Origin of the sequence: Streptomyces sp. JL2001 (assembly GCF_050917515.1) — a bacterium.
In the GTDB taxonomy this organism is placed as follows: Bacteria; Actinomycetota; Actinomycetes; order Streptomycetales; family Streptomycetaceae; genus Streptomyces.
Map to the genome: position 1 here is coordinate 1,526,573 of NZ_CP169421.1, position 57,671 is coordinate 1,584,243.

Annotated in this window: 39 protein-coding genes and 1 pseudogene (2 of these 40 running past the window's edge); 21 read left to right on the plus strand and 19 right to left on the minus strand. The window is 74.5% G+C overall.

The window, feature by feature from the left end:
* A protein-coding gene (locus ACE1OA_RS06695) for a sulfite oxidase (RefSeq protein ID WP_432752466.1) crosses the window boundary here: on the minus strand, positions 1 to 332 show its 5' portion. Its footprint begins 877 nt before the window's first position; 332 of the gene's 1,209 nt are visible here — the first part of the coding sequence; its start codon is at positions 330 to 332; its stop codon lies beyond the left edge, outside the window.
* Positions 333 to 684: 352 nt separating this feature from the next.
* Here ACE1OA_RS06695 and ACE1OA_RS06700 point away from each other — a divergent pair, with 352 nt between their 5' ends.
* The 4 genes from ACE1OA_RS06700 to ACE1OA_RS06715 all read left to right on the plus strand — a co-directional run bounded on the left by ACE1OA_RS06700 (position 685) and on the right by ACE1OA_RS06715 (position 3,409).
* A complete protein-coding gene (locus ACE1OA_RS06700; RefSeq protein ID WP_386542407.1) occupies positions 685 to 1,323 on the plus strand; it encodes a GNAT family N-acetyltransferase in 639 nt (212 codons plus the stop codon).
* Between the two features lie 194 nt (positions 1,324 to 1,517).
* Positions 1,518 to 2,036: a GNAT family N-acetyltransferase gene (locus ACE1OA_RS06705; RefSeq protein WP_432752467.1), complete on the plus strand. Its 519-nt coding sequence runs from the start codon at positions 1,518 to 1,520 to the stop codon at positions 2,034 to 2,036.
* A gap of 87 nt (positions 2,037 to 2,123) precedes the next feature.
* Complete coding sequence (locus tag ACE1OA_RS06710; protein ID WP_432752468.1) at positions 2,124 to 2,960, plus strand: methyltransferase domain-containing protein; 837 nt, start codon at positions 2,124 to 2,126, stop codon at positions 2,958 to 2,960.
* Between the two features lie 101 nt (positions 2,961 to 3,061).
* The gene (locus tag ACE1OA_RS06715; RefSeq protein ID WP_432752469.1) at positions 3,062 to 3,409 is read left to right on the plus strand and encodes a VOC family protein; all 348 of its coding nucleotides are present in this window, start codon (positions 3,062 to 3,064) and stop codon (positions 3,407 to 3,409) included.
* 22 nt (positions 3,410 to 3,431) lie between these two features.
* Here ACE1OA_RS06715 and ACE1OA_RS06720 read toward each other — a convergent pair whose 3' ends face one another.
* Complete coding sequence (locus ACE1OA_RS06720; protein WP_432752470.1) at positions 3,432 to 5,372, minus strand: DUF5107 domain-containing protein; 1,941 nt, start codon at positions 5,370 to 5,372, stop codon at positions 3,432 to 3,434.
* A 49-nt stretch (positions 5,373 to 5,421) separates the two neighbouring features.
* Complete coding sequence (locus ACE1OA_RS06725) at positions 5,422 to 6,327, minus strand: arginase family protein (protein ID WP_356600663.1); 906 nt, start codon at positions 6,325 to 6,327, stop codon at positions 5,422 to 5,424.
* Positions 6,328 to 6,406: 79 nt separating this feature from the next.
* On the opposite strand from ACE1OA_RS06725, the gene ACE1OA_RS06730 reads away from it, so the two are divergent.
* Complete coding sequence (locus ACE1OA_RS06730; protein ID WP_356780683.1) at positions 6,407 to 6,739, plus strand: DUF6204 family protein; 333 nt, start codon at positions 6,407 to 6,409, stop codon at positions 6,737 to 6,739.
* A 139-nt stretch (positions 6,740 to 6,878) separates the two neighbouring features.
* Here ACE1OA_RS06730 and ACE1OA_RS06735 read toward each other — a convergent pair whose 3' ends face one another.
* Both ACE1OA_RS06735 and ACE1OA_RS06740 read right to left on the minus strand, forming a co-directional pair.
* Positions 6,879 to 7,424, minus strand: a complete 546-nt coding sequence (locus tag ACE1OA_RS06735; protein WP_356600667.1) for a GNAT family N-acetyltransferase — start codon at positions 7,422 to 7,424, stop codon at positions 6,879 to 6,881.
* A 62-nt stretch (positions 7,425 to 7,486) separates the two neighbouring features.
* The gene (locus tag ACE1OA_RS06740) at positions 7,487 to 7,825 is read right to left on the minus strand and encodes a hypothetical protein (protein ID WP_356780687.1); all 339 of its coding nucleotides are present in this window, start codon (positions 7,823 to 7,825) and stop codon (positions 7,487 to 7,489) included.
* Between the two features lie 444 nt (positions 7,826 to 8,269).
* Here ACE1OA_RS06740 and ACE1OA_RS06745 point away from each other — a divergent pair, with 444 nt between their 5' ends.
* Together ACE1OA_RS06745 and ACE1OA_RS06750 are read left to right on the plus strand one after the other, a co-directional pair.
* Positions 8,270 to 9,019: a GntR family transcriptional regulator gene (locus tag ACE1OA_RS06745; RefSeq protein ID WP_432752471.1), complete on the plus strand. Its 750-nt coding sequence runs from the start codon at positions 8,270 to 8,272 to the stop codon at positions 9,017 to 9,019.
* A gap of 78 nt (positions 9,020 to 9,097) precedes the next feature.
* Positions 9,098 to 10,207, plus strand: a complete 1,110-nt coding sequence (locus ACE1OA_RS06750) for an adenosine deaminase (RefSeq protein WP_432752472.1) — start codon at positions 9,098 to 9,100, stop codon at positions 10,205 to 10,207.
* Positions 10,208 to 11,562: 1,355 nt separating this feature from the next.
* Here ACE1OA_RS06750 and ACE1OA_RS06755 read toward each other — a convergent pair.
* The 7 genes and pseudogenes from ACE1OA_RS06755 to ACE1OA_RS06785 form a co-directional block, all read right to left on the minus strand.
* Positions 11,563 to 12,648 carry a saccharopine dehydrogenase gene (locus ACE1OA_RS06755; RefSeq protein ID WP_384872048.1) on the minus strand — a complete coding sequence of 362 codons (1,086 nt, stop codon included), beginning with the start codon at positions 12,646 to 12,648 and terminating at the stop codon, positions 11,563 to 11,565.
* 78 nt (positions 12,649 to 12,726) lie between these two features.
* Positions 12,727 to 13,677, minus strand: coding sequence for a S66 peptidase family protein (locus ACE1OA_RS06760; RefSeq protein WP_386543723.1), 951 nt, complete (start codon positions 13,675 to 13,677; stop codon positions 12,727 to 12,729).
* Positions 13,674 to 15,665: a prolyl oligopeptidase family serine peptidase gene (locus ACE1OA_RS06765; protein ID WP_356608615.1), complete on the minus strand. Its 1,992-nt coding sequence runs from the start codon at positions 15,663 to 15,665 to the stop codon at positions 13,674 to 13,676. Before ACE1OA_RS06765 ends, ACE1OA_RS06760 begins: the two co-directional genes overlap by 4 nt.
* An 11-nt stretch (positions 15,666 to 15,676) precedes the next feature.
* Positions 15,677 to 17,032, minus strand: coding sequence for a M20/M25/M40 family metallo-hydrolase (locus tag ACE1OA_RS06770; protein WP_432752473.1), 1,356 nt, complete (start codon positions 17,030 to 17,032; stop codon positions 15,677 to 15,679).
* Positions 17,025 to 17,858: a M55 family metallopeptidase gene (locus ACE1OA_RS06775; protein ID WP_356608619.1), complete on the minus strand. Its 834-nt coding sequence runs from the start codon at positions 17,856 to 17,858 to the stop codon at positions 17,025 to 17,027. Before ACE1OA_RS06775 ends, ACE1OA_RS06770 begins: the two co-directional genes overlap by 8 nt.
* A gap of 308 nt (positions 17,859 to 18,166) precedes the next feature.
* Positions 18,167 to 22,048 (minus strand): annotated as a pseudogene (locus tag ACE1OA_RS06780) (type I polyketide synthase); the annotation flags it as partial.
* Positions 22,049 to 22,092: 44 nt separating this feature from the next.
* Complete coding sequence (locus ACE1OA_RS06785; RefSeq protein WP_432752474.1) at positions 22,093 to 28,971, minus strand: beta-ketoacyl synthase N-terminal-like domain-containing protein; 6,879 nt, start codon at positions 28,969 to 28,971, stop codon at positions 22,093 to 22,095.
* 343 nt (positions 28,972 to 29,314) lie between these two features.
* On the opposite strand from ACE1OA_RS06785, the gene ACE1OA_RS06790 reads away from it, so the two are divergent.
* From ACE1OA_RS06790 to ACE1OA_RS06840, 11 genes are all read left to right on the plus strand, one after another.
* Positions 29,315 to 30,595 carry an NAD(P)/FAD-dependent oxidoreductase gene (locus ACE1OA_RS06790; RefSeq protein ID WP_356608625.1) on the plus strand — a complete coding sequence of 427 codons (1,281 nt, stop codon included), beginning with the start codon at positions 29,315 to 29,317 and terminating at the stop codon, positions 30,593 to 30,595.
* A 36-nt stretch (positions 30,596 to 30,631) separates the two neighbouring features.
* Positions 30,632 to 32,317 carry an NAD(P)/FAD-dependent oxidoreductase gene (locus ACE1OA_RS06795; RefSeq protein ID WP_384872028.1) on the plus strand — a complete coding sequence of 562 codons (1,686 nt, stop codon included), beginning with the start codon at positions 30,632 to 30,634 and terminating at the stop codon, positions 32,315 to 32,317.
* 179 nt (positions 32,318 to 32,496) lie between these two features.
* Positions 32,497 to 33,024: a flavin reductase family protein gene (locus tag ACE1OA_RS06800; RefSeq protein ID WP_147980319.1), complete on the plus strand. Its 528-nt coding sequence runs from the start codon at positions 32,497 to 32,499 to the stop codon at positions 33,022 to 33,024.
* Between the two features lie 37 nt (positions 33,025 to 33,061).
* Positions 33,062 to 33,721: an isochorismatase family protein gene (locus tag ACE1OA_RS06805; RefSeq protein WP_384872022.1), complete on the plus strand. Its 660-nt coding sequence runs from the start codon at positions 33,062 to 33,064 to the stop codon at positions 33,719 to 33,721.
* A gap of 58 nt (positions 33,722 to 33,779) precedes the next feature.
* A complete protein-coding gene (locus ACE1OA_RS06810; protein WP_356608631.1) occupies positions 33,780 to 35,282 on the plus strand; it encodes an MFS transporter in 1,503 nt (500 codons plus the stop codon).
* A 290-nt stretch (positions 35,283 to 35,572) separates the two neighbouring features.
* Positions 35,573 to 38,335: a helix-turn-helix transcriptional regulator gene (locus tag ACE1OA_RS06815; protein ID WP_384872016.1), complete on the plus strand. Its 2,763-nt coding sequence runs from the start codon at positions 35,573 to 35,575 to the stop codon at positions 38,333 to 38,335.
* A 257-nt stretch (positions 38,336 to 38,592) separates the two neighbouring features.
* The gene (gene dpgA / locus ACE1OA_RS06820; protein WP_356608635.1) at positions 38,593 to 39,717 is read left to right on the plus strand and encodes a 3,5-dihydroxyphenylacetyl-CoA synthase DpgA; all 1,125 of its coding nucleotides are present in this window, start codon (positions 38,593 to 38,595) and stop codon (positions 39,715 to 39,717) included.
* A gap of 32 nt (positions 39,718 to 39,749) precedes the next feature.
* Complete coding sequence (dpgB, locus tag ACE1OA_RS06825; protein WP_356608637.1) at positions 39,750 to 40,451, plus strand: enoyl-CoA-hydratase DpgB; 702 nt, start codon at positions 39,750 to 39,752, stop codon at positions 40,449 to 40,451.
* Between the two features lie 53 nt (positions 40,452 to 40,504).
* Positions 40,505 to 41,875 carry a (3,5-dihydroxyphenyl)acetyl-CoA 1,2-dioxygenase DpgC gene (gene dpgC, locus ACE1OA_RS06830; RefSeq protein ID WP_384872144.1) on the plus strand — a complete coding sequence of 457 codons (1,371 nt, stop codon included), beginning with the start codon at positions 40,505 to 40,507 and terminating at the stop codon, positions 41,873 to 41,875.
* Positions 41,872 to 43,614 (plus strand): thiamine pyrophosphate-binding protein, encoded by a 1,743-nt coding sequence (locus ACE1OA_RS06835; RefSeq protein ID WP_432752475.1) that lies wholly within the window; start codon positions 41,872 to 41,874, stop codon positions 43,612 to 43,614. The genes dpgC and ACE1OA_RS06835 overlap by 4 nt, the downstream gene beginning before the upstream one ends.
* A gap of 41 nt (positions 43,615 to 43,655) precedes the next feature.
* Positions 43,656 to 45,134, plus strand: a complete 1,479-nt coding sequence (locus ACE1OA_RS06840; RefSeq protein ID WP_384872009.1) for an aldehyde dehydrogenase family protein — start codon at positions 43,656 to 43,658, stop codon at positions 45,132 to 45,134.
* Positions 45,135 to 45,318: 184 nt separating this feature from the next.
* On the opposite strand, the gene ACE1OA_RS06845 is transcribed toward ACE1OA_RS06840, so the two are convergent.
* The 5 genes from ACE1OA_RS06845 to ACE1OA_RS06865 form a co-directional block, all read right to left on the minus strand.
* Positions 45,319 to 46,596, minus strand: a complete 1,278-nt coding sequence (locus ACE1OA_RS06845) for an AMP-binding protein (RefSeq protein WP_384870551.1) — start codon at positions 46,594 to 46,596, stop codon at positions 45,319 to 45,321.
* Between the two features lie 55 nt (positions 46,597 to 46,651).
* Positions 46,652 to 47,914 carry a cation:proton antiporter gene (locus tag ACE1OA_RS06850; protein WP_356608647.1) on the minus strand — a complete coding sequence of 421 codons (1,263 nt, stop codon included), beginning with the start codon at positions 47,912 to 47,914 and terminating at the stop codon, positions 46,652 to 46,654.
* A gap of 213 nt (positions 47,915 to 48,127) precedes the next feature.
* Positions 48,128 to 50,056 carry an AfsR/SARP family transcriptional regulator gene (locus ACE1OA_RS06855; protein ID WP_386546299.1) on the minus strand — a complete coding sequence of 643 codons (1,929 nt, stop codon included), beginning with the start codon at positions 50,054 to 50,056 and terminating at the stop codon, positions 48,128 to 48,130.
* A gap of 99 nt (positions 50,057 to 50,155) precedes the next feature.
* A complete protein-coding gene (locus tag ACE1OA_RS06860) occupies positions 50,156 to 51,502 on the minus strand; it encodes a salicylate synthase (RefSeq protein ID WP_356608651.1) in 1,347 nt (448 codons plus the stop codon).
* Positions 51,503 to 52,390: 888 nt separating this feature from the next.
* Positions 52,391 to 52,753, minus strand: a complete 363-nt coding sequence (locus ACE1OA_RS06865) for a hypothetical protein (RefSeq protein WP_432752476.1) — start codon at positions 52,751 to 52,753, stop codon at positions 52,391 to 52,393.
* Between the two features lie 171 nt (positions 52,754 to 52,924).
* Between ACE1OA_RS06865 and ACE1OA_RS06870 the strand changes: the two genes are divergently transcribed.
* The 3 genes from ACE1OA_RS06870 to ACE1OA_RS06880 all read left to right on the plus strand — a co-directional run bounded on the left by ACE1OA_RS06870 (position 52,925) and on the right by ACE1OA_RS06880 (position 55,664).
* Entirely contained in the window at positions 52,925 to 53,614 is a 690-nt protein-coding gene (locus ACE1OA_RS06870; protein WP_432752477.1) for a TetR/AcrR family transcriptional regulator, read from the plus strand.
* Entirely contained in the window at positions 53,611 to 54,852 is a 1,242-nt protein-coding gene (locus tag ACE1OA_RS06875; RefSeq protein ID WP_356608657.1) for a saccharopine dehydrogenase NADP-binding domain-containing protein, read from the plus strand. Before ACE1OA_RS06870 ends, ACE1OA_RS06875 begins: the two co-directional genes overlap by 4 nt.
* A 125-nt stretch (positions 54,853 to 54,977) precedes the next feature.
* Positions 54,978 to 55,664 (plus strand): TetR/AcrR family transcriptional regulator, encoded by a 687-nt coding sequence (locus ACE1OA_RS06880; RefSeq protein WP_356608659.1) that lies wholly within the window; start codon positions 54,978 to 54,980, stop codon positions 55,662 to 55,664.
* An 82-nt stretch (positions 55,665 to 55,746) separates the two neighbouring features.
* Here ACE1OA_RS06880 and ACE1OA_RS06885 read toward each other — a convergent pair whose 3' ends face one another.
* On the minus strand, positions 55,747 to 57,342 hold the full coding sequence (locus ACE1OA_RS06885) for a (2,3-dihydroxybenzoyl)adenylate synthase (protein ID WP_432752478.1): 1,596 nt from the start codon (positions 57,340 to 57,342) through the stop codon (positions 55,747 to 55,749).
* Between the two features lie 57 nt (positions 57,343 to 57,399).
* Positions 57,400 to 57,671 carry the 3' portion of a thioesterase II family protein gene (locus ACE1OA_RS06890; RefSeq protein ID WP_356608663.1) on the minus strand. The gene runs 529 nt beyond the window's last position, so only the last 272 of its 801 coding nucleotides appear in the window; its start codon lies off the right edge, out of view — the gene reads right to left on this strand; its stop codon occupies positions 57,400 to 57,402.

The following is a 57,671-nucleotide window of genomic DNA, read 5'->3' on the forward strand; positions in this document are numbered from 1 at the left end:
GGCGCGCGGCCGTGCAGTCCGTCTCCCCAGAGGGTGAGCCGCCAGCCGGCGGCGTCGAGGACGGGGGTGCTGGTGTGGTTGCGGACGAAGAAGCGGTCGGCGGGGGTGAGGAGGCCGGTGTCCCCGAAGGCGTCGAAACGGGCCTCGGCGTTGGTGCCCCGGACGGTGAACAGCTCCGGAGGCAGGGGTTTGACGATGCCGGGCACGGTGGCGCCGGCGGCCTGCGGCGCGCCCGTCGCGTGCGCGGGTGCGGCGGTTGCCGCGAGGCCGCCGGCGGCGGGGACGGCGGCGAGCAGCTTCAGAAGGGAGCGGCGAGCGGGCGGGTGGGGCACGGGGACTCCTCGGCGCGTCGGGGGCGGCGGGCAGCACGCGGCGGGGGACGGCGGGACGAGGGGCGGCGACGGGAGCGGGGCCGTCGGATGGCGGGCCGATCCCGGGCCGGGTCCGGAGAGGAGCGTCGTCTGCCCGCAGGGCGGGGCCGCGGGCCAGGTGGGCTTTCCGGGCACAGCCTAGGGGCGGGAAGCCGCCGGGAACGGTCCGTTCACAGTGCCTTCATGTGACGGATCGTCATCTCTGTTGCGGCGGCCGGGGACGCCCCGCGTCGGCGCCGAGTGGGGGTATCGAGGACGGGTGCCGAGGGCGGGTGCGACGCGGTCCGTCGGGCGCGGCAGGCACACTGTTCGCATGCGTGACCTCCTCACCGTCCCCCTGCACAGCGAGCGGCTCGACCTGGTGCCGCTGCGGATCGACCACGCCGCCGAGATGGCCGCCGTTCTCGCCGACCCGGCGCTGTACGCGTTCACGGGCGGCGCGCCCGCCACCGTGGACGAGCTGCGGGCACGGTACGCGCGGATGCTCGCGGGGGCGCCCGACCCCGGTGTGGACTGGTGCAACTGGGTGCTGCGGCTGCGGGCGGACGGCACCCTGGCGGGCACCGTCCAGGCGACGCTCGCACCGGCCGGGGAGGCGGCTCCACCAGCCGGCCGGGAGCACACGGTCCCACCCGGCTCCCCCACGCCCCGCTCCGCCTCGCACGACTCCCCCGCACCCGGCGCCGCGCCGTCCGGTTCCGCGAGGGCGGCCGGGCGGGTCGCCGAGATCGCCTGGGTGGTGGGCACGGAGCGGCAGGGCCGCGGGCTCGCCTCCGAGGCCGCGCGGGCCTTGGTGGCCTGGCTGGGCACCCAGGACGTGTCCACGGTCGTCGCGCACGTCCACCCCGACCACCACGCCTCCGCGGCCGTCGCCGCCGCCGCCGGCCTCTCCCCCACCGCCGGCCGGCAGGACGGCGAGGTCCGCTGGGAACTGGACCTCCCCCGCGCCTGAGACGCCACGGGCGTCCGCACGGGGCCGGTCATCAGAGACGCACCCTGACGACGCCGCCCGCCCGGGGCCGGTCGTCCGAGACACACCCCGGCGACGCCGCTCGCCGGGGGCCGCCTGCACGCACCCGCGGCCCTCGCACGCTCGCACCCGCGACGAGCACACCCGCACCACCGCGTCATGCCCAGAATGGCCGCATGCAGATACAGCAGGCGCTCCCCTCCGACGCGGCGGCCCTCGCCACCGTCCACGTACGGTCCTGGCAGGCCGCCTATCGCGACCTCCTCCCCCGGCCCTATCTCGATGGCCTCGACGTCGGGGAACGCACCACGGTCTGGCGCGAGCGCCTGGAGGCGCCCAGGCGCCCCACGGTCCTGGTGGCGCGGGACGCCGACGGCCGGCTGACGGGCTTCTGCTCCACCCGGGCCTGGCCGGGCACGGACCTCGACCCGGCCACGACCGGCGAGATCGCCGCGCTCTACGTCCTGCCGGAGGCATGGCGGGCGGGCGTGGGCCGGGCCCTGCTGGCCGCCTCGGTCGAGTCGCTCACGGCCGCGGGGTTCCGGGAGGCCGCGCTCTGGGTCCTCGCGGGCAACACCCGGGGGCGCGCCTTCTACGAGGCCGCCGGCTGGGAGCCGGACGGCACGGTCGCCACCGAGACGACCGGGGGTCGCGAACTCGACGAACTCCGTTACCGGCGGGCCCTGTTCACCTGACCAGCTGTCCAAGATACGAGATCGGGGTCTCACTATTCGGCGGAGCGGCGTACGGTGGCCGCACCACCCACACGAGGGAGTCAGGTCATGACGCACGCCTCCGAGCAGTCCACCCCCCGCGAGACCGCCGTCTACACGCACGGCCATCACGAGTCGGTGCTCCGCTCGCACAGCTGGCGGACCGCCGCGAACTCGGCGGCCTACCTGATCCCCGAACTGCGCCCCGGTCTGGACGTGCTGGACGTCGGCTGCGGGCCGGGCACCATCACGGCCGACCTGGCGGCGCTGGTCGCGCCGGGCCGGGTCACCGCCGTCGACGCGGCCCCGGACGTGCTGGACAGGGCGCGCGCGGTCGCGGACGAACGCGGCCTGAAGAACGTCGAGTTCACCGTCGCCGACGTCCACGCCCTGGACTTCCCGGACGACTCGTTCGACGTCGTCCACGCCCACCAGGTCCTGCAGCACGTCGGTGACCCGGTACAGGCGCTGCGCGAGATGCGCCGGGTCTGCCGCCCCGGCGGAGTGGTCGCCGCCCGGGACAGCGACTACGGGTCCTTCACCTGGTTCCCGGAACGGCCGGCACTGGACGCCTGGCAGGCCCTGTACCGACGGGTGGCCCGGGCCAACGGCGGTGAACCGGACGCCGGCCGGCGCCTGTTCTCCTGGGCGCGCCGGGCCGGCTTCACGCAGGTCACGACCACCGCGGCGACCTGGTGCTTCGCCCAGCCGGACGAGCGGGCCTGGTGGAGCGGGCTGTGGGCGGACCGTACGACCGAGTCCGTCTACGCGGAACTGGCGGTGGACGGCGGCCACGCGACCTCCGAGGACCTGGCGGAGATCGCCGAAGCCTGGCGGGAGTGGGGCCGTCAGGAGGACGCGTGGTTCATGGTCCCGCACGGCGAGATCCTGTGCCGGGTCTCCTGACCCGCCCCACGTCGACGGCCCGGCCGGGAGGGCGACCCCTCCCGGAGCCGGTCCCGGCGGACGCCACCACCCGTCCCGGGCCGTCAACTACGCTGATCCGTATGGAGATTCTTGGCACAACGCTGCGCATCTGCGTCGACGATCTCGACTCGGCCGTGCTCTTCTACGAGCGCCTCACCGGGGGCCGCGCCCAGCGGTTCGAACGGGGAGGCGTCTCGGTCGCGGCCGTCGGCTGCTTCCTCCTGATGAGCGGTCCGGAGTCGGAGCTGGAGGTCCTGCGGAAGGTCGCGGCGACCATCTCCGTCGAGGACCTGGACGTCGCGTTCACCGCACTGACCGAGGCCGGGGCCAAAATCGTCGCCGGACCGGTGCCGACCCCGGTGGGCCGCAACCTCATCGCGGTCCACCCGGACGGCTCCGTCTTCGAGTACGTCGACCTCCGCTCCTGACCCGCCGTCGGGCCCGCGCCCCTCAGGGGCGCATCCGGAAGTCGTAGCGCTCCGGGAGGGGTTCGTCGGTGAGGGCGGACCAGACCTCGCCCAGCTCCTCGGCACCCTCGCGCAGGTCCGCCACCTCGAAGCCCGCGTCGAAGACGGCGCGGGCCTCGCTCCGGCGGCCCTCGGCGAGCAGCAGTCGCGCCTCCAGGAACCGGAAGGCGCCCTGTTCCCGCGCCCGTTCGGGGAGCCGGTGCCAGAGCGCACGGCCCTCCTCGACCCGGCCGACGGCGAGGTGCGCGACGACCGCCTCCCGGCCGAGGGCGGCGGCCACGGCCTCCTCGCCCTCAGGCAGGGCGTCGAAGGCCTCCGCCAGGCGTTCGGCGGCGCGGACCGGATGCCCGCCCTCCTGGTCGGCGACGGCGAGACAGTAGAGCAGCGGCCAGCGCACCGGCGTCCCGGCCAGGCCCCGCTCCCAGCTGCGGACGGCCTGGGCGAGGTCGCCGGCGTGCCACTGCGCGAGGCCGAGGTGGTACTCGGTCCGGGGATCGGCGGGCGCGGTCTCCAGCATGTCCCGCCAGGGATCCGCCACGAGCGGGGGACCGGGCACCACGGACTCGCCCCACGGCGGCAGGACCCCGGTGCGGAGCAGCTCCAGCCAGGGCTTCTGCTCCTCGCCCAGCGTGGAGGCGGGGAACGGCGTGCCGGGCAACACGTATGCCCCGCGCAGGACTTCGAGGGCACCCCAGCCCGAGCCCGCGGCCAGCGGGGTGACCGGCTCGGCGTCGGCCGGCCCGTCCCGCCACGTCCGGTACGCGGCCTCCACGGCCGCGCGCGGCAGGACCTCCTCCAGTCGCGCCTCGACCCCGGCCCGCGCCGCGGCCCAGTCGTCGCCGCGCGCCTCGGCCGCCTCGGTCGCGAGCGGACCGTAGACCTCCAGCCAGCTGAGCTCCTCGCCGCCCTCCAGCCTGACGTGCTCCAGCTGGGTACGGGCGAGTCCGGCCTGGATCTCCGCGTAGCCGGGTGCCCCGGGTTCGGTGAGCCACCGCTGCCAGCGCCGTCCGCCGGCGGCCGTGCCCCAGAGGAACAGCTTGCGGCCGCGCAGCAGGTCCGTGGACGTCTGGACGAGTCCGGCGCCGCTGTCGTCCAGGGCGGCGATCCAGCGCCGCTGGGTGTCCGCGAGTTCGTAGAAGTAGTCGGCGGGCAGGGTGCTGCGCAGCGGCACGGTGCGGTCGGTGCCGTCCTCGGTGCGCGGGACGGGTACCCGACGGAGTCCGCGTTCGTGGCCGTGGTGCCAGGCGGAGTCGGCGGGGGCGATGACGCGCCGGTCCTCGGGCACGGCGGTGTTGGTCCACCAGTAGACGGGGACGGGCCGCTCGTGCGGGTTGCGGATCCGTATGCCGACGTGGAGGAAGTCGGAGTCCTCGGGGAGCCACAGGTCGACCTGGAAGGGCAGGTCCCGCAGGCGTTCCCATTCCCAGAGCCGGACCATCTCGCCCCCGTCGGGGGCGGGGACGACGGCGGCGTGCAGCGGCGCGCAGGAGAGGGTGGTGTGTCCGGTCGCGCCGATGTTCCACTCGATGCCGCCGGCGAACCAGGCGCCGTTGAGCGCGAACGCGGCCGGCTGGAACACCGGGTTGCGGTGGACCAGTTCGCGTCCGGTGGGCTTGTGGTGCAGCGAGTGGACCCGGCCGCCGAGACCGGGCAGGACGGTGACCCGGAGCCGGTCGTTCTCGATCACGACGGCGTCGAGGGCCGTGGGGGTGCGGTCGCGTCCGTAGCCGTCGCGGACCCGCGTCGGCAGCAGGGTGCGCAGGGGTGCGTAGTGCAGCTGACGGGCCATGTCGCGGGGCATGTCCGCCGTGGCGCGCGCGTCGACGGAGTGCGCCGTGTCGAGGGTCCGCAGGGCCGGCAGGGGGTTGTCCGGGCCCAGGGGGGCCGCGGGCAGGGTCAGTACGGCACGTCGTACGGTCGTCATGTCGACCATGGAACACGGCGGTTCGACGGCTGACCAGGGGCGCTGTGCGTCAGTCTTCGGTAAAGGCCGCCACCACGGCGTCGGTCAGGAGGGCGCCGGCCGTGCCGTCCGGGTCGAGGTCGGGATCGTAGATGGTGATGTTGAGCCCGGCGCACCGTTCGGAGCGCACCAGGGGGCTCAGCAGCGCGACGAGTTCGTCGGGGAGGAGTCCGTCGGGGTCGGGGCTGTCGACGGCCGGCATCACGGAGGGGTCGAGGACGTCGGCGTCGAGATGGACCCAGAAGCCGTCGAGGGCCGGGGTCTCCAGGCTGAGGGCGGTGGCGGCGGCGAGTTCGGCCGGGCCCCAGGAGCGCAGTTCGGAGACGGTCACGAGGGGGACCTTCAGCGCGCGCAGGCCGACGACCTCGGGATCGTCGCGGTAGGCGTCGCGGATGCCGAGGAGGCGGACGTCCTCGTCGCGCAGGTAGGGCCGCAGCCCTTCGAGGTCCGTGAGGTCGTCCTGGCCGCGGCCGGTGGCGAGCGCCAGCTCCTCGCCGGCGGCGGCGCCGACCCGGTCGGAGTTGCCCGGATGGCGGAAGTCCGGGGATGCGTCGACGGCGGCGAGTCCGTAGCGGCCGACGCGGCGCAGGGCGAGGGAGGCGCCGAGCTGGACGGAGCAGTCGCCGCCGAGGACGACGGGGAGGTCACCGGCCCGCACGTGCCGCTCGATGCGGTCCGCGAGGGTGCGGGTGTAGCGGGCGAGAGGGGCCGCGTGGAAGACCCCGTCGCCCTCCTGCCAGTCGCCCCGGTCGTAGCGGGGCGGGACGACGACGCCGCCCTCGAAGGCGCCGAGCCGTTGCACGATCCGCTGTTCGCGCAGGGCGCCCGCGAGCTTGTGGCAGCCGGGGACGGTGCCGGGGGCGGGCGGTCGCAGACCGAGGTTCGAGGGGGCGTCGATGACGACGATATTCCGCATGCGGGCCATCCTCACCCCCGTAGTCTGGATCTTCAATGACGCGGGCGGGACCCGCGGCGAGCAGATGAGGACGCGAGGGATGAGTACGCAGCACACCTACCGGGTGATCGTGCGCGGGACGTTCGACGGGCTGTCGGCGGAGAGCCGGGAGCGGCTCCTCGCCGAGGTGGAGGCGCACGGGCTGACGGCGATGCAGTTCACGACGGAGGGGTCGCTGGCGTACGACCGCACGCTCAAGCACTTCTCGTACCGCCTGGTCGTCGTCTCGGACGCCGCGGACGGCGAGGAGATGGCGGCGGCGCTCGCCGAGGACCGGGTGGAGACGGCGCTGGCGGGGCTGGGGCACGGCCACGGTCCGCTGAAGTCCACGGTGACAGACATGGACACGATGAAGATCAACCGCAAGCGCTGACGGATGCCCCGCGCCGGAGAACGCCCCCGTCCCGCCGGCGCGACGACCGGGGGGCAGGACGGGGCGGGGTGGGGCACGGGGGCGCGGCGCGGGGACGGGTGGGACCCGGGTCTCGACCCGCGGGACGGACGCGGGCCTCTCAGGAGCGCGGGGCCGTGATCGCCCATCGTTCGTGGTCGCGCCAGGCGCCGTCGATGAAGAGCAGCTCGGGCGAGAAGCCCTCCAGCCGGAAGCCCGCCCGGCGGACGAGCGCGCGGGAGGCGGCGTTGCCGGGTTGGATGTCGGCCCCGAGGCGGTGCAGGCCCAACGGGCCGAAGGCGTACGGGAGGACGAGTCCCAGCGCCTCGGTCAGCATCCCGCGGCCGGCGGCGTGGGCGAAGGCGCCGTAGCCGAGGGCGCCGCTGAGGAAGGCGCCGCGGACGATGTTGTTGATGTTGACGAAGCCGGCGATCCGGCCGTCCGCGGTGTGGTCGCAGACCAGGAACCCGGTCTTCGCGGGGTCCTCGGTGAGGGCCCGGAGGTAGGCCGCGTACGCCTCGGAGTGGTCGGGCGGGAAGAGCCAGGGGCGGTGCAGCGCTCGGCTCTCGCGGGCCCGGGCGGTGAACTCCCCGGCGTCCTCCGGGCGGTAGGGCCGCAGCCCCACGCGCGGGCCGGTGGCGAGGTAGGGCGCGCGGTCGTCGGACATGCGCTCAGGCTAACGGCCCTTCGCGGGTGCGCGCCGGGGAGCAGGGCGGAGGGGGAACGGCGTCATCGGCGGGCGGAGGTGACCTTCGGGGGGCAGCTCTCGCCCTTCTTCACGACGCCGATGACGGCCGTGGTCCGCCGGTCGAGCTCGATGCCGGGCGCCGGGTACTGGGTGCACACCTGCCAGCGCGACGGCCAGAGCACGCGCCGGTCGCGCCCGCTCACGTCGTGGACGTCGACCCGCGTGCGGTGGTCGAGGGTGGTGAAGACCCGCCACAGGCCCCGGCCCAGCACATCCGGCATCGAGGGGGGCTCGTCCGCCTCCACCGCCTCCGCCGAGCTCACCGCCACCGCGGCGAGCGCCACGGCCACCCCGGCGCCGAAGACCAGGGTCCGCCTCATGCGCGCCGCCGGCCGGCGCCACGGGATCCGCGCGCAACCCGGTCCGTGCCCGATGTCTCCCTGCGCCATTCCCGGCCCTCTTCTCCGTCGTAGGCGGCCCGCCGCCCGTGGGACCAGGATGGGGGGATCGGCCGCCACCGGGGCGTTGGAGGGGGCCGTACGGGTGAGCGCGGCCGGGGCCGTACGAGCCGGCGCGGCACCCGGCGGGGCGGGGCCGTACGAGCCGGCGCGGCACCCGGCGCGGCTGCGTCCCTGCAGTCGACGCCGATCTCGGGGCTTCACTTGTCAGACAACCAGGAGGCATCCTCGCCTGGCTCTACGCGCGTCACGGACGATACCCGCTGCTGAACGGCCCGGGGCGGCGTTGCCCCTCGGGAACAGGTCGGCTTAGCCTGCCGACAGGTGAGCCGACAGGTGAGCCGCCAAGCGGAGCGAGGACGGGCAGTGGCAGTCAGCGGACAGCGGCGACGACCGGTCGTGGTGCTCTACGAACGGATCGCGGACGCCATCCACGACGGCGTCTACCCGCCGGGTTCGACCCTCCCCTCCGAACCGAAGCTCGCGGCCGAGCTCGGCGTCAGCCGGCCCGCCCTGCGCGAGGCGCTGCTGCTGCTCCAGGAGGACGGCCTGCTGTCGGTGCGGCGCGGTGTCGGCCGGACCGTCAACGACCACCCGCCGCGGCGCGGATTCGAGCAGATCCAGCCGCTGGAGGAACTGATCGGGGCCGGTACCCCGCTGCGGGTGCGCGCGCTGCTGCGGACGGTCGAGGAGCCCACCGACTTCACCACCCAGCACCTGCTCGCGTCCGCCCGGGCCGAGCTGCGCTTCTGGGAGACGATCCTGACCGGCGAGGGGGCCGCGGCGGCGCTCAGCCACGAGTGGGCCGCCGCCGACGACGTGCTGGACCGGGCCCATCCGGACTTCGCCCGGGCGCTGCGCGAGGAGCCCGCGCCCGAGCGGACCTCGATGCTCGCCGTGCTCGTCGCCGCCTCGCGCGGTGTGCCGCTGGAGGCGCACAGCAGCGTCACCGCGACCCTGCTCGGCCAGCGGCGCGGAAAGCAGCTCGGCCGGCCGGCCGACACCCCCGCGGTCCTGGTCACCCAGGTGGTACGGGCCGGCGAGACCCCGGTCCTGGCGGCCAAGCACATGCTCCCGACAGGGGCGCCCGCCCTGCCCGTCCTCCAGTCGAACTGAGCGTCCGCCCGGCCCTCCGCGCCCCCTGTCAGGACCGTCACAGCCGCGGGAGCTGCCCGTGGCGTACACTTCCGCGCCATGCACTTGTCTGACAACTCTGCCACCGCTGCCGAGACCCCTGCCCGCACCCCCGTGGCCGAGTGGATCCGGCGTGCTCCCAAGGCGGTCCTCCACGACCACCTCGACGGCGGCCTGCGTCCCACCACGATCGTCGAGCTGGCGCGCGCCTGCGGCTACACCGCGCTGCCGACCGAGGACCCGGCCGCGCTCGCGATCTGGTTCCGGGACGCCGCCGACTCCGGTTCGCTGGAGCGGTACCTGGAGACCTTCGCCCACACCTGCGCGGTGATGCAGACCCGCGAGGCACTGTTCCGGATCGCGGCCGAGTGCGCCGAGGACCTGGCGGCCGACGGCGTCGTCTACGCCGAGATCCGCTACGCCCCCGAGCAGCACCTCGACGGCGGGCTGACCCTCGACGAGGTGGTCGAGGCCGTGAACGACGGCTTCCGCGAGGGCGAGCGTCGCGCCGGCGGCCGGATCACGGTCCGCACGCTGCTCACCGGCATGCGCCACACCGACCGCTCGCTGGAGATCGCGCAGCTCACGGTCGCCCACCGCGAGAACGGGGTGGCTGGCTTCGACATCGCCGGCGGCGAGGTCGGCAACCCGCCGGCCCGCCACCTGCCGGCGTTCCAGCACCTGAAGCGGCACAACTGCCACTTCACCATCCACGCCGGCGAGGCCGTCGGGGCGGAGTCGATCCACGAGGCCGTGCAGGTCTGCGGCACGGAGCGGATCGGCCACGGCGTGCGGATCACCGACGACATCGGCGAGGACGGGACGCTCGGCGACCTGGCCGCGTACGTCCGGGACAACCGCATCGCGCTGGAGGTCTGCCCGACCTCCAACCTCCAGACGGGCGCGGCCAAGGACTACGCCTCGCACCCGATCGAGGAGCTGCGCCGGCTCGGCTTCCGGATCACCCTCAACACGGACAACCGGCTGGTCTCCGGCACGACCATGAGCGAGGAGTTCCAGCACATGGCGGACGCGTTCGGCTACGGCCCCGAGATCTTCGAGGAGTTCACGGTCGCGGCGCTCGACGCCGCGTTCCTGCCGCTGCCCGAGCGGCGCCGCCTGATCGCCGAGGTCGTCCGCCCGGGCTACGCGAGCCTGACCTCGGCGTAGGCCCGGGCGGGGCGAGACCCGGGGCGGGGGCGACGGGCGGGCGGGGTGAGACCCGGGCAGGGCGAGAACCTGGGCAGGGCAAGGGCCCAGGGCGGGGCGCGGCCGACAGGATCCCTGTCGGGACGAAGGGGGCCCGTGCCGGCCTCTTGCCGGCGGCCGACACGGGGCGGCCGGCGGCCGGGGGGCGGGCGGGGTTACAGCAGACCGGGCGACGGCGGGAGCGGCTGGCAGGGGCGACGGTCGGACGGGCGACAACGGGGCGAGGCACGGACGGGAGGGCCGACGAGGGGCGAGGCGCAATCGCGGCACACGGCCTTGGGGGCGGGGCCTGGGGTCTTGGGCTCGGGGCTCTTGCCGGCTTCTGGTGGTTGGCCGCCCTCTCTCCGAGTGTGGCGGGTTACGGCGCCGCTTCAAGGGCGCTCCTTCGTCGCGTCGGCTTCGCCGATTTCGCTTCGCTCCACCCTTGACCCGTCGCCTTCACCCGCCTTTTCACACTCGGAGGGCGGCCCGGGGGGATGGGCCCAGGCGAGGGGCCGGCGGGGCGCGCAGCGCCGTCGGCCCCCGTCGGCTCCGGGGGTGGTCCAGCGCAGCCATTGAATGGGGTGACCCGGCACGGCTTAGCGGCAATCCCTAGCCCATTGGCGGAGATTCATGCCCCGCTGGTCACTCTCCGGTGGTGGGTGAAGCCGAATCCGAGAGCCCTTGGAGGATCGACGCCTCAAGCCGGCCGCCATCGAGTCCGGTGTCGATCCTTCGCCGGCGAGTGGGACTCCCGAATGACGCTACGGCGTACATTACCTGCGGTAACCCAGACGAGATAAGGGACTTCACGGGCATATCGGACTCTCAGGGAGCTTAATGTACGCCTTAGCGTCATTGAGCAGCCGATCCCAGACCCGCGATGGGATGGGTGGGGCAGATGGGACTCCCCTGACCCGAACTGGCGATGACGGCTCGGGGTTCGGCTTCACCCCCACCGGACATTGACCAGCGGGGCATGAATCCCAGCCGAGAAACGAGCGGCATCCGCTAAGCCCTGCTCAGCCGCCCCATTCAATGGGTGCGGGAAGCCACCCCAAGGCCGACGGACGCCGACGGCGCCCGAGAGGTACCGGGCCCCGGAGCGGATGCCCCTCCCCGGGCCGCCCTCCGAGTGTGAAAAGGCAGCCGGGGCCGGGCGGTCAAGGGTGGGCGCAGCCCATCGCGCAGCGACGCGACGAAGGAGCGCCCTTGAGGGCACGGACCCGGCTGCCACACTCGGAGAGAGGGCGGCCAACCACCAGAAGCCACCCAAGACCGGCCCACCCCAAGCGCCAGGACCCGCACCCCCCAAGACCGCCCAGGCCCCCGCCACCTCACGCGACCCGGCGGGCCGCGCGGGCCGCCGTCGCCCGGCGGAAGGCGTTCTGGCTCCGCTCCCAGGGCTCCTGCCCGCTCGTCGTCCCGGTGGCGAGCGCGAGCAGGTGCGGCGTGAGCGCCGCGGAGAAGTCACGGCTCGACTCGACGGGCAGCAGCGTGGCCAGGTTGTCGATGGCGATCACGTCCAGCGGGCGTCCGGTGCCGGGCAGTCGCCGCACCGGCCGGTCCCAGTCGGTGAGCCGGTCGTAGACCGGGACCGCGTCGAAGGGCGAGCCGAGGTCGCAGCTGACGTCGCACAGCAGGGACAGTCTGCGTCCCGGCACGCCCAGGTCCGCCCTGGTCAGGAAGGGCGGGACCGGGTGGTCGGGGCCGATCGCGTGGATCAGTACGTCGTGGGCGAGCAGCCGCCCGCGCGGCAGGGGCGCGGTGTCCTGCGGCCCCCAGCCGGTCGTGTCGACGTCCGCCTCGGCGAGGGCGTCCCGGGCTCCTCGCCCGCAGCGGCCGTCCGCCCCGGTGACGAGCACGCGGACGGCTCCCCCGCTCACGGCGCGTCCCGCGCGGGTGGACTGCCGGCAGAGCCGCAGGCTCGCGTCCAGTTCCGGTCGGGACAGCGGGCCCACGGGCGGGGTGAGCAGCCCGGCGCGGTGGAGGACGGCCAGGGCGGCGCCCGCGTAGCCCGCCCAGTAGCCGAAGGCGGCGAGGCGTGCGCCCTTGCCGTCGACCAGGTGCTCCAGGTCGAGCAGTTCCCCGCCGCCCGCCGCGAAGCGCTCGAGCAGCGCGGCGCCTGCCGGCCGGCCCCGGTAGGCGTGTCCGAAGAAGACGTGCCGGTGGCGCAGGGGCCATGGTTCCGCGGGCGGCTCGCCCAGCCCGAGCACCCAGTCCCCCGGCGGTGCCTTGGTCCAGCTCCCGGGGGGTACGACGCGGCAGCCGGCGGCCGCGTACTCCCGGGCCGGGAAGGCGCGCCGGGACGATGTCTCCACCACCAGGTCGAACCCCGCGTCGATCAGCCGCCGCGCGTCCTCGGGAACGATCGGGGCGCGCCGCTCGGACTGCCTCGCTTCGTGCCGCATCCACCAGCGCATGGCACGAGCACCTCCAGCCTCTCTCCTACGAGGGAAGCACCTGTGACCCGCCCGCGCGACAGGAGGCCCGGCCGGTGGTCAGGCGAGCGCGGGCACCTCGAGCGTCAGGGTGCGCGCGTCCGCGTCCAGCACGCCGGGTACCCCGAGGGGTACGGTCAGCGCCGTGGCGCTGTGCCCGAAGCCCAGCTCCTCCACCACCGGCACGCCCAGCGGGGCCAGCCGGTCGGCGAGGACCGCCCGGACGTCCTCGTAGGGCCCGCATTCCTCCCAGGAGCCGAGGGCGATGCCCGCGACCCCGTCGAGCAGGCCGGAGCGCAGCAGCTGGGTGAGGATCCGGTCGAGCCGGTACGCCTCCTCTCCCACGTCCTCCAGGAGGAGCAGGCCGCCCCGTGTGGTGGGGCGGGCGTGCGGGGTGCCGATGTCGGCGGCGAGGAGGCTGACGCAGCCGCCGAGGGTGACGCCGTGGGCCCGTCCCGGCGCCATCGTCCGGGCCGTCTCCGGGGCGAGTGTCCGGACGGACTCGGGTTCGAAGAGCGTGGCCCGCAGGGATTCCTGCGTGCGGGGGTCCTTCAGGAAGGTGGCCGCGGCGACCATCGGGCCGTGCAGGGTGACCAGTCCCGCGCGGACGGCGAACGCCTCGTGCAGGGCGGTGACGTCGCTGTAGCCGACCAGCACCTTGGGGCCGGCCGCGCGGATCGCCGGCCAGTCGAGGAGGTCCACCATGCGCTGGGCGCCGTAGCCGCCGCGGGCGCACAGGACGGCGGTCACGGTGGGGTCGCACCACGCTTCCTGGAGGTCGCGGGCCCGTGCCTCGTCGGTGCCGGCGAGGTAGTCGAAGCCGGGGTGCCGGTCCAGGACGTGGGGGGCGACCACGGGCTGGAGGTCCCAGTCGCGCAGGATGTCGAGACCGGCGGCGAGGCGCTCCTCGGGGATCGGTCCGCTGGGTGCGACGACGGCGACGCGGTCGCCGGCGCGCAGCCGTGGGGGCCGGGTCAGGGGGCGGACCCGGTCCGCCGGGTTCGCCGTCATTTCCGCAGCTCCAGGCGGGGGACGTCGGTCCGTTCGATGCCGAAGGTCTGCGCGTAGAGGGAGAGTTCGGCCTCCAGGGCGCGGATCAGGGTGCCGGCGAGCCGGAAGCCGTGGCTCTCGCCCTCGAAGGCGATGTACGCGTGCGGGACGCCCCGGCCGGCCATCCGGGCGAGGAACCGCTCGCTCTGGGCGGGCGGGCAGATGACGTCGTCGAGGCCCTGGAGCAGCAGGAAGGGGGCCGTGATCCGGTCGACGTGGTCGATGGGCGAGCGTTCCCGGTAGCGGGCGGGCACTTCGTCGACCGGTCCGATCAGGGAGTCGAGGTAGCGGGATTCGAAGTCGTGGGTCTCGTCGGTGGCCCAGCCGAGCAGGTCGAGGATGGGGTAGATGATCGTGCCGCAGGCGTAGAGGTCGCTGGTGACCAGCGAGGCGGCCGTTGTCCAGCCGCCGGCGCTGCCGCCGCGGATGGCCAGCCGGTCCGGGTCGGCGGTGCCCTCGGCGGCGAGGGCCTCGGCGACGGCCGCGCAGTCCTCGACGTCGACGACGCCCCACTGCTCGCGGAGCCGTTCGCGGTATTCCCGGCCGTAGCCCGTCGAACCGCCGTAGTTGACCTCGGCGACGCCGATGCCCCGGGAGGTGAAGTAGGCGATTTCCAGGTCCAGGACGAGCGGGGCGTGTCCGGTCGGTCCGCCGTGGGCCCACACCACGTAGGGCGGCAGTTCGTCGTCGGGGGCGATGCGGTCCGGGTTGTGCGGGGGGTAGACGTGCGCGTGGATCTCGCGGTCGTCGGGCCCGTGGAAGGTGCGGATCAGGGGTTCGGGGTAGTACGAGGGGTCGACGGGGTCGTCGTGGGGTGAGCCGACGACCCGCGTCCGGCCGGTGCGGGTGTCCAGTTCGACGACCTCGTAGGCGCTGCGGGGGCTGGCCGCGACGCCGACGACCCGGGTGCCGCGTACGGCGAGGGTGGGGGCCCATTCGGTCCAGGGGCCGGCGGCGTCGACGAGTTCGCCGCTCTGCGGGTCCAGTATCCCGAGGGCGGTGGCGCCCTTGCCGTGGATGACGGCGATCAGGCCGTCGTCCAGCGGCTGGAACCAGCAGTGGCCGATCTTCCACAGCGGGCCGCCGAACTCCTCGGGCCGCGGGCAGAGCGGGAGGGTCTCCCCGTCGGCGGAGGTGCGGTAGAGGTTCCACCAGCCGCTGCGGTCGCTGACGTGCAGGAGGCTGCCGTCGGCGGTCCAGCCGACCTGCGGGATCGACTCCTCGGGCCCGCCGGCGACGGTCCGCGCCCCGGTGAAGTCGCCGTCGGGGGTGACGTCGGCGAGCAGCACCTCCGTGCCGTCCCAGGGCATCCGGGGGTGGTCCCAGGCGATCCAGGCGACCTGCCGGCCGTCGGGGGAGAGCCGGGGTCCGGTGACGAAGCGGTGCCGTCCGTCGGAGAGTTCCCGCACGGCGGAGCGGTCGTCGGCCGCCGAGCCGTCCAGCGGTACAGCGGCGATGACCCGGCGGACGTCGGTGGGCGCGGGGCCGGTGAACTCCTCCAGGACGCACCAGACCTCGTCGCGGTCGGGGTGGATCACGGGGTCGGCCCAGCGCAGGCCGCCGCCGGTGTCCGAGACGGGGGTGAGGGGGCGGGGTTCCGGCGGGCCGTCGCCGGGGTGGTCGGGCTCGTACGCGTAGAGCCGCTGGTCGGGCAGGTGGCTGAAGACGACGAGGGGGCCGTCGTCCCGGCGGGCCCGGCCGGCCCAGGGCTGTCCGCCGTATTCGACGACCCTGCTGCGGATGTTCCAGGGGGCGGGCAGCACCGACTTCTCCGTGCCGTCGGCCGTGCGGCGGATCAGGGCGCGCCGGCCGCCTTCGGAGGGGCGCGGTGCGGTCCACCACACCTCGTCGCCGACGGTGCCGACGTACTCGGGTCGTCCGTCGTGCGAGGCGGCGAGCGCGGCGCCGATCGGTGACGGCCAGCTGCCGTAGCGGCCGGTGGGTACCATGTCGACTCCCCCTAGGCGGACTGCAGATAGTGGTCGAGTACGCGGACGCCGAAGTGGAGGGCGTCCACGGGGACGCGCTCGTCGACGCCGTGGAACAGGGCGGCGTAGTCCAGGTCCGGGGGCAGTTTGAGCGGCGAGAAGCCGTAGCCGGTGATGCCGAGGCGGGAGAACTGCTTGGCGTCGGTGCCGCCGGACATGGTGAAGGGGACGACGTGCCCGTCCGGGTCGAAGCGCTCGACGGCGGCCCGCAGTCCGGCGAAGGTCGGTGAGTCGACCGGTGCTTCCAGGGCGACCTCGCGGTGGTGGAACTCCCATGCGACGTCGGGGCCGGTGAGCTGGTCCATGGTGGCGGCGAACTCCTCGTCGCCGCCGGGGAGCGTCCGCCCGTCGACGTACGCGACGGCGTGCCCGGGGATCACGTTGACCTTGTAACCGGCTTCCAGCATGGTCGGGTTGGCGCTGTTGCGGACGGTCGGTTCGACGAGGGCGGCGGCCGGGCCGAGCGCGGCGAGGAGCGCGTCGACGTCGAGGCCGGGTGCGCTCACGTCGGTCTCGACGCCGTACAGCGCGGCGAGTTCGCGGAGTGCGGCGCGGACGGTCGGGGTGAGGCGGACGGGCCAGGTGTGGGCGCCGATGCGGGCGACGGCGGCGGCGAGCCGGGTGACGGCGTTGGCGGTGTTCACCTTCGAGCCGTGGCCGGCCCGGCCGTGGGCGGTGAGCTTGAGCCAGGCGGTGCCCCGCTCGCCGGCCGCGATCGGGTAGAGCGTCATACCGGGCTCCGGGTGGAAGCTGAACGCCCCGGATTCGCTGATGCCTTCGGTGCAGCCCTCGAAGAGGCCGGGGTGGTGGTCGGCGAGGAAGCCGGAGCCGTCCTCGGCGCTGGCCTCCTCGTCGGCGGTGTAGGCGATGACGATGTCGCGGCGGGGCCGGACGCCCCGGCGGGCCCAGGAGCGGGCGACGGCGAGGACCATCGCGTCCATGTTCTTCATGTCGACGGCTCCGCGCCCCCACACCACTCCGTCGCGGACCTCGCCGGAGAAGGGGTGCACCGTCCAGTCGGCCGGCTCGGCGGGGACCACGTCGAGGTGGCCGTGGACGAGGAGGGCGTCGGCGGACGGGTCGGTGCCCTCGATCCTGGCCACCACGTTGGTGCGGCCCGGTGTCCGCTCCAGGAGGACGGGCTCCAGGCCGGCGGCGGCGAGGCGTTCGGCGACGTACTCGGCGGCGGGACGTTCGCGGCAGTCCCCGCCGCCCCGGTTCGTGGTGTCGATCCCGATCAGCTCGGAGGTGAAGGTGACCACCTCGTCGAGCGCCGTGTCGTCGACCGCCGTGGGTGTCCGGTCCGTCCGCGTGGGCGACTCAGCCATACTGCTCCTCCACCGCGGCCGAGACGATGGTCGTGACCGCTTTGAACGTGCGAATGCTCTCGTACATGGTCGCGCCGGTGTAGGCGACCCGGCGTTCTCCGCCGCGCGCCACGCCGGGCACCACCGTGGCGGCGGCCGCCAGGTGCTCGGCGTCGAACTCCAGCTCCACGGTGAACGGCCCGCCGCGCACCGGCTCGTGGCGTACGGCGAGAGCGGTCGCCGCCTTGGCCGCGGAGCGGATCTCGGCCGCCGTCCGCTTCGGGGTGCGGCAGACCGCGGCGTACCTCGACACGTGGTCCTTCACGGCGACCTTGTGTGCCTCGGGCGCGTACCCGAGCGCGTCCTCGCAGGTGAGGTCGTCGCCGGTGACCAGGACGACCGGCACTCCGTACTCGGCGACGACATGGGCGTTGAGCAGGCCCTCGCTCGCCCGCTCGCCGTCGAGCCACACCCCGGTGATGGAGTTGGCGAGATAGGTGTGGGCGAGGACGCCTTCGGTGCCGGCGCCCGTGTGGTAGCCGACGAACGCGATGCCGTCGACGTCGCCGTGCTGCACGCCCTCGACCATGGAGAGCGACTTGTGCCGTCCGGTGAGCATCTCGACGCGCTCGTCGAGCTGTTCCAGGAGGAGGTTGCGCATGGTCCAGTGCGCCTCGTTGACGAGCACCTCGGTGGCACCGCCGTCGAAGAAGCCGAGCGCCGCCGCGTTCACGTCCGAGGTGAACAGGGAGCGGCACCGTTCCCACTGGGGGGTGCCGGGCAGCACGTCGGCGGGCCACGTGACTCCGGTGGCGCCTTCCATGTCGGCGCTGATCAGGATCTTCACGACTCTCCTGGTTCGTCGCAGGGCGCGGGCACGGAGCGCCGGGCGGGGCGACGGCCGGGCATGCCCGGCTCCCCCGGGCCGCGGGGGCGGCGCACGGCGACGTCCATGCTCATGCGGCGTCACGTTACGCGCTGACGAACGGCCAGGCCAGAACCGTCGGCAGGTTCAGAGGTCCAGTCCGGTGGCGGTGCGCGCACACGGCGCGGCACGACCCGCGAGGGGTCGTGCCGCGAAGCGACGGGTGGGATGGCCGGGGCGGTGGGGGGCGCCCCGGCCCGGCGGCGCCGCCCCGCCGGGTCCGGTGACCGTCAGGTGGGCGGCAGCAGGGAGTTCGCCCAGCGCTCGACCGCCTCGGCCGTGGTGACGGAGTGGTCCTCCAGCATCGTGAAGTGGTCGCCGGTGACCTCGGCCACCTCGTGCGGAAGGTGCCAGGAGGCGATCCGCTCCTCGGTCTCGCCGTACGCCGCGGCCGCGTGCACGAGCAGGGTGGGCGCGCTGATCGGCTGGGGTTTCCACTGCCGGAAGAGGCGGGCGTACGCGCCCATGGCGGTGAGCCGGTGGTCGTCGAGCGAGACGAGCCTGCTCTCCCGTTCCAGCATGCCCCGGACCATCACGTCCCGGCCGCGCGGATCGTCCGCGCAGGCGGGGGTGTCGAGGAGGGCCACGCCGGCGGGCACGGCGTGCCGGCGCTCCAGCGCGTCGGCGATCGCGTGGGCCACCCAGCCGCCGGCGGACCGGCCGACGAGCAGCACCGGGGCGCCCTGTGCGGCGTCGAGCACCGCCTGGGCGTGCAGTTCGGCCAGGGCCTCGACCGTGGCCGGCAGCGGCTCGCCGGACGCGAAGCCGGGGTGGGGCAGGGCGGCGAGCCGCCAGGTCTCGCTGAAGCCGGTGGCGAACCGGGCGTACACATGGGGTCCGGAGATCGCGCTGAATGCGGGCAGGCAGACCACGGTGGGCCGGGTGCCGCGGCGGCCGAACCAGACCGGGGCGGGTTTCGTGCCCGCTTCGGCGGGATGCGCGAAGCTCCTGCGCATCAGCGCGGCGGCCTCGATCATCACACCGGCCTCGTTCAGCCGTCCGTCGCCGGCCGCCTGCCAGAAGAGCTCGGTGAGCAGCCCCGCCCCCTCCTCCGCGTCCGGCCGGTCCGGGTCGAACGCGCCGCGCGGGGCGGCGGCGCCGGTCTCGTCCAGCCGTCCCTCGACGAACGCCGTGAGCGCGTCGAGGTCGGGGTGGTCGAAGACGACGGTGCGGGGCAGGCGCAGGCCGAGCGTTCCGCCGAGCCGGTTGCGCAGCTCGATCGCGGTGAGCGAGTCGAAGCCCAGCTCCTGGAAGGAGCGGTCGGCGGTGACGGTCGTGGGAGAGGAGTGGCCGAGGGTGTCCGCGGCCTCGGCGCGCAGGAGTTCGCGCAGGGCGTCGGTGCGCTCCGTCCCGGTGAGGCCGGCGAGCCTGCGCCGGGCCGTGCCGTCGGCGCCGTCGTCGGCCGGGGCGGACGCCTCGGGGGCGGGGGCGGTCTCCACGGTCTCGCGCGTCGGGGCGGGCGTGCCGGGACCGGCGGTCACCGGGGCCGAGGGGGAGCCGAGGATGGTGGGGCCGGGCGGGTCCTCCAGCCAGTAGTGCTGCCGCTGGAAGGGGTAGGTGGGCACGTCGGTCAGGGTGGCGCGCCCCTCGGTCAGCCGGTTCCAGTCGACCGTTCCGCCGTCGACGTGGATGCGGGCCAGGGCCGTGAGGAACGACTCCGCCTCGGGGCGGTCGGTGCGCAGTGCGGCGGCGAACACCTGGTCGTCGGCCTCGGGGACGATCTTCTGGGCGAGCGCGCTCAGCACCCCGCCGGGCCCCACCTCCAGCCAGCGCACCGCGCCGTGGGCCCGGGCGCGTTCCACGGCCTCCGCGAAGCGCACCGGCTGCCGGACGTGTCGTACCCAGTACTCGGGGTCCACGACCTCGGCGGGGAGTCCCGCCATCGTCGGTTCCCGCAGTTCCAGCCCTGCCACGACATCGCGGAACTCCTTCAGCATCGGGTCCATCAGCGGCGAGTGGAAGGCGTGGCTGACCTTCAGGCGGGTGGTCCGCAGGCCCCGGGCGCGCCAGCTCTCCATGAGCGCCAGGACGGCGTCCTCCTCGCCCGACACCACGACGGACGCCGGGCCGTTGACGGCGGCGATCGCGACCCGGTCCGCGAGCCCGTCGAGCTCGGCCGTCACCTCGGCCTCGGGGCGCTCGACCGCCACCATGGCTCCCCCGGGCGGCAGTTGCTGCATCAGCCGGCCGCGGGCCTCCACCAGGCGGCAGGCGTCCGCGAGGGTGAGGACGCCGGCGACGTGGGCGGCGGCGACCTCGCCGACGGAGTGGCCGACCACGGCCGCGACCTCGACGCCCAGGGAGCGGACGAGCCGGAAGAGCGAGACCTCGACGGCGAACAGGGCGACCTGGGCGTTGCCGGTCCGGTCGAGTCCGCCCTCGGGGTCCGCCGCGAAGACGAGGTCCTTCAGCGGCATCCCGGTCAGCTCGGCGATCTCGTCGAAGGAGCGCGCGAACACCGGGTGGGTCTCGTACAACTCCTTCCCCATACCGGGGCGTTGGCTGCCCTGGCCGGGGAAGAGCACGGCGGTGGCGCCGGGTGTGGCGACGCCGCCGACCACGGTCCGGTCGGCGGTCGCGCCGAGCAGCACCGCCCGGTGCCGGAAGACGGCGCGCCGGGCGAGGGAGGCGCCGACGTCGGCGGGGTCGGCCGGCGCGTCCGCGGCGTAGGCGCGGAGCGCGGAGATCCGCTCGCGCAGGGCCTGCGGGTCCCGGGCGGACAGCGGCCAGGGCACGAGGGCCGCGGGGGCCGGGGCCGGCTGCGGGGCGGTGCCCCCGTCGGGGGCCTCCTCCAGGATCACGTGCGCGTTCGTGCCGCTGATCCCGAAGGAGGAGACGGCGGCCCGGCGCGGCCGGTCCGTGCGGGGCCAGTCGCGGCGCTCCGTGAGGAGTTCGACGGCTCCCGCGGACCAGTCGACGTGCGGCGACGGCTCCTCCGCGTGGAGCGTGCGCGGCATGATGCCGTGGCGCATCGCCTCCACCATCTTGATCACGCCGCCCACTCCGGCGGCGGCCTGGGTGTGGCCGACGTTCGACTTCATCGAGCCGAGGCGGAGCGGCTGCCCGGGGTCGCGCTCCTGCCCGTACGTGGCCAGCAGGGCCTGGGCCTCGATCGGGTCGCCGAGCCTGGTCCCGGTTCCGTGGCCCTCCACGACGTCCACGTCCCGCGCGGACAGGCCCGCGTGGGCCAGGGCCTTGCGGATCACCCGCTGCTGCGAGGGGCCGTTCGGCGCGGAGAGGCCGTTCGAGGCGCCGTCCTGGTTGACCGCCACGCCCCGCAGCAGTGCGAGGACAGGGTGGCCGTTGCGCCGGGCGTCGGAGAGCCGCTCCACGAGGAGCATGCCGGCGCCCTCGGCCCAGCCCGTGCCGTCGGCGCCTGCTCCGAACGCCTTGCACCGGCCGTCGGGGGACAGTCCGCGCTGCCGGCTGAAGGAGAGGAAGGCGCGGGGTGTGGCCATGACCGTGACGCCGCCGGCCAGCGCCAGCCCGCACTCGCCCGCGCGCAGTGCCTGCGCCGCCGCGTGCAGGGCGACCAGCGAGGACGAGCACGCCGTGTCCAGGGTCACCGCCGGACCCTCGAAGCCGAGGGTGTACGAGATGCGGCCGGAGGCGACGCCGCCGGAGAGCCCGGTGACGAGGTACGGCTCGACGGACTCGGGCACCTGCTGGGTGGCGTAGTCGTGGTGCACCACGCCCGTGAAGACGCCGGTGTCGCTGCCGCGCAGTGACGTCGGATCGATCCCGGCGCGTTCGAACGCCTCCCATGAGGTCTCCAGCAGGAGCCGCTGCTGAGGGTCCATCGCGAGGGCCTCGCGCGGCGACACCCCGAAGAACTCCGGGTCGAACAGGGCCGCGTCGTGCAGGAAGCCGCCGTGGCGGGCGTAGCAGGTGCCCGGCCGGTCGGGGTCGGGGTGGTAGATGCCGTCGATGTCCCAGCCCCGGTTGGTCGGAAATCCGGAGACGGCGTCGCGCTCCTCCAGCACGAGCCGCCACAGGTCCTCGGGGGAGCGGACGCCGCCCGGGTAGCGGCAGGCCATGCCGATGACGGCGATCGGCTCGTGGCTCGCCGACTCGGCCCGTTGCAGCCGGCGACGGGTCTCGTGCAGCTCGGCGGTGACCTTCTTCAGGTAGCCGACCACCTTCTCCTCGGTGCCCGTCACGTGACGTCCCCCTTCAGTTCGTTGTCGATGAGGTCGAAGAGCTGGTCGGCCGTGGCCGCCCCGATCAGTGCGTCGAGATCCATCTCGGCCATGCCCTCGGCGCTGTCCACGAGCCTCGGCGGGCCGTCGCCGAGCCGTTCGGTCAGCGCGCGCAGGCGGGCGGCGATCCGGTCGCGGGCGGCGGTGTCGAGTCGCTCCGCCTCGACGGCGGCCTCGAACCGGGCGAGTTCGCCGAAGACCGTGCGCGGTCCGCCGGCCCTGTCGTCTCCCTCGCCGTCACCGGAACCCTCGCCGTCGAGGACCGGCCGGAGCGCGCCGAGCAGGTGCCGGGCCATCGCGTCCGCGGTCGGGTGGTCGAACGCCAGGGAGGCGGGCAGGTCCGCGCCGGTGCGGGCGGCCAGCCGGTTGCGGAGCTCCACTGCGGACACGGAGTCCAGCCCCAGGTCCTTCATGCTGCGCCGGGCCTCGACGTCCTCGGGTCCCTCGAAGCCCGCGACATCGGCGATCTCCGTACGGACGAGGTCGAGCAGCCACCGCTCGCGCCGGTCGTCGGGGAGGGCCGTCAGCGCGGCCCGCAGCCGGGCGGCCGGTGCCGCGGCGTCGGGCGGGGTGTCCGCCGCGGCACCGCTCCCGACGGGGGGTGCACCGGCGGTGCCGGCCGTGGGCGGGGCGGCGGACGGGGTGCCGTCGGGTCCGGGCGCCGGCAGCGAGGCGAGCCAGTACCGCCGGTGCTCGAAGGGGTAGACGGGCAGGTCCACCGGCCGTGCCGGGCGGCCGCCGAAGTACGCCGTCCAGTCGACCGGTACGCCGTGCGTGTGGGCCCTGGCCACCGCGTCGAGCAGGGCGCGGACCTCGGGGCGGCCCCGGCGGAGCCCCCCGCACGGGACGAGTTCGTCCTCGGTCGCGCAGTCGCTCGCCATCGCGGTCAGTACGGCGTCGGGCCCGATCTCCAGGAGCGTGCCGATCCCCGCCGCCGGCAGCGCGCGCACGGCGTCGGCGAATCGGACCGCCTCGCGGGCGTGCCGGACCCAGTAGTCGGGCGACCGCAGCTCGGCCGGTTCGGCGGGCCGGCCGGTCACGTCGGAGACCACGGGGACGAGCGGCGGCCGGAGCGTGACCGTGCGGGCCACCGCCCGGAAGTCGTCCAGCATCGGTTCCATGTGACGGGAGTGGAAGGCGTGGCTGACCCGCAACCGGGTGGCCCGCCGTCCCCGTGCCCGGAACCCGGCGGCGACGGCGTCGACCGCGTCCTCGTCGCCGGAGACGACCACGGCGCGCGGCCCGTTGACCGCGGCGATCTCGGCGAGCCCGCCGTTCGCGGCGGACCCGGTCGCGGCCGTCGCGGCCGTCGCGGCGAGGGCCGCGCGGACCTCCTCCTCGGTCGCCTCCAGCGCCGCCATGGCGCCACCGGCGGGCAGGGCCGCCATCAGCCGGCCGCGTGCCGCGACGAGCGAGGCCGCGTCCGGCAGCGACAGCACGCCGGCGGCGTGCGCCGCGGTCAGTCCGCCGACGGAGTGGCCGAGGACCAGGTCGGGCAGGATCCCCCACGACTCGACGAGGCGGAAGAGCGCCGTCTCCAGAGCGAACAGTGCGGGCTGGGTGAAGTCGGTCCGGTCCAGCAGGGCCGCCTCCGGGGTGTCCTCGGCGGCCCACATCACCTCCCGCAGGGGCCGTTCCAGATGCGCGTCGAGCGCGGCGCAGGCGGCGTCGAACGCCTCGGCGAAGACCGGGTGGGCGTCGTACGACTCCTTGCCCATACCGGGCCGCTGGCTGCCCTGGCCGGTGAAGGCGAGCGCGAGCCCGCCCGGCGCCGGTTCGGTGCCCTCGCCGCCCGCGGCCTCGCCGGCGGCGAGGGCGGTGAGCCGGCGTTCCAGATCCGCCCGTCCGGTCACGACGAAGGCGGCCCGTCGCGGGAAGGACGTACGGGTGGTGGCCAGCGCGGCGGCCAGGTCGGGGACCGTGAGCTCCGTGTCCGCGCGCAGGCGGTCGAGGAGGTGCGCGGCGCGGGTGCGCAGCGCGGTCGCGGTCCGGGCCGACAGCACCACCGGTACGGCGGGTCCGGCGGTGCGCGGGCCGGCTCCCGGTGCGGGAGGCGCGGAAGGCGACTCGGTGGACGGTCGCTCGGGGACGTCCGGGGCCTGTTCCAGGATGAGGTGGGCGTTGGTACCGCTGACGCCGAAGGAGGACACCGCGGCGCGGCGCCGGCCTTCGGTCGCGGGCCAGGCGGTGTGCTCCCGGAGCAGGCGCACGGCGCCCGCGTCCCAGTCCACCGCCTCCGTCGGACGGTCGGCGTGCAGGGTGCGGGGCAGTTCGCCGCGCCGGATGGCCTCCACCATCTTGATGACGCCGCCGATCCCGGCCGCCGACTGGGCATGGCCGATGTTGGACTTGAGGGACCCCAGGAGCAGCGGGCGGGCGGGGTCGCGGTCCCGGCCGTACGTCGCGAGGAGCGCGTTCGCCTCGATCGGGTCGCCGAGCACGGTGCCCGTGCCGTGGGCCTCGACGGCGTCCACGTCGGCCGGTGACAGTCCGGCGTCGGCCAGGGCCCGCCGGATGACCTGCTGCTGGGCCGGCCCGCTGGGGGCGGTCAGGCCGTTGCTCGCGCCGTCCTGGTTGATCGCGCTGCCCCGCAGGACGGCGAGGACGGGGTGGTGGTGGCGGCGCGCGTCGGAGAGGCGTTCCAGGACGACGGCGCCGACGCCCTCGGACCAGCCGGTGCCGTCGGCGTCGGCGCCGAAGGCCTTGCACCGTCCGTCGCCGGCCAGTCCGTGCTGACGGCTGAACTCCACGAAGGTGCTCGGGGTCGCCATCACCGCGACCCCGCCGGCCAGGGCCAGCGAGCACTCGCCGCGCCGCAGTGCCTGGGCGGCCAGATGGAGGGCGACGAGCGAGGAGGAGCAGGCCGTGTCGACGGTGAGGGCGGGGCCGCTGAGGCCGAGGGTGTACGCGAGGCGTCCGGAGGCGACGCTGCCGGCGGTGCCGGTGCCGAGGAGGCGTTCGAGGTCCTCGGGGAGGACGCCGGGGTTCCGGGCGTAGTCGTGGAACATCAGCCCGACGTACACGCCGGTGTCCGTGTGCCGCAGCGACCGTGGATCGATGCCGGCGCGTTCGACGGCCTCCCAGCCCACTTCGAGGAGCAGGCGCTGCTGCGGGTCCATGGCCAGCGCCTCGCGGGGGCTGATGCCGAAGAAGCCGGCGTCGAAGTCGCCCGGCGCGTCGAGGAATCCGCCGTGGCCGGTGGCGCTGGTGCCCGGCGCGGTGCCGTCACCGCTGAGCAGCCGGTCCAGGTCCCAGCCGCGGTCGTCCGGGAACGCTCCGATGGCGTCGCGCCCTTCGGCGACGAGCCGCCAGAGGTCCTCGGGCGACGCGACGCCGCCCGGGTAGCGGCAGCTCATGCCGACGAGCACGACCGGGTCGTCCCGGTCGTCGGTGGCGGGCGTGCGGCGCGGGGCGGGCGCCGCGCCGGCGTCCGGGCGGCCGAAGAGTTCCGCGGCGAGCACCTCCGCCACGGCGGCCGGCGTCGGATGGTCGAAGGCGAGGGTGACGGGCAGCCGCAGTCCGGTGCGGGCCGCCAGCCGGTCGCGCAGGGCGACCGCGGTGAGCGAGGTGATGCCCAGGTGCGTGAAGGCGAGCGCGGCGTCGATCCCGCTCGCCCCGTCGAGACCGAGGGCGTGCGCGGCCTCCTCGCGTACGAGGTCGGTGAGCGCCTTCGACCGGGCCCTGGCGGGCAGTTCGCCGAACCGGGCCCGCAGGTCCACGGCCCCGTCCGGACCGGTGTCGCCGGGGGCGCGGTCGTGCAGCAGGGCGCGCAGCCGGGCGCCCTCGTCGGAGCGCAGCCGCCACGGGTCGACGCGCAGGGCCAGGACCGGGGCCCGCAGCGGCCGGGCGAGGTCGAAGGCGTCGGCGGTCTCGCGTGCGTCGAGCGGACCGGCTCCGGGGACGACCCGCTCGGGGTGGGGGCCGGTGCCCGCCGCCGTCGTCGCTCCGGGGGCGAAGGCGACGAAGCCGGCGTGGGGCGCGGCCTGGGCGAGTGCCGCGAGGTACGCGTCGGTCGCGGCCTCCGCGGGGGAGCCGGCGTGGGCCGGCCCGTGGCCGAGCGTGCCGCAGAGGGTGAGGGGGATCGGCGTGGTCCCGTCGGTCCGTGCGAGCAGCAGGGCCGCGGTCCGCGCGGCGCCGGGTCCGGTGAGGGGGTGGACGACCGCGTCGAGCGGGCCGTCCGCGCCTGCGGCCGCGAGCAGGTCGGCGACGCCGGCCGCGGTGTCGTGCGGGGCCGTGTGGACCGTCACCCGGGCGCCCAGTCCGGTCAGTTGGGCGGCCAGGTCGTCCGCCGCGGCCCGGTCGTCGGCGGCGAGGGCCAGGGAGGGGGCGCCGTGCCCGGCCACGAGGTGGGTGGCGAGGACGCGGGCGAGGGCGGTCTCCGCGCCCGTCACGAGGACGGTGCCGGTCGACGGGGACCCGGCGGGCTCCTGCGGGCGGCCCGTCGTCCGGCTCCCGGCGCGGGTGGCGTCCGCTCCGGTCGCGGTGCCGCGCGCGGCGCCCGTGTCCCCGCCGGTCTCGTCCGTGGCCCGTACCCGGGACAGCCGCGGCACGAGGACCCGTCCGCCGCGGACGGCGAACTCCCGCTCCTCGCCCGTTCCGGTCAGCACGGTGCTCCAGGCGGCCACGAGCGGGTCCTGCTCGTGGCCGGCCGGCACCGTCACCGTCTCGGCACCGGTACGGGTGTCCGCATCGGCATCGGCGTCGACATCGACATCGACGAGGAGGGGGCCGCCGGACCGGCCGTGGGCGCGGGCCCAGGCGCGCAGGGCCGCGCCGTACGGATCCGGCACCTCGCCGGACCGGGCGGCCACCGCGCCCCGGGTGAGGACGACGACGCGCGGCGCCGGCTCCGCCGCGCCGAGGGCCGCGAGGCCGACCAGGGCCCCGGACCCGTCCGCACCGTCCCCTCCGCCGGACGGGGCTGCCCCGTCGAGGCCGTCGAGGCCGGTGAGCCGGTCGAGGACCGAGAGCCGGTCCTGCCCGCCCGGCCCGTCGTCCGCCTCGCCTCCGCCGGCTCCGCCCGTCACCGGCGGCACGACGCAGAGGTACCCGTCGAAGGGCCCCGCGGCGCGCGCCGCCGGCAGGTCCGCGAAGGCGGCGGTCGTGCCGCCCGCCCGGCGAACGGCCTCGGCGAACGCCGGTTCCCGGCCGCCGATCACGGCCCAGCGCACCGGGCTGCCGGGGGGAACGTCCCCGGTCCCCCGCCGCCCGCCCTCCTCGGTGTCCCGCCGCGGCCGCGGGCCCTGCCACGGCTCCCAGCACGTCTCCCACAGCTGGTCGTGATGCGTCGTGCCGAGGCCCCGCAGCCGTGCCGGGAGTGCGCGCAGTCGCCGCCGGCTGACCTTGCCCGAGGCGGTGAGCGGCAGGGCGGTGGTCTCGTACAGGGCGACCGGGACCTTGAAGTAGCTGAGCCGGTCCCGGCAGGCCGCGATCGCGGCGGCCGGCGACCAGCCCTCGGGCCCGGGGACGACGTACGCGACGGGGACCTCGCCCAGGGCCTCGTCGGGGCGGCCCGTCACGGCGACGTCCCGGACGCCCGGGACGGTCCGCAGCACCGCCTCGATCTCGCCGGGCTGGATGTTCTCGCCCGCCCTGATGATCAGTTCCTTGACGCGGCCGGTGACGGCCAGCCGGCCCTCCTCGTCGCGGGTGGCCAGGTCGCCGGTGCGGTACCAGCCGTCCCGCAGCGCGGCGGCGGTCTCCTCGGGCCTGCCGTGGTATCCCAGCAGCAGGCCGGGGCTCTTGACCAGCACCTCCCCCTCCTCGCCGGGGGCCACCTCGCGGCCGGTGCGCGGGGCGACGAGCCGCAGTTCGGCGCCGGGCACGACGGTGCCGCAGGTCCCGGGGACCCGCGGGGAGTCGGGGCGGCTCATGGTGATCGCGCCGCAGGTCTCGGTGCTGCCGTAGCTGTTCACCAGGGGCGCGCCGAGCACCCGCTCGACCGCCTCGGCCAGTGCCGCGCCGGTGGCGGCGCCGGTCACCAGGCAGACCCGGAGGTCCGGGACCGGCCGGCCGGACTCCTCGACCGCGTCGAGGAGCCGGAAGTACATCGAGGGGACGCCGAGCAGCATGGTGTACGGCTCGGCGCGCAGCGCCTCCAGGACGTCCCGGGCGCCGAAGCCCGGCAGGATGCGCGCGGTGGCGCCGGTGACGGTGACACCGAGGACGCAGAGGATGTGGGCGAGGCTGTGGAAGAGCGGCAGCGGCCACAACAGCCGGTCGTCCGGTGCGAGTCCGAGGACGCCGCGATAGGAGGAGTGGACCGACCAGAGGCAGCCGCGCTGGGTGGAGACCACGCCCTTGGCCTGACCCGTGGTGCCGGAGGTGTAGAGGATCCAGGCCGGCTCGTCGAGCCCGAGGTCGTCCCGCGGGTCCTGTGCGGGCTCCGTCGTGGCGAGTGCGTCGAAGGAGAGGGCGCCGGGGTCCTCGCCGTGCGCGAGGACGACCGTGAGGTGGGGGCGCTCCGCCCGCAGTCGCGTGACCTGGTCGAGGTGGGATCCGTCGGTGACGACGAACCGTGCCCCGCTGTCGTCGAGTTGGTGGGACAGCTCGGCGTCCGAGGACTGCGGGTTGACCGGGACGCCGACCGCGGCGGCGCGGGTGACGGCGAGGTACCCCTCCACCGTCGCGACGGTGTTGCCGAGGAGGAGCGCGACCCGGTCGCCGCGGCCGAGTCCGTGCGCCGCGAGGTGGCCGGCGAGGCGCGCCGTGCGCTCCTCGAGCCGGCGGTAGGTGACCTGTCGTTCCTCGTCGGCGAACGCGACCTGGTCCGGTCGGTCGAGTGCGTGCTCGCGCAGCACTTCGGAAAGTGGCCGGATGCCTTCGACCTGCGTCACTCGCACGCTCCTGCCTGCTCTGAGTCTCCACCGCCGGCACAGCACCCGGGGGGCCGGGCGGCGCCGTTTCCTCCGGCTCGCTCGCCTTCGGGCCGCGCCCCGGTCAGCACACCTGGCGTAACGCTAGAAAGCGCGGGACGGCGAATACAACCCCTATTCGATCCGCCGAACCACTGTTCCCGCCCCTAATCCAGCGGACGCCCGGATTCGCCAAGAAGGCGTCCAGACGGCGTGCAGAAGGCGTTCAGCGTGCGTGCTCGAATCTGGCTGGGTCCAGCCAACGCAGTGCTGCTGATACCCGCTTCGGCGGGACGTGGCACGTTTCAGATCGGGAAGGTCGCACATGCCGTCCACTCTCACCGGCATACCCACTGAATTCGATGTCATCGTCATCGGTGGCGGGCCGGCCGGTGCCACCACCGCGGGACTTCTGGCCAAGCGCGGACACAAGGTCCTCATTTTCGACCGTGAGCGCTTTCCGCGATACCACGTCGGAGAATCCCTGATTCCGGTCGTGATGGCCCCCATGGAGGAAATGGGGCTGACCGAGCGGATGGAGCAGCGCGGATTCGAGCGCAAGTACGGCGGAACGTTCGTGTGGGGCAGCGAGCAGGCGGCCTGGGACTTCTCCTTCGTCGACGGCGGGGACTACCCCTTCGCCTACCACACCCGGCGGGCCGACCTGGACGCGCTGATCCTGGACCGGGCGCGCGAGCTGGGGGCGTTCGTCGTCGAGGACGCCACCGTGAAGGAGCCGGTCGAGGACGAGGAGGGGCGCGTCACCGGCGTCCGCTTCACCGTGCGGGGCAGCAAGGAGACCTACGAGGTCAGCGCCTCGATGGTGGTGGACGCCTCGGGCCAGGCGCGGGTCCTCACCCGTAAGTACTCGGAGATCAACTGGCACGACAAGCTGCGCAACGTCGCCGTGTGGACGTACTTCGACAACTGCGAGCGGCTGCCCGGCGACCAGTACACCAACATCCTCATCGAGGGCATCGAGAACGGCTGGTTCTGGGGGATCCCGCTCGACAAGGGCACGGTCAGCGTCGGTTTCGTGACGCCGAGCTCGGTCGCCGGCGAGAGCGACCAGAACCTGGAGCAGCTCTTCCACGACGAGGTCGAGAAGACCACCAAGCTCAAGCACATGCTGCGGGACGCCCGCCAGTCGGCCGGCTTCCGCAGCGCGCGGGACTGGTCGTACACGAACCAGACCGTCTACGGGAAGGGCTGGGCCGCCGTCGGCGACGCGGCCGCGTTCGTCGACCCGCTGATCTCGACCGGTGTCGCGCTGGCGACGACCGCGGGCAGCATCCTGTCCCGGGTCATCGACAAGATCCTGCAGTACCCGGAGATCGAGGAGGTGGCGCTCAAGCGCTACGCCACCGCCTACCTGAGCTTCTTCAACGAGGTCCGCTCCTTCGTGGAGCGCTTCTACGACCGGACGCTGAAGAAGGAGGACTACCACAAGCTGGCCCAGTCGATCATCGACCCGGAGGAGAAGAACACCCCGGCGACCGACTTCGTCACGCTGCTCGGCGGCCTGCGCGGCAAGCACCTCGCGCTGAACATCACCGTCGACGACCTCGTCCCGCAGGAGCCCCTCTCCCCCGCCGCCAAGGGCTGAGCCGTCCCGGTCGACCGTCCAGGAAAGGACAATCTGGTGCCAGGCAAGAACTCCGCCTCCGCGGCGGCAGAACGATACGACGTGGTGATCCTCGGCAGCGGCATGGCCGGAGGAATGCTGGGCGCGGTGCTGGCCCGCAACGGGGTCAGGACCCTCATCGTCGACGCGGGGACCCATCCGCGTTTCGCGGTGGGCGAGTCGACCATCCCGTACACCTCGGGCATGGCGCGGCTCATCGCCAAGCGCTACGACGTGCCGGAGCTGAAGGCGCTGTCGAACTACAAGGGGACCATCGAGGAGATCTCCCCCAACTGCGGCCAGAAGCAGAACTTCGGCTTCGTCTACCACCGTGAGGGGCAGCCGCAGAACCCGCGGGAGATCAACCAGCTGGTCGTCCCGCTCGAACTGCGCACCGAGACGCACCTGTTCCGGCAGGACGTGGACGCGCACCTGTTCCACGTCGCGATCACCTACGGGGCCGACGCGCGGGTCGGGACCCGGATCACCGAGATCGACATCGATCCGGACGAGGGCGCGGTGCTGCGCTCCGAGCACGGCGAGGAGTTCCGGGCCTCCTACGTGGTCGACGGCAGCGGCTTCCGCTCGCCGCTGGCGGAGAAGTTCGACCTCCGGGAGACGCCGACGCGGGCCCGGACCCACTCGCGCTGCCTGTTCACCCACATGATCGGGGTGAGGCCGTTCGACGACTCGCCCACCGCCCAGCCGCACGACCAGCCGAGCCCGTGGCACCACGGCACGCTGCACCACGTCTTCGACGGCGGCTGGCTCTGGGTGATCCCGTTCGACAACCACGCCGAGGCGCGCAATCCGCTGTGCAGCGTCGGGCTGACCCTGGACCCGCGGAAGTACCCGAAGGGCTCGATGCCCCCGGAGGAGGAGTTCGCGGACTTCCTCGAGCGGTTCCCGGAGATCGCCTGGCAGTTCGAGGGCGCCAAGGCGGTCCGTCCGTGGGTGTCCACCGGCCGGCTCCAGTACTCGGCCGGGCAGGTCGTGGGCGACCGCTTCTGCCTGACCTCGCACGCCGCCGGGTTCATCGACGCGCTGTACTCGCGCGGTCTGGCCAACACGCTGGAGCTGGTCAACGCGCTCGGCTGGCGGCTGATCGCCGCCTCCCGCGACGGCGACTGGTCCCGGGAGCGCTTCGCCCACGTGGAGGACCTCCAGCAGGGGCTGTTCGACTTCCACGACGACCTCGTCTACAGCTCGTTCGTCGGCTTCGGCCACTACGACCTGTGGAACGCGGTCAACCGGACGTGGATGCTCGGCACGATGAGCGGCAACATGATGGTCGAGGACGCCTACTACCGGTACAGCGAGAGCGGCGACCCCGACGTCTTCCTGGAGGCCGAGCGCTCCGGCAACCCGGGCTCCCCGCTCCCCATCAGCGAGACGTTCGTCCGCCTGGGGACGCTGACCCGGGAACTGTGCGAGTCGGTCGAGGCGGGCACCCTCGCGCCGGAGGTCGCGGCCGAGCGCATCCACGAGTACATCCGCAAGGAGGTCGACTTCATCGCGCACGCGGACAAGTTCGGCCTGCCGGAGAACCGCTGCTTCAACATGACGCGGGAGCGCATGGACGCGGCCGAGGAGTGGTCGCGCACCCAGGCACCGCCGGAGATCGGGCGGCGCATGCTCAACGCCAGCCGGGGCATGGCGCTCGCCAAGGAGGCCGAGAGCGGCACGGGGGCCTCGGACTACTGAGCCCGGCCTCCCGGCGCCCGGGCCGCGGACGACCGCGCCCGGCCCCGGCGCCGGGGCCATGACCACCCGGCCGGCCCCGTGGACCCGTACTCCGGCCACGGGGCCGTCCGCACCCGCCCCGCACGTACGCGTCACCGGTGGCCGAGCGGGCCACTCGTGACCGACACAAGTGAGGACCCATGTCGCACCAGCGGTACGAAGCCGATCTGCGCCGTCTGATGGCCGGATTCCCCACGGGTGTCTCGGTCGTGACGGCCACCGCCCCGGACGGTGTCCCCTGGGGGATGACGTGCACGTCGCTGTGCAGCGTCGCCCTCGACCCGCCGACCCTCCTGGTCTGCCTGCGCCGCGACAGCCCCACCCTGGGCGCGGTGCTCGGCAGCGGGAGGCTGTCGGTCAACCTGCTGCACCAGCACGCCCGTTCCACCGCCGAGCTGTTCGGCTCGGGGGCGGCGGACCGCTTCGAGCGGATCCCCTGGGCGGCCGCGCCGGACGGCGGTCCGCACCTGGTCGAGGCCGCGCACACCATCGCCGACTGCGTGGTCACCGAGGACCAGGCCGTCGGCGACCACACGATCGTGATGGCGCGCGTCACCGTGGTGACCTCGCTGCGCTCCCCCCTGCCGCTGCTGTACGGCATGCGGCGGTACGGGTCCTGGGCGGAGGACGCGGAGAACGGCTTCCTCTCCTACGACTTCATCTCGTGACCGCCACGGCGGCCCGCGCCGGAGGGTGAGGAGGGCCATGGACGTCTCCGCGATCGCCCCGTACCCGATGCCCGGGCCGGAACGGCCCGTCGTCAACCGGGTCGACTGGATCCCCGACCCCGGAAGGGCCGCGCTGCTCCTGCTGAACATGCAGGGCTACTTCCTGCGTCCCTACACCCCGGGCGAAGCGCCCCTCACCGGCCTGCTGGCGAACGCCGCCGCCCTCGTCGCCCTCGCCCGCCGGCTGCGGATGCCGGTCATCCACACCGTGCAGCCCGGCACCCAGGCCCCCGGGGAGCGCGGGCTGCTCACGGACTTCTGGGGCAAGGGCCTCGACGACGTCCTGGAGGACGCGGCGATCGTCGGCGAGGTCGCCCCGGACGCGGCGGGGGTCGTCCTGCCCGCCTGGCGGTACAGCGCCTTCTCGGGGTCCGGTCTGGACCGGGAGCTGCGCGCGGCGGGGCGCGACCAGCTCGTCGTCTGCGGGGTGTACGCGCACCTGGGCTGCGTCACGACGGCCCTGGACGCCTTCGACCGCAACATGGAGGTCTTCCTCGCCTCCGACGCGGTCGCCGACTTCGACGCGCACCGGCACCGGGCGGCACTGGAGTGGGCGGCGAGCTGCTGCGCGGTCGTGCGGCCCACCGCGGAACTCGCGGGCGCCCTGTCGGCGGAGGCCCGCTCCGCCGCCGTCTGACCCACCGCCGGCCCCGATCCCGCTCGACAGGGGCACCCTGCGTGGCTACTATTTATACATGTACAAAAATACTGCACGAGAGGAACGTTCCGTCAGCCCCGGCGGGGTGCTGTGGACGGTCGCGATCGCCCAACTGATGGTCTCGCTGGACGTCTCGGTGGTGAACGTCGCCCTGCCGTCGATGCGGACGGCGCTCGGCTTCGACGAGTCGGGGCTCTCCTGGGTGGTCAACGCGTACACGCTGACCTTCGGCGGCTTACTGCTCCTGGGCGGCCGGGCGGCCGACCGGTTCGGCCGTCGGCCGCTGCTGTTCGTCGGTCTCGCCCTCTTCGGCGTGACCTCGCTGCTCGGCGGTCTCGCGCAGGGCCCGGGCCAGCTGATCGCCGCGCGCGCCGCCCAGGGCGTCGGCGCGGCGCTGATCGCCCCGGCCGCGCTCGCCGTGCTCACCACGACCTTCCCGGCCGGCCCCCAGCGCGGGAAGGCGCTCGGTGTCTACAGCGCCGTCACCGCGGGCGGCGCGGCCGTCGGCGTGGTGGTGGGCGGCCTGCTCACGGAGTACATCAACTGGCGCTGGGTCATGCTGGTGAACGTCCCCCTGGCCATCGTCGGCCTGGTGCTGGCGGGCCGTCACGTCCCGGCGGCCCAGGCGGGCGACACCGCGCGCCGGCTCGACGTCGTGGGCGCGATCCTGGCCACCCTCGGCACCTCGCTGCTGGTCTTCGCCCTGGTGAGGACCGACGTGGAGCCGTGGGGCTCGGCGGCGACCATCGGTTCGCTGGCGGTCGCCGCGGTGCTGCTCGCCGGCTTCTTCGTCTACGAGGGCACGCGGGCCAAGGAACCGCTGCTCCGGCTCGGGGTGCTGACCAACCGGTCCGTGTCCGGGGCGAACATCTACATGATGATGGTCTCGATCAACATCTTCACCTCGTTCTACTTCGTCTCCCTCTACCTCCAGGAAGTCCTCGGGATGGGAGCGCTGACCGCCGGTCTCGCCTTCCTGCCGTTCTGCCTGGGCCTGGTCGTGGGCTCGCTCTACGCGGTCCGGCTGCTCGCCCGCTTCGAGGCGCGTCAGCTGCTGATCGTGGGCGGGATCATCGGCGCCGTCGGCATGTTCTGGTTCAGCCAGATCCGCCCCACGGGCAACTTCCTCGTCGACGTCCTGGGCCCGTCCCTGGTGACCAGCTTCGGCATCGGGCCGCTCCTCGTCCCGATCGCCAACGCCGCCACCGCGGGCGTCGCCCCGAACGAGGCCGGCATGGCCTCCGGCCTGCTCAACAGCGCGCGGCAGATCGGCGGAAGCATCGGTCTGGCCGCGATGAGCACGATCGCCCTGGCGAGCACCGACGGCGCGCCGGTCACGGACTCGCCCGGCGCCCGGCTCACCCACGGCTACAGCATGGTGTTCACGGTCAACAGCGGTCTGCTGCTGGTCGCGGTCCTGGTCGCGCTGTTCGTCCTGCCGCGCCGCGGACCGAACCTCGGCCCGAGCCCGGCGGCCCGGCAGAACGGCGCGCCCGGCCGCCGGCCCGAGACGGTCGGCGGTGAGGGCCCGCGTTCCTGAGGACCGCCCGGCCGTCGCCCGTACGACCCGGTCCGACACGGCCGGCCGCACCGGATCCCCGGCGCGGCCGGTCGTTCGCGTGCGCGGCCCCCGCGGCCCCCTCGGCGTCCGTGCCGCTCCGGCCACCGCGGCCGCCCGGCCCGCCGCGCCCTCCGTCCGGCGACGGGGAGAGAACGTCCAGCAGTCGTTCAGACGATCTCCCGCAGACTGGACCGGTCACGGCGCCCGGCCCGCCGACGCCGCAGCCCGTCGCTGAGGGGCGAACGGACGCCTGGAGGAGGTGCACACGGATGGTGCTGGTCGAACGCGACCCCGAACTCACCCTGCTGTCCGACCTGCTGGCCGACTGCCTGGACGGATCCGGCAGCGTGGTGGTCGTCCGGGGGCCCGTGGCCGTCGGCAAGACGGAACTCCTGCACACCTTCTCCGAGCAGGTGGCCGGGGACCGGGTGCGCCGGCTCGGGGCCGCGGCCTCCCCGGCCGAGCGCCACCTGCCGTTCGGGCTGCTCAGCCAGCTGCTGCACGGCGCCGACGCCGCGTACGCGCGGCGGGCCGACGCCGTGCTCGCCGAGGCGGGCGGGACGGACGGCACGATCGAACCGCGGGTCCTGGAGGGCGTCTCGCGCGTCTTCCTCGACATGAGCGACGTCGAGCCGCTGCTCATCTGCGTCGACGACGTCCACCACGCGGACACCGGCTCCCTCCAGTGCCTGCTCTTCCTCGCCCGCCGGCTGCGCCGTTCCCGCGTCATGCTGGTGCTCGGCGACCAGGACCGCGCCGGTTCCGGCTCCGCCGACCTGCGGACCGAGCTGTCGCGCCATCCGTACTGCCGGCAGCTCCGGCTCGACCCGCTCGGCTGCGACGGCGTCGCCGCGCTGCTCGCCCACGAACTGGACGCCCACGTCGCCCACAGTCTGGCCGCCGGCGCGTTCGCCGTCACCGGGGGGAATCCGCTGCTGGTCCGGGCGCTGGCCGAGGACTGGCAGGCGGCGGCCCGGACGGCGGGCGGCGACGGACCCGCGGGCCTCGTCGTCGGGGACCGCTTCGCCGAACGCGTCGTGAGCTGCCTGCACCGCGTCGAACCCGACGCCCTGGCGGTCGCCCGGGCGGTCGCCGTGCTCGGCGGGACGCCCGCGGCCGGGCTGGTCGCCGGGTTGTCCGGACTCGGCGGCATCGAGACCCGCGCGCTCGTCGAACTGCTGGAGGACTCCGGTGTCCTGCGGCAGGGGCGCTTCCGGCACCAGGCGGCGCAGGCCGCGGTGCTCCGGGACCTCGGCGCCCGGGAGCGGGTCGCCCGGCACCGGCGCGCCGCCCGCATGCTGCACGCAGAGGGCGGCCGGCCGACCGCGATCGCGCACCACCTCGTCGCCGCCGGTGAGCCCACCGAGCCCTGGGCGGCGGCCGTGCTCCACGAGTCCGCCGCCGGCGCCACCGCCGACGGCCGGGTCGACTTCGCCCTCGACTGCCTCAAGCTGGCCCACACGATCGCCGACGACGAGCACCAGCGGGCCGTCAGCCGGGCGGTGCTCGCCGACGCCGAGTGGCGGATCGAACCCGCCCGCGTGGTCCGGCACCTCGGGCAGCTCACCGAGACCGTCGACCGGCGGCTGCTGGCCCACCGCGACAGCCTCGCCACGCTGGAGTACCTGCTCTGGCACGGCCGCGTCGACGAGGCCGCGTCCGCGCTGCACCAGCTCGCGGCCACGACGGCGGGGCCGGACGCCGCGGAGCTGCGCGAGGTCCGGGCCGTCCTCGAACTCTGCTACCCGGGGCAGCGCGCCCGCGACGGCTCCGCCCCGGCGTCACCGGCCCGCCCGTCCGCCGGGCAGGGCGCCCCCTCGCTCGTCGGCACCGTGCTGCGCGCGATGGGCGGCGACGAGGCCGTGCCCGGGGAGGACCTCTGGCCGGGCCTGCGCCCCGAGGAGCCGCTGTCCCGGATCTCCCTGGGGCTGCTGACGCTGGCCCGGCCGGAGCGGCTCGCCGCGGTGGCGCCCTGGTGCCTGCCGATGCTGGACGACGCGGCCGGACAGGACGGCCCGGAGTGGCCGGGGCTGTTGCGGGCGGCGCGTGCCGAGGCGGCGCTGCTGCGCGGCGACCTGCCGGCCGCCGCCGAACTCGCCGCCGCGGCCCTGGACGGGACGTCCCTGCCGAGCTGGGGCGTCCTGGTCGGCGCGCCGCTCGCCTGCCTGCTCACGACGGCCGTCCGCACGGGCCGGTACGAGGACGCCGCGGCGTACCTGACGATGCCGGTGCCGCCTGCCCTGCTGGAGACCCCGTTCGGGCTGCGGTACCTCCAGGCCCGCGGGCAGTACCAGCTGGCGGTCAACCGGCCGTACGCGGCGCTCAGCGACTTCCAGACCTGCGGGCAGCTGCTGCGCGACTGGGGCGACGACGGACCGCGGGCCCTGCCGTGGCGGATCGACGCCGCGCAGGCCCTGCTGCGTCTGCGACGCCGGGCCGAGGCGCGCGCCCTGCTGGAGGAGCAACTGGACGGGGTGCCCGGGGACGACGGGCGGACGCTCGGCCGGGCCCTGCGGCACCTGGCCGCGGCGCTGGAGCCGCACGAACGTCCGGCCCTGCTCACCGACGCCGTGGAGGCGCTCCAGTCGGCCGGCGACCGGGTCGAACTCGCCCACACGCTGGCCGATCTGGGCGGGGCGTACCACGCGACGGGCGACGCGCGTCGTGCCCGTCCGGCGCTGCGACGGGCCTGGCGGACCGCGCGGGAGTGCCAGGCGGAGGGGCTGAGCAAGTCCCTGCTGCCCGGGCTATCGGCGACGTCGTCGGCGCAGGGCGCGGGCGCGCTGCTCGGCGACCGGGCGGCCGAACTCAGCGCGGCAGAGCACCGCGTGGGCAGTCTCGCCGCACAGGGCCACAGCAACCGGCAGATAGCGAACCGGCTGTGCATCACCGTCAGCACCGTCGAACAGCATCTGACGCAGGTCTACCGGAAACTCCGGGTCAAGAACCGCACCGATCTCCCGGTTTTCCTGGAGGACGACGAGGGGCCGGATTCCGGACTGGCCCGGGAGAACCCGTCGCTGTGCCGCTGAAGAACCGCCACCCCTGAATTCAGGACACCCACCCCGCAACCTGACCCCTGATGTCTTCCGCGATTCCCGCATTCACCCCCCTAGTCCCCCTAGTAAAGGCGGTGACGGCGTTCACACGAAACAGGGATGACGTCGTCTCCCCCGTCCGAACTAGGCTGAGGACACGGCTCTTTCCCGAAGCATCCGAAAGCCGATTCTCCCGAACTCCCGATGCACCGGCGTGATTATCCGCCGGCTCTCAGCAATGGGCGGTCAGCATGCTCCTGAGCGAAAACCCGGTCCGGCAGGACGACATCCGACTCTCCGACGCCCCCTGGGCCGCGACCCGCGGCGGCCCGTCGATCCTGGGCGTCGGCACCTCGAACCCGGACTCCTCCTACACGCAGGAGGACCTCCTCGATCTGTACGACATCCAGGACCGGCGCATCCGTTCGGTCTTCCTCAACTGCGCGATCGACAAACGGTTCCTCGACGTACCGCCCTTCGGCGACGACGGCCGCCCCCGGATGGAGACCCAGGGCGAGCTGCTGGCCAAGCACAAGGCGCGCGGGACCGAGATGGGCGCCCGGGCGCTCCAGTCCTGTCTCAAGCAGATCGGCGCCGCGGTCAGCGACATCGGCTACCTGGTCTGTGTGTCCTCCACCGGGCTGCTCACGCCCGGTTTCAGCGCTCTGCTCATCCGCGAGGTGGGCATCCCGACCGACTGCAGCCGGCTCGACGTCGTCGGCATGGGCTGCAACGCCGGGCTCAACGCGTTGAACGCGACCACCGGTTGGGCCTCGGCCAACCCCGGCAGGATCGCGCTGATGGTGTGCATCGAGGTGTGCTCGGCCGCCTACGTCTTCGACGGCACCATGCGCACCTCGGTCGTCAACAGCCTCTTCGGCGACGGTGCCGCCGCGATCGCCGTCTCGCACGGCACGCCGGAGACCGAGCGGACCGGCCCGCAGGTCCTGAAGTACGCCAGCTGCATCGTCCCGGACGCCGTCGCCGCGATGCGCTACGACTGGGACGACGACCAGGGCAAGTTCAGCTTCTTCCTGGACCGGGACGTGCCGTACGTGGTGGGCGCGCACGCCGAGACCGTCGTCGGGAACCTGCTGAGCGGGACCGGCCTGCGGCGCAGCCAGATCGCCCACTGGCTGATCCACTCGGGCGGCAAGAAGGTCATCGACTCGGTCGCGGTCAACCTCGGCCTCACCCGGCACGACGTGCGCCACACGACCAACGTGCTGCGCGACTACGGCAACCTCTCCAGCGGCTCCTTCCTGTTCTCGTACGAGCAGTTGATGCGGGAGGGGGTCACGCGCCCGGGCGACTACGGCGTCCTCATGACGATGGGCCCGGGCTCGACCCTCGAGACCGCCCTCGTCCGCTACTGATCCCCTTCCCGACCAGACGAGTAGGACCAGACATGTCTTCCGCAGAAACCGCACAGGCCCCCTCCCCCGCCGCGACGCTCGACATCGACAGCTCCCGTCCGCTGTCCGCGCCCCTGGTCGCGGAGATCAACGCGCTCTGCGACCGGCTGGAGGACTCCGAGGGCGGGACGACCGCCGTGATCCGGCTGCACGGCACGGACACCGCGACGCAGTGGCCGGGCGCCGTCGGCATCGACCTGGTGAGCCGCTGGGAGAAGGCCCTGCGGCGGCTGGAGCAGACCCGGTCGGCGAAGATCGTGATCGTCGAGGGGGTGTGCAGCGGCCCGGCGTTCGAGGTGCTGCTCACCGCCGACCTCCGTATCGGCGCCCCGGGGCTGCGCATCGACGTGCCGGCCAACGACGGCAGCGTGTGGGCCGGGATGTCCGTGCACCGTCTCACCAACCAGCTCGGCGGCACGCGTGCGCGCCGGCTGGTGCTGTTCGGCGCCCAGGTGTCGGCGCAGCGGGCGCTGGAGACCGGGTTGATCGACGAGACGGCCAAGGATCCGGCGGCCGTCGCGGCGCGGCTCGCGGAACGTTTCGGCCGGCTGGTGCCCGCGGAGCTGGCCATCCGGCGGCAGCTGGTCCTCGACGCCGGCGTCACCGCCTTCGAGGAGGCGCTGGGCAAGCATCTCGCCGCGTGCGACCGGACCCTGCGCCGTTCCCGGGGCGAGCTCGCCCCGGCTCCGCGGTAGGTCTCCGCCCGCCCTTCCGTCCGTCCCGTCCGCAGAACGCCGAAGGAGTACCGATCGTGACAGTCAGCGCCGTGGGCAGCACGGAGCAGCAGTGGCGCACCCCGGCCCCGGTCTTCGGGGGCTCGTTGCTGGGCGACGCCAACGCCCTGATGACCTGCACCGCAGCGGCGGAGAAGCTGCTCGCGGAGCTGCCGGCCAAGCCGGACCGCAGTCCCGACGAGCAGCAGCTGGCCGCCGAGTTGTTCCGCGACCAGCGCCGGGTGCGCGGCGCGTTCCTGCGGCTGCACGCCGAGCGGGTGTACGAGGTGCTGACCGGCGAGCTCCGGGAGCAACGCAGCCTGTCGGAGCTGGTGTTCGCCGCCGCCGACGCCTTTCCGGGGCTGACCCCCACCGAGGCGCAGATGGCGGCCGAGCGCGAGTGCGCCCAGGCCGACAAGGAAGGACGGGAGATCGACCAGGGGATCTTCTTCCGGGAGATCCTCCGTTCACCGGTGGCGGGGCCGCATCTGCTCCAGGCCATGCTGCGGCCCTCGCAGCGCGCCCGTTCGCTGCTCGGCGAGTTCGGACGGACCGGGCTGGTCGAACTGGGCACGGTGCACCTGGAGCGGATCGACGGAACGGCCCATCTGACGCTGTGCAACGGCCGGTTCCTGAACGCCGAGGACAACCAGCTCGTCGAGGACGTGGAGACGGCCGTCGACCTGGCCCTGCTCGACGAGCGGGTCCGGGTGGGCGTGCTGCGGGGCGGGCGGATGACCCACCCGCGCTACCAGGGCCGTCGGGTGTTCTGCGCCGGGATCAACCTGGTCGACCTGCACCAGGGCCGGATCTCGTACGTCGACTTCCTGCTCCGGCGTGAACTCGGCTACATCCACAAGCTGATCCGCGGTGTGCGGGTCGACGACGGCTGGCCCCGGCCCCTGGTGGAGAAGCCGTGGGTGGCCGCGGTCGACACCTTCGCGATCGGCGGCGGCATGCAGCTGCTGTTCGCGGCCGACCACGTCGTGGCCGCCGCCGACTCGTATCTGAGCCTGCCGGCGGCGCAGGAGGGCATCGTGCCCGGCATGGCCAACCTCCGGCTGACGAGCCTGGCCGGTGCCCGGCTGTCCCGTCAGGTCATCCTGTCCGGCCGCAAGCTCTGGGCGCACGAGCCGGAGGCGCGGCTGGTCTGCGACGAGGTGGTGGACCCGAAACTGATGGACGCCACGGTCCGGGCGGCGGCCGAGCGGCTGGCGACGCCCGCGGTGGTGGCGAACCGCCACATGATCAACCTGGCGGAGGAGCCGGAGGACCGGTTCCGCGCGTACGCCGCCGAGTTCGCCTTCGAGCAGGCCCTCCGGCTCTACAGCGACGACGTCATCGACAAGGTGGACCGCTTCAGCGCCGCGACGTCCGGGGACCGGCGGACGGGGACCGGGTCGTGAGGCCGATCGACGCGATGCTGGAGGTCCTGCGCGACGAGGGGGTGACCCGGGTCTTCGGCAATCCGGGCACCACCGAACTCCCCTTCGTCGAGGCGGTCGCCGCCGCCGCCGATCTGACGTACGTGCTCGGGGTGCAGGAGGCGTCCGTGGTCGCGATGGCCGACGGCTACGCGCGCGCCACGGGCCGGCCCGCGTTCGTCAGCCTGCACGTGGCGGCGGGGCTGGCCAACGGCATGGTGGGCCTGCTCAACGCCAAGCGCTCGCGGACCCCGCTGGTGGTGACCGCCGGGCAGCAGGACCGCCGTCACCTGGCGCAGGACCCGATGCTCTCCGGCGACCTGGTGGGGATCGCCCGGGCGGCGGTGAAGCACACCTTCGACGTGCAGCACGCCCACGACCTCCCGGGGATGCTGCGCCGCGCGTTCGCGCTGGCCGTGCAGCCGCCCGCGGGTCCGGTCTTCCTGTCGATCCCGATGGACCTGCTGGAGGAGGAGACCCCGGTCGACCCGCCCGCGCCCCGGTCCGTGCTGCGCGGGCTCGGGCCGGCCGCGGGCTGGCCGGAGGCGGCCGAACGGCTCGCCGCCGCCCGCCGGCCGGCGATCGTCGCCGGCGACGGGGTGGGCCGGGACGGCGCGCTGGCCGAGATGGTGGCGGTCGCGGAGGCGCTCGGCGCCACCGTCTACCACCAGCCGATGCACGACGGGGTGGACTTCCCCACGGTGCATCCGCTCTACGCGGGCATGCTCGACGCGCGCTACTCGGCGATCCGCGCCGCGCTCGAAGGCCACGACGTGGTCCTCATCGTCGGCACCCGGGCGTTCATGGCGCACCACTACGAGCCGGGGCAGCCGATCCCGGCCGGCACGGAGGTCGTCCAGCTCGACGACGACCCGGGCGAGCCGGGACGCACCTTCCCGGTGGCCCTCGGTCTGGTCGGCGGCATCCGGGAGACCCTCGCGGTGCTCGCCGGACAGCTCGCCGGGAAGGTCCCCGAGGCGCGTTCGCGCACGGAGCGGACCGGGCGGGTCCACGAGAAGGGGCGCGCCCTGGTGCGCCGACTGGCCCTGGCCGCCTACGGCGAGGCCCCGCTGGACCCGCTCGCCGCGGTGCACGCCGTCGTCGCCGGCCTCCCGGAGGACGCCGTCGTCGTGGAGGAGGCGATCACCAGCGGGGTCCTGCTGCGCCAGGTGCTGCCGCTGGAGTTCCCCCGGTCGTACGTGCACACCGTCGGCGGCGGGCTCGGCTCGGGCATCGGCGCGGCGGTGGGTTCCCGGATGGGCGACCCGAGCCGCCCGGTGGTGGCCGTCCTCGGTGACGGCTGCACCCTGTTCGGGCTCCAGGGGCTGTGGAGCGCCGCGCACTACCGGGTGCCGGTCACCTTCGTGGTGATGAACAACGGCGAGTACCGCACGCTCAAGGAGACGGTCGTCCGCCGCGAGCGGCACCGCGACGCCGGCGCGCGGCGCGGCTCGGGCGGCCTGGAGCTCACGCCGCCGCGCCTCGACCTCACCCCGGCCGCGGAGTTCCTGGGCCTCACCGTCGGCTCGGACCGCCGTCCCGACGGGCTCGACCTGGCTCCGCCCGACCTCGACTTCACCCGCCTCGCCGGGTTCTTCGGCATCAGCGCGGTACGGGCGGGCTCGGCCGCGCACCTGACCGAGGCGGTCTCGTGGGCGGCGGCCGGCACGGAGCCCGTCCTCATCGACGTCCCCATCACGGGTCACCGTGACAGTGCCTGATCCGCGCGTCGCCGCGGACGGGAGATCGACAGGAGGAACACATGACGAGCCTTCTCGACGGTGATCTGCTCACCGGCGCCGTGTCGGGCGGCGGCCGGCGCGCCGGAGCCGGCGGCACCGGCACGGCCGGCACGGTCGACGTCGTCGAACCGGCCACCGGCAAGACGCTCGCCGTCGTCGGCCTCGCCGACGCGGCGGACGTCGGACGCGCCGTGTCGGTGGCCGCCCGGGCGCAGCCGGACTGGGGCGCGGTGCCGGCCGCCGGCCGCGCCGCGGTGCTGCGGCGCGCGGCGGCGCTCCTGGAGGAGCACCGGGCCGAGGTCGCCCGCTGGCTGGTCCGGGAGGGCGGCGCGGTGCGGGCGAAGGCCGAGTTCGAGATCGCGGACGCGGTGGAAGAGCTGCTCCAGGCGTCGGCCCTGCCCACCCAGCCGCACGGGCAGGTGCTGCCGTCCGAGCCCGGGCGGTCGAGCACGGCCCGCCGGGTGCCGCTGGGTGTGGTCGGGGTGATCAGCCCGTGGAACGTGCCGCTGCTCCTCGCGCTGCGTTCGGTGGCGCCCGCGCTGGCGCTGGGCAACGCCGTCCTCCTCAAGCCCGACGTCCGCACGGCCGTCTCGGGCGGCCTGGTCGTGGCCCGGCTGTTCGAGGAGGCGGGGCTCCCCGCGGGTGTCCTCCAGGTCCTGGCGGGCGACGCGGTCGCCGGCCGGGCGCTCACCGGGCATCCGGCGGTCGCCATGGTCTCCTTCACCGGTTCGACGGCCGTCGGCCGGGAGGTGGGGGCCGCCGCCGGGCGCACGCTGAAGCGCGTCTCGCTCGAACTGGGCGGGAACAACGCGCTGATCGTCCTCGACGACGCCGATCTGGAGTCGGCGGCGGCGGCCGGTGCCTTCTCGTCCTTCTTCCACCAGGGCCAGATCTGCATGGCCGCAGGCCGGCACATCGTCCACGCGTCGGTCGCCGACGCGTACGTGCGGCTGCTCACCGAGCGGGCCGTACGCCTGACGGCGGGCGACCCGTGGACCGATGCGGTCGACCTGGGCCCGATGATCGACGCGGGTCAGCTCGCCCGCACCCACCGGATGGTGGCCGACAGCGTCGCGGCGGGTGCCGTCCTGCGCTGCGGCGGCGTCCCGGACGGCCCGTTCTATCCGGCGACCGTGGTCACCGGAGTCACCCGCGCGATGCCGGTGTTCACCGAGGAGGTGTTCGGTCCGGTGGCGCCCGTGGTGGTGGTCGCGGACGACGACGAGGCGGTCGCCGTCGCCGGGGACACCGAGTACGGCCTGGTGGCCGCGGTGCGGACGGGATCGGTGGAACGCGGTCTGCGGCTGGCCGACCGGTTGCGGACGGGGATGATCCACGTCAACGACGGGACGGTGAACCACCAGGCGGTGGTGCCGTTCGGCGGCTTCGGCGCCTCGGGGAACGGAGCCCGGCACGGGGCGCAGTACAGCTGGGACTCGTACACCCAGTGGCAGTGGATCACCGCGCGGAGCGGGGCCCCGGTCGGCGGGCGGTCCTGAGCGACGGCGGTCTCGCGTGGGCCGGGCCGGGGCGGGACACCTCCCCGGCCCGGCCCACGTGCCGTGAACCAGAGGGTGCCCGGTACCGGCGGGACCCGTGCGGGGTGAAGGCCCCGGCGTCGGGCGGGGCCTTCACCCTGCGGGCGGGCGTGGGAGGGCCGGGTGTCCCGGTGACGCGGCGTCCTCAGGCCGTCCGGCCCGTCCTCGCGTACGACGGCGGGGCGGGCACGGCCGGGGCCGGCCCCCCGGTGATCTCCAGCGCGCCGTCCGGGAGCCACCGGCCGCCGAACCCGGAGCCGAGCGGCGCCCCCGGCCGGCCGGCGGCGCGTTCGCCGATGACGTCGAAGGGCAGGGTCCGCCCGCTCGCGCAGACCTCGCCGACCTCGCCGGCGCGCAGCGCGTCCCCGAGGACGTCCCGCACGCTGAGCCGTACGCCAGGGGCCGGACCGACGACGGGGGCGCCGCTCGCGTCCGGCCCCGCGGGGAACACCCCCACGGCCCAGGGCAGCACGCTGCCGCCCGGCGCGAACTCCGCCCGCAGGGCGGTGTCCGGCAGGACCTCGGTGTGCCGCGCGGCGAGCGCAGGCGGGCAGGGGGCGCCGACGAGCAGCACCGACCGCGGCGGGGAGAAGGGCGGCGCGGCGGCCAGGGCGTCGAGCAGCGCCGGGTACTCCCCCGTCCCGCAGACCGCCACGACCCCGCCGAGGGCGGCCGGGCCGAAGCCGTCCGGCTGCGCGTGGAGCGTGCTGCCGGAGCCGAAGGCCCACCACATCGCGGACAGGGTGGCCGCCCCGGTGGGCTGTTCGGCGACGGTGACGGTCTGCCCGGCCGGCCCGGCCTTCGCCGACCTGGCGGCCATCGCCAGGTGCCAGGCGCGATGGTCGACGAGGTGGCCCGAACGCCACAGCCCGCCCTCGCCGGCCGTCAGCAGGTACGCGGGTTCGGTGGGCGCCGAGCGGGGCAGGGCGCGGTCGAGCGGCCGGGCGCCGATCCGCTTCCACAGCTCCGGGTCGTCCAGGGCGAGACGCTGGAACCGCCCGCCGTGGCCCCAGCGGTCGTGTGTCGTCAGGCTGCACAGCACCGCCCCGGCGCCGCTGACCGCCGCGACGGCGGCGGTCTGGCCGGCCGGCACGTCCCGGGGCACGGGCACGCACACGCCGCCGGCCTTCAGCACCGCCAGGTGGGCCACGAGCGCCTGCCGGTGGTCGGCGCACTGCACGACGACGGGGTCGCCGAGCTGGACCCCGGTCCGCAGCAGTGCGGTGGCCAGCCGCGAGGACAGGACGTCGGCCTTGCCGTACGAGAGCTGGTGCGGGCCCTCCCGGACCACGACGGCCCGCGGGTGCCGCCGGGCCGCCCGGGTGAAGAGGCCGTCGAGCGTCCGGGCCGACTCGGGCGGACGGGCCGCACGGCGGGCCGCGGGTCGGGGTCTTGCGGTGTCGCGGAGTTCGGCCGAGAGCATCGCTGCGGCTCCTTCTGCTCCTGCGGGGGTCCTGTCCGCTCGGACGGGACTGCCCTCAAGCGGACGGTGTGACGGACCGCCTGGTCTCGCGCCGCTCCTCCGTCTCCGGCACGACCACGGGCTTGGCGTACGTCCGGGTCAGCAGGGGGCCGGTCATCGCGGTGGTCACCAGGGCCATGACGACGAGCAGGGAGTACAGGTCTCCGTCGAGCAGCCCGGCCTGGAGCCCGACGCCGAGGATGACCAGTTCGGTCAGTCCCCGGGTGTTCATCAGGGCGGCCAGGGCCGTGGCCGGCCGGCCGGGCAGACCGGCGGTGCGGGCGGCGAGGTACGTTCCGCCGAACTTGCCCGCCACGGCGACGAGCAGGACGGCGGCCAGTTCGGTGGTCTCGGCCCAGCCGAACTGGCGGAGGTCGACCTTGAGTCCGGCGACCACGAAGTAGACCGGCAGCAGCACCGAGGTCACGTTCCGGGTGTGCTGCATCAGGTCGCCGCGCAGCCGGTCCCCGCACTCCGCGGGCACGATCAGGCCGAAGAGGAAGGCGCCGAAGATGTAGTGCATGCCCATGAACTCGGTGGCGGCGCCGCAGAGCAGAGCTCCGATGAGCACCTGTGCCAGCAGCCACGGCGTCGCCGGACCGCGCCCGTCGCCCCGCGTCATCAGCCGGCGCAGCCAGGGGCGGACGAGCAGGACCAGCAGCAGCACGAACGGGATCATCAGGGCGACGCGCCACATCCCCCCGTGCCCGCTGCCGACGGCGGCCTGCACGCCGGCGAGGGCGGTCCAGGCCACGATGTCCACCAGGGCCGCCGTGGCCAGGGCTATGCCGCCGAGCGTGGACTTGGCCAGTCCCCGGTCGGAGAGGATCCGGGCCAGGACGGGGAAGGCGGTCACGGACACGGCGAGACCGATGAAGACGATGAACGCGGCCTTCTGCTCGGTCGGGTGGTCGCGGAGCAGGTAGAACCCGAGCCCGGTGCCCAGGACGAAGGGCACGGCGGTCGAACCGACGCTGACGGCCGCGGCCATCCTGCCCCGGCCGCGCAGGGCCTGGCGTTCGATCTCGAGCCCCACGCCGAACATGAAGAGCGTGACGCCGACGTCGGCCATCGCGCTGAGCAGCGGTCTGACGTCGGTGGGGAAGAGGGTGTCGGACACGGCCCCGTCGAGGAGGGTCGGCCCGAGGAGGACGCCGGCCAGGATCTCGCCCACGACGGGGGGCTGTCCGATCCTGGTCGCGAGGTACCCCAGCCCCTGGGCGAGCACCAGGATCAGGGCGAGGTCGAAGAGGAGGAGGGCCACCTGATGGCTGTTCATACCTGTTGTGCTCGCTCCCTGGTCTCGGACGGGGGGAACCGGCGTCGTACCGGGCCGGTGGAGTGATCGCGACCAGTCTTCCGGGAGCGCCTACAGATGGTCTGAAGGGTCTCTGCCCGTCTCCCCCGGGCACGGGCGGGCCGTCGCGGACGCGCGGGTACCCCGTGCGCGTCGCCGCGGCACGGGGTACGGGGCGGGCACGGTGGCCCTGGTTCAGGCGACCGAGGCGGCTCCGGCTCCCTGGAGCAGCCGGGCGACGGCGGCGCTGCGGTGGGTCAGCGGCTCGCGCTCGGCGCACTCGGCGGCGTAGAGCCGCATCAGCTCGTGGAAGCGGTACTCGCCCCGGTCCGCCTCCACCAGCAGATGGCGGGCCGCCAGCAGCCGCAGTGTCCGGGCCGCCTCGGGTTCCGACATGCCGGTCAGGTCGGCGGCGGTGGACACGGTGATCAGGCCGTCGCTGAACAGACCGAGGAGCCGGAACATCCGGGCCGCCTCGGCGGACAGCGCCTGGTAGGAGGTCTCGAAGAGCGCGTGCAGGCTCGTCGAACTGTCCCCCGGTGTCGTCATCCGGTCGAGTCTGCCGTGCTCCACGGCGAAGTGCTCGACGAGCGAGGCGAGCGGCACGTCCCGGTTGGCGGCCAGGGTCTCGGCCATGATGCGCAGCGCCAGCGGGAGGCCGCCGGACAGGCCCACCAGCCGCCGGGCGACCGACTCGTGGTGGCGCAGCCGGTCCCCGCTCAGGCATCCGAGCAGCCGCAGGGCGTCCTGGGTGCCGAGCGGACCGAGCCGCAGGAGGTGGGCGCCGTCGCGGACCGCGAGTCCGCCGAGCCGCTGCCGGCTGGTGCTGAGCACGCAGGAGGACCCGCGCGGGATGAGCGGACGCAGCTGGTCGGCGCTGAGTACGTCGTCGAGCATGACGAGCATCCGCTTGCCGTGCAGCAGGCTGCGGTAGAGCGTCGCGCGGCTCGCGAGGTCGGCGGGGATGCGCGAGCCCTCCACCCCGAGACTGCGCAGCACCTGCAGCAGGGCGTCGGAGGCGCTCAGGGAGCGTCCCTGCATGCTCGTCCCGTGCAGGTCGACGTAGATCTGACCGTCCGGGAAGTGCTCCGAGAGCCGGTGCGCCAGCTCCAGGGCGAAGGCGCTCTTGCCGACGCCGGCCGGTCCGTCGATGACGGCGACGGGGGTCGAGGCGCCGCGCCGGCCGTGGTTCTCGGTCAGCAGCCGCTCCAGGTGGGCCAGTTCCCGCGACCGTCCGACGAATCCCCGCGCCACGGGCGGCAGCTGGGCCGGCCGCGGTGTCTCGGGGAGGACGATGCCGGCGGCCGGTGTCTCGCCGCCGGGGGGCCAGGAGGCGGGGGTGGCGCCCCCGGATCCGGTGGCCACCGGGGTGACCGGCCGGCCGGCGAGGATCTGCTGGTGCAGGACGCGCAGTTCGGCGCCCGGGTCGATGCCGAGCTCGTGGCGGAGCAGCCGCCGGGTCTCGGCGTAGACCTCCAGGGCGTGTGCCTGGCGGCCGCACCGGTAGAGCGCGTTCATCAGCAGCCAGCGCAGCTTCTCGCGCAGCGGCTCCTCGGCCACGGCGCCGAGCAGCACGGTGACCGCCTCGACCGGCCGGTCGGCGTCCAGCATGTCCGCGGCCCATTCCTCGACCGCCGTCAGCCGCATGTCCTGGAGCCGGGTGCGCTCCATGGCGGCGAAGGGCCCGGGGACGCCGGAGTGCGCCTCGCCGTGCCAGAGCGACAGCGCGGCCTCGGCCAGTTCGAGGGCCTCGGGCAGTCGCCCCTCGGCCCGTGCGCGGCGGGCCTGTGCGTGCCGGAGGGCGAAGAGCGTCGCGTCGACGGTGGACGGATCGGTCTGCAGCGCGTACCCGCCGGCCGTGGAGACGAGCAGGTCGCCGCTCTCCCTCCTGCTGCGCTCCGGCTCCAGCACCCGGCGCAGTCCGGCGACGTAGGTGTGGACGCCGTTGGCGGCGGTCTGGGGGATGTTGCCGCCCCAGACGGCGTCGATGATCTGCTCGACGCTCACGACGTCGTTCGCCCGGCCGGCGAGCAGCGCGAAGACCGCGCGTTGTTTGGGTGGTCCGAGGACGACTTCCCGTCCGTGCCGCCAGGCCCGCACCGGGCCAAGCAGCTGTACACACAAGGGCTCCCCCGTTGTCGGCATGGCCTTGCCGCCTCCTGAGATCGTTGTCGCGGTCACGGGACCGCTCTGCTGCCAGTGGTGGGAACGCACGGACGTGTCTCAGGCGTCGCGCGTGGCGTCGTCGCCCCCTGTGCCGGTCGCGCGGGCCACCAGGCGGTCCGCGACACACCGCAGCTTCTCCCGCGTCTCCTCCAGTTCGCGGTCGGGCACGGAGTGCTCGACGATGCCGGCGCCCGCCCTCAGCCAGGTCGCCCCGTCGCGGCGGAACACGCTGCGCAGGGCGAGGGCGGCGTCCATGGAGCCGTCGCGCGCCACGGTCATCACGGTTCCGGCGTAGAGGCCGCGCTCCGTCGGCTCGTGGGCGCAGATGCTCTCGTACGCGGCGTGCTTGGGCACGCCGGAGGCGGTGACGGCCGGGAAGACGGCGGCGAACGCGTCCCAGGGGCTGGCGCCCTCAGGCATCCGGCCGACCACCCGGGACGCCAGGTGCTGGACCGAGCCCCGCTCCTTGACGACCATGTACTCCTCCACGACGACCGTCTCCGGCTTGCACGGTCCGGCGAGTTCGTCGACGGCGACCTTCACGGAGATGGCGTGCTCGTGGAGTTCCTTGGGGTCGGCGAGGAGTCGTTCCCGCAGCCGCCGGTCCTCCTCCGGGTCGCCGGTCAGCGCCCGGGTGCCGGCCAGGGGCTGGCTGGAGACCCGCCCGTCGATGCCGACCTCGACCACGGTCTCCGGGCTGAAGCCGAGCGCCTGGAGGCCGCCCATGTTCAACAGGAAGGAGCGGGCGGGGGTGTTGGCGCGCCGTCCGACGACGTAGCTGGCGGGGAAGTCGACGTCGGCGGGGGCGGGTACGGCGCGGGAGACGACGGCCTTCTGGAGTTCCCCGGCGCGGATCCGGTCCACGACCTCGCCGACGGCCACCCGGTAGTCCTCGGCGCCCACCTCCAGGTCGACCGAAACAGGCCGAACGACTATGTCAGGTTCAGACTCCAGTTCGACCACGAACTTCCGTACGGCGTCGATCTCCTCGGCGTCCAGACCGCGCACGTGCGCCGCCTTCCCGGTGAGCCGCACCTCGGTCCGGGGGACCACGAGGTGGAGCAGCACGTCGTTGGCGACGGGGCGGCCGGCGACGGCGTAGGCGAGCTCGAAGGCGCTCCAGCCGTACGCCCGCCAGTCGGCCAGGTCGAGACCGTCGAGGAAGGCCCGGACCTGGGCCAACGGGTCTCCCTCCCAGGGCCGTTCGGTGGTGACTCCGTGCTTCGTACATCGCACCGAATGAGGTTTCAGTACGACTTCGGCGGCGACCCCGCCGGCCACCGACCAGGCGTCGGGGCTCTCGTAGACCACGTAGGTGTCGAACAGGCCCGAGGCGGCCAGGCCCGAGGCGACGGCGAGCGGTTCGATCGCCGTGTTCAGCACGGTGGACCGGTAGAACTCCATGTCTCTTCCTCCTGCAGCATTACGACCGACATTGACCACGATGCGCGAGGCGACTCGACCCGGGCGGCATCGGTCCGCGCGGCGAGCGGACGTGAGCACCACAGAACCCGGGCTGGGGAAACAATGGCCATGCGTGAAGTGAATCCGCAGCGTCCCCCGCCCACAGGAAAGGAACGCCGAAAACCACTCGACCGAAAATTCTCGACGGAGAATCAGAAGAATGACAACGTTGCGCCCGACGAACAGGCGCGAAGGAAACGGCACCGGTCCAGGGAGGCGGGAGAGGCGCACGGCACACCGCCGGACGGACGGGGTGCGGACAGCGCGACGCGTCCACGGGCACGCCGCGCCGGGCCGGGCCCGTACTCCTCCGTCACCCGAGGAACGGCAGCCTCACCTCGGACGTTGCCGTCACACGACGAACCGCCCGCCGGCACCCGGTGGCGCAGGCGGAGACACGCCGACGCACCCGGTGCCGAAGCCGGCGACGCCGTCGTCACGGATACGCTCCGGCACGGCGACGGACGTACGGAGTCCCGCTCCGGTCGACACAGCTCGCCATTCGCACTGAAAAGACATCATTACCCCGGTGGGCCGAATCCCCCCTTGCCGCTCCAGGCTATTTCCCGAAGCGGTGTAACCGAGGTCGACTCTACCCAACCGCACCAGACCGAATCAACAAGTATCCGTTTCACGCTCGTTACTTGACTGCTTTTTGTCAGGTCGCGTTATAGATCTCCACGCACCCCGAACGGGAAATTGATTTCCCGTTCGGGGTGTTCGCGCGGGAGGCGGCCCGGCGCTTTTGCACGGGGGAGATACCGAGCCGCCGTGGCCCTCGTTGCCCGCGCCGCGAACCGGCGCGGGAGAGAACCAGTCCTCGTCGCGTCACGGCGCCCGGGAGCCCACCCGGCCAGGGGTCGCCGCGACCGTCGCGCAGCCCGTCCGCCGAGCGGCCCGGCCGGCGGCGGCCCGGGGTCCCGCGCCGGATCCGCGGTCGCGCCGGCGCGGGGACGGAGGCACCCGGCCCGCCCCCGGGTCGGCGAGGGCCCACCCGCACCGCCCGACCGCCACGGGGAGCATCGCCGCCAGCCACACGGCGGGGACGGCCGGCCAGACCCCGGACAGCCGCCAGGCGCGCGCCGCGCCGAGGACGAACAGGCCCGCGACCACCGCCCCGAGGAGCAGCCCGACGACGCCGGGCAGGGCGGCGAAGGGCGCCTGCCCGCGGCGCTGGGCTGCCTCTCGCACGGATCCTCCCGACGTTTTTTATACTCGTAAGACGTACGCGTACAATAACTGTAGCCCCGGGCACCTGTCGTTGTCACCCCCGGCCTCAAGTCCCCAGCCCAGCGGGGTGTTTCGGCCGACGGACAGAGCAACGGACCGGACCGTTCCACGATCTCCGACGGGAGAAGCACGATGAAGCCCCGAAACGGCCGCAGAGGCGCGGCGCGGCGACCGGCGCCGCTGTCGCAGGAGTCGATCGTCACGGCTGCGCTGCGCATCCTCGACCAGGAGGGCCCCCGGCAGCTGTCGATGCGACGGCTCGCGAAGGAGCTCTCCATCACGCCGATGGCGCTCTACCACCACGTGCAGGACAAGCACGAGTTGCTGCTCCTGCTCCTCGCCTCCCTGTCCCGCGACCGGCCCCGCCCCGTCCTGCCGGACGACCCCCGCGAGCGGCTGGTGGCCGCCGCCCAGCTGCTCCACGACGTCCTCGCCCAGTACCCCTTCCTGACCGAGATCCTCGCCTCGCCCGACCTGCTCGCCGTCTCGGCCCTGTGGGTCATGGAGGCGCTGCTCGACGCGGCGGTCGAATGCGGGCTCACCCTCGAACAGGCGGCCCAGGCGCATCAGGCCATCTGGCACTACACGGTGGGGGTCCTGCTGATCCGGACGACCCGGATCCAGCACCACGCGGAGCTGACCCGGCCCACCCAGCGCGAGCAGGTGTTCGCCACGCTGCCGGCCGAGGAGTTCCCCCGGGTCACCTCGCTCGCCGACCGGTGGGGGCCGCTGACGACCCGTGACACCCATCGCGAGGGCCTGGAGGACATCGTCGAGGGGCTGCTCGGACCGCGGCCGGAGCGCCCGGGGGGCCTCGCATGACCACGGCCGGCACACCCCTGATCGGGATCATCGGCGGCTACGGCCGCGTCGGCGGTGCCGCCGCCCGGGTCCTGGCCGCCGAGTGCGGCTACCGCCTGCGTGTGGGCGGGCGTTCCGCCGACGCGGCCTGGTCCCTGGCCCGCAGGCTCGGCGACGGGTCCGAGGCGGCGGTGGTGGACGCCGTCGACAGCCAGAGCCTGCGGCACTTCACCCGGGGATGCGCCACCGTGCTCGACTGCTCGGGCACCGCCTTCGTGCTGCGCGGCGCCGTCCGCCGGTCCGTCCTGGCGGCGGGCGCGCACTACGTCGGCATGACGGACGACGGCGGGCCCCGCACCCCCCACGGCCCCGCCGCGGCCGTCCTGTTCACCGGCCTGGCGGGCACGCTGGCCGGCTGGCTCCCCCGCCTGCTGGCCGACGGGCTCGCCTCGGCGACGTGCTTCGACGGCTGGTACGGCGGACTCGGCGCGGTCAGCCCGCACGCGGCGGTCTCCGGGCTGCTGGCCAGGCGCCGCGCGCTCGACGTCCCGGCCGGCGCGTGGACCGGCGCCCCCACCCGTGACGGCTCGCCCGACGGGCCCTTCGGCGGACCCCTCGCCGCGGCCCCCGGGGATCGCCCCGGCCCTTCGCTCCCCGCACCGCCGGGCGGTGAAACGCCCCTGGCCGCCCGGGAGTCGCAGCCTCCGTGGCCCCTGCCGGCCCGCCCCGCCGCGGTCCACCGGATCCTGCCCGAGGAGCTGCGCCGCCAGATGTACCGGCTGTGCCTGGAGGAGGCACGGTGGCGCGAGGTCTTCCCGGGGCCCGCGACACCCGCCGTCCTGGACCGGCTCGCCGGACGGCCGCAGGGGGCGCTCGACGCCAGGACTCTCCTGGGCGTCGCCCGGGAGCTGTCCAGGGCGAGTCGCCTGGATGCGGAGAGGATCTCCTCGTATGCGATGACATATGGCACGCTGGACGGGCTCACGCCCGACGGTCTCACCGTGCGGCGGAGCGCACTGATGCACTGCACGGACGTGTCCGGCCTCGCCGGGGTCATCGCCGCGGCCACCGCGCACGAGGCCACCGGGGGCCGGTTGACGTCCGGTGTCCATGTGGCGGCGGATACGCTGCCGCCCGAGGGCACCGCGGACTGGATCGTCCGGCACCTCCCACGGGCGACCGTGCGGAGGACGGAGATCCCGACCGGCGGGACGGGCAGGACGACGTCCACGCCGGTGGCCGCCCGACGTCCCGGGTGAGGACGTCGCCGCGCGGCAGGGAGCGCAGGGCGACCGTACGCGGACCACCGCACCCCGCAGCGCTCGGCCGTCCGCCGGGCGCGGGAACCGACCTCACCCGACCGGATCGACAGGAAGACACACGGATGACGCCTCGTACCCGAAGCACCGGCAGGATCGGCCGCCCTCCCCGGCTGTCCCAGGAGGCCATCCTCACGGCGGCCCAGCGCATCCTGGACGAGGAAGGCCCCGAGCACCTGTCGATGCGTCGGCTGGCGCAGGAGCTGTCGAGCACCGCGATGGCCCTGTACCACCACGTGCGCGACAAGGACGAACTGCTGCTCCTGCTGCTCGAGCGGCACGCCCAGGGCTTCGAGCGGCCCGAACTGCCCACCGACCCGCGGGAGCGGCTGATCTCGGCGAGCCAGGTGCTGCACGACATCCTCGCCGAGTGCCCGTGGATCGTGGAGGTCCTCGCCTCCGACGACCTGATGGCCGTCTCCGCCCTGTGGATCGTCGAGAACATGATCGACGCGGCGATCGAGTGCGGGCTCAGCCCCGAGGAGGCCGTCTACGCCTACCGGGTCATCTGGTACTACACCGCCGGCGAACTCACCATCCGCGTCAACCGCGAGCGGCACCACGCGGGTCTGGAGCGGCCGCCGCACCGCGACAAGGCCTTCGCCTCGCTGGCGCCGGAGGAGTTCCCGCGGCTCGCCTCGCTGGCCGCCCGGTGGGACGAGATCACCACCCGGGACACCCACCGTCAGGGGCTCGTCGCCATCGTCGACGGCCTGCTGTCCCGGACCGGCACCGAGCGCCGGACGGGATGACCGAAAGCCCGGACCGCCGCGCCGCGGGAGCGGCGCGGCGGTCCGGGTCCCTCCCGGGGGCTCGGGCCCCGGTCCCGGGCGGTCAGGCGTCCAACCGCGCCCGCAGGGCCCGCTTGTCGACCTTGCCGACACCGGTGAGCGGCAGCCGGTCCAGCACCACCAGCCGGTCGGGCACCTTGTACGCCGCGACCCCCCGTCCCCGCAGCGCCGCCTGCACGTCGCGCAGGGTCGGTGGGCGGGCCGGGTCGCGGGGGACGACGCAGGCGCAGGTCCGCTCCCCCATGTGCGGGTCGGGCAGTCCGATCACCGCGGCGGCGACGACCGGGACGGCGGCGAGCAGGTGCTCCTCCACCTCCTGCGTCGGGACCTTCTCCCCGCCGCGGTTGACCACGTCGTTGATCCGCCCGACCACCTGGAAGTCGCCTTCCGCGGTGCGCCGGACCAGGTCGCCGCTGCGGTAGTAGCCGTCCTCGGTGAACCGGGTCGCGTTGCGCTCCGGCGCCCGGTAGTAGCCGCGCAGGGTGTACGGCCCGCGGGTGAACAGCTCGCCGGTCTCGCCCGGTTCCGCGTCGGAACCGTCCTCCCGGACCACCCGGACCTCGTCGCCGGGCGACAGCGGCCTGCCCTGGGTATGGACGATCACGTCCTCGGGGTCGTCCAGCCGGGTGTAGTTGAGCAGGCCCTCGGCCATCCCGTACACCTGCTGGAGCGTGCCGCCGAGGGACTTGGTGACCTGTCGGGCCGTCTCCGGGTCGAGCCGCGCCCCGCCCACCTGCAGCACCCGGAGCGAGGACAGGTCGTGCTCCGTCCACTCCGCCGCGTCGAGCCAGAGCGGGACCAGCGGCGGCACCAGCGAGGTGACCGTCACGCCGGCCCGCTCGATCAGCGGGAAGCAGGCGTCCGCCGTGGGCGCAGGGGCGAGCACGGCGGTACCGCCGGCGCGCAGTGTGCCGAGGACGCCGGGGCAGGCCAGGGCGAAGTTGTGCTGGGCCGGCAGGGCGGCGAGGTACACGTCGTCCTCCCCCACCGCGCAGAGCCGTGCGCTCTCCCGGAGCTGGTAGGCGTAGTCGGCGTGGGTGCGCGGGATCAGCTTGGGCGGCCCCGAGGTGCCGCCGGAGAGCAGGAAGAGGGCCACGTCCTCGGGGTCCGGCGCGGGGAGTTCGACCGGGTCGGCGTCGAGGGAGGACAGGGCGGTGTACGGGCCGGGCTCACCGGCCACCAGCACGTGCCGGAGGCTGTCCGTCCGGTCGAGCACCTCCCGGGCGACCAGCCGGAAGTCGCAGCCGAGCACCTGGTCCGGGCACACGTAGGCGACGGCCCCCGCGGTGGCCACCAGGTGGGTGATCTCCGCGGAGCGGTGGGCGGGCAGGGCGTAGACGGGCAGCACCCCGGTCCGGAAGCAGGCCAGGCTGAGCACGATCAGCTCGGCCTCGTTGGGAAGGTGGACCACGATCCGGTCGCCGGCGGCGAGACCGGCCCGCAGCAGTCCGGCGGCCATCCGGTCGGCCGCCCGGTCGAGTTCGGCGTGGGTCAGGGTGCCGGCGGACGTCACCAGGGCGGCCGCGGTGTCCTGTGCGGGTGTCCGTGGCCAGGTGCCCAGGACGTCCGCGTTCCAGTACCCCTGCTCGCGGTAGGCGCGGGCCGTCGGTTCAGGCCACGGAACACAGCCTTCCTGCATGGAGGTTCCCCCTTGTCTTCCGGTACGGGACGGTGGTCGGGGCCGTGCGGCGGGCCCTCACGGGGTGGCCGGCCAGGCCGAGACGGTCACGGGCAGGGCCGCCCGGACCGCCTTGAGCACCCGGGCGAGCACCTCCTCGCGCCGGGTCTCCAGGTAGAAGTGCCCGCCGTCGAAGACGGCCGCCTCGCACGCGCCGTCGGTGACCTCGCTCCAGGCGAGGGCCTCCTCCGCGGTGACCTCGGGGTCGTCTCCGGCGTACAGCACGGTCACCGGGAGGGTGAGCCGGCAGCCGGGCAGCGGCCGGTAGGTCTCGATCAGCCGGTAGTCGC

Bases quoted from the DNA above. Each gene is read 5' to 3' on its own strand.
- ACE1OA_RS06700 (WP_386542407.1), top strand. From the start codon at position 685: ATGCGTGACCTCCTCACCGTCCCCCTGCACAGCGAGCGGCTCGACCTG.
- ACE1OA_RS06705 (WP_432752467.1), top strand. From the start codon at position 1,518: ATGCAGATACAGCAGGCGCTCCCCTCCGACGCGGCGGCCCTCGCCACC.
- ACE1OA_RS06710 (WP_432752468.1), top strand. From the start codon at position 2,124: ATGACGCACGCCTCCGAGCAGTCCACCCCCCGCGAGACCGCCGTCTAC.
- ACE1OA_RS06715 (WP_432752469.1), top strand. From the start codon at position 3,062: ATGGAGATTCTTGGCACAACGCTGCGCATCTGCGTCGACGATCTCGAC.
- ACE1OA_RS06720 (WP_432752470.1), bottom strand. From the start codon at position 5,372: ATGACGACCGTACGACGTGCCGTACTGACCCTGCCCGCGGCCCCCCTG.
- ACE1OA_RS06725 (WP_356600663.1), bottom strand. From the start codon at position 6,327: ATGCGGAATATCGTCGTCATCGACGCCCCCTCGAACCTCGGTCTGCGA.
- ACE1OA_RS06730 (WP_356780683.1), top strand. From the start codon at position 6,407: ATGAGTACGCAGCACACCTACCGGGTGATCGTGCGCGGGACGTTCGAC.
- ACE1OA_RS06735 (WP_356600667.1), bottom strand. From the start codon at position 7,424: ATGTCCGACGACCGCGCGCCCTACCTCGCCACCGGCCCGCGCGTGGGG.
- ACE1OA_RS06740 (WP_356780687.1), bottom strand. From the start codon at position 7,825: ATGAGGCGGACCCTGGTCTTCGGCGCCGGGGTGGCCGTGGCGCTCGCC.
- ACE1OA_RS06750 (WP_432752472.1), top strand. From the start codon at position 9,098: ATGCACTTGTCTGACAACTCTGCCACCGCTGCCGAGACCCCTGCCCGC.
- ACE1OA_RS06755 (WP_384872048.1), bottom strand. From the start codon at position 12,648: ATGCGCTGGTGGATGCGGCACGAAGCGAGGCAGTCCGAGCGGCGCGCC.
- ACE1OA_RS06760 (WP_386543723.1), bottom strand. From the start codon at position 13,677: ATGACGGCGAACCCGGCGGACCGGGTCCGCCCCCTGACCCGGCCCCCA.
- ACE1OA_RS06765 (WP_356608615.1), bottom strand. From the start codon at position 15,665: ATGGTACCCACCGGCCGCTACGGCAGCTGGCCGTCACCGATCGGCGCC.
- ACE1OA_RS06770 (WP_432752473.1), bottom strand. From the start codon at position 17,032: ATGGCTGAGTCGCCCACGCGGACGGACCGGACACCCACGGCGGTCGAC.
- ACE1OA_RS06790 (WP_356608625.1), top strand. From the start codon at position 29,315: ATGCCGTCCACTCTCACCGGCATACCCACTGAATTCGATGTCATCGTC.
- ACE1OA_RS06800 (WP_147980319.1), top strand. From the start codon at position 32,497: ATGTCGCACCAGCGGTACGAAGCCGATCTGCGCCGTCTGATGGCCGGA.
- ACE1OA_RS06805 (WP_384872022.1), top strand. From the start codon at position 33,062: ATGGACGTCTCCGCGATCGCCCCGTACCCGATGCCCGGGCCGGAACGG.
- ACE1OA_RS06810 (WP_356608631.1), top strand. From the start codon at position 33,780: ATGTACAAAAATACTGCACGAGAGGAACGTTCCGTCAGCCCCGGCGGG.
- ACE1OA_RS06815 (WP_384872016.1), top strand. From the start codon at position 35,573: ATGGTGCTGGTCGAACGCGACCCCGAACTCACCCTGCTGTCCGACCTG.
- dpgA (WP_356608635.1), top strand. From the start codon at position 38,593: ATGCTCCTGAGCGAAAACCCGGTCCGGCAGGACGACATCCGACTCTCC.
- dpgB (WP_356608637.1), top strand. From the start codon at position 39,750: ATGTCTTCCGCAGAAACCGCACAGGCCCCCTCCCCCGCCGCGACGCTC.
- ACE1OA_RS06840 (WP_384872009.1), top strand. From the start codon at position 43,656: ATGACGAGCCTTCTCGACGGTGATCTGCTCACCGGCGCCGTGTCGGGC.
- ACE1OA_RS06845 (WP_384870551.1), bottom strand. From the start codon at position 46,596: ATGCTCTCGGCCGAACTCCGCGACACCGCAAGACCCCGACCCGCGGCC.
- ACE1OA_RS06850 (WP_356608647.1), bottom strand. From the start codon at position 47,914: ATGAACAGCCATCAGGTGGCCCTCCTCCTCTTCGACCTCGCCCTGATC.
- ACE1OA_RS06860 (WP_356608651.1), bottom strand. From the start codon at position 51,502: ATGGAGTTCTACCGGTCCACCGTGCTGAACACGGCGATCGAACCGCTC.
- ACE1OA_RS06870 (WP_432752477.1), top strand. From the start codon at position 52,925: ATGAAGCCCCGAAACGGCCGCAGAGGCGCGGCGCGGCGACCGGCGCCG.
- ACE1OA_RS06875 (WP_356608657.1), top strand. From the start codon at position 53,611: ATGACCACGGCCGGCACACCCCTGATCGGGATCATCGGCGGCTACGGC.
- ACE1OA_RS06880 (WP_356608659.1), top strand. From the start codon at position 54,978: ATGACGCCTCGTACCCGAAGCACCGGCAGGATCGGCCGCCCTCCCCGG.
- ACE1OA_RS06885 (WP_432752478.1), bottom strand. From the start codon at position 57,342: ATGCAGGAAGGCTGTGTTCCGTGGCCTGAACCGACGGCCCGCGCCTAC.